General features: G+C 71.7%; 40 protein-coding genes and 4 pseudogenes. 9 read left to right on the top strand and 35 right to left on the bottom strand.

Annotated features, from left to right (window positions below; all coding sequences use genetic code 11):
• Positions 1-66: 66 nt before the first annotated feature.
• Positions 67-303 (bottom strand): MbtH family protein, encoded by a 237-nt coding sequence (locus ACFW2G_RS26175; RefSeq protein ID WP_384584391.1) that lies wholly within the window; start codon positions 301-303, stop codon positions 67-69.
• A gap of 510 nt (positions 304-813) precedes the next feature.
• Here ACFW2G_RS26175 and ACFW2G_RS26170 point away from each other — a divergent pair.
• Complete coding sequence (locus tag ACFW2G_RS26170) at positions 814-1452, top strand: hypothetical protein (protein WP_384584394.1); 639 nt, start codon at positions 814-816, stop codon at positions 1450-1452.
• Positions 1453-1466: 14 nt separating this feature from the next.
• On the opposite strand, the gene ACFW2G_RS26165 is transcribed toward ACFW2G_RS26170, so the two are convergent.
• The 5 genes from ACFW2G_RS26165 to ACFW2G_RS26145 form a co-directional block, all read right to left on the bottom strand.
• A complete protein-coding gene (locus ACFW2G_RS26165) occupies positions 1467-1928 on the bottom strand; it encodes a nuclear transport factor 2 family protein (RefSeq protein WP_384584396.1) in 462 nt (153 codons plus the stop codon).
• A 342-nt stretch (positions 1929-2270) separates the two neighbouring features.
• Positions 2271-3104, bottom strand: a complete 834-nt coding sequence (locus ACFW2G_RS26160; RefSeq protein WP_384584399.1) for a 4'-phosphopantetheinyl transferase family protein — start codon at positions 3102-3104, stop codon at positions 2271-2273.
• 62 nt (positions 3105-3166) lie between these two features.
• Positions 3167-4927 carry an acyl-CoA dehydrogenase gene (locus ACFW2G_RS26155; RefSeq protein ID WP_384584402.1) on the bottom strand — a complete coding sequence of 587 codons (1761 nt, stop codon included), beginning with the start codon at positions 4925-4927 and terminating at the stop codon, positions 3167-3169.
• Between the two features lie 343 nt (positions 4928-5270).
• On the bottom strand, positions 5271-6716 hold the full coding sequence (locus ACFW2G_RS26150; protein WP_384584405.1) for a serine hydrolase domain-containing protein: 1446 nt from the start codon (positions 6714-6716) through the stop codon (positions 5271-5273).
• Between the two features lie 14 nt (positions 6717-6730).
• A complete protein-coding gene (locus ACFW2G_RS26145; protein WP_384584408.1) occupies positions 6731-7399 on the bottom strand; it encodes a DUF4097 family beta strand repeat-containing protein in 669 nt (222 codons plus the stop codon).
• Between the two features lie 221 nt (positions 7400-7620).
• Here ACFW2G_RS26145 and ACFW2G_RS26140 point away from each other — a divergent pair, with 221 nt between their 5' ends.
• A complete protein-coding gene (locus tag ACFW2G_RS26140; protein WP_384584411.1) occupies positions 7621-8376 on the top strand; it encodes a helix-turn-helix domain-containing protein in 756 nt (251 codons plus the stop codon).
• A gap of 40 nt (positions 8377-8416) precedes the next feature.
• Here the strand turns inward: ACFW2G_RS26140 and ACFW2G_RS26135 are convergent, their stop codons facing one another.
• From ACFW2G_RS26135 to ACFW2G_RS26110, 6 genes are all read right to left on the bottom strand, one after another.
• Positions 8417-10555, bottom strand: a complete 2139-nt coding sequence (locus ACFW2G_RS26135) for a condensation domain-containing protein (protein WP_384584414.1) — start codon at positions 10553-10555, stop codon at positions 8417-8419.
• Positions 10556-10703: 148 nt separating this feature from the next.
• Positions 10704-11660 carry an aromatase/cyclase gene (locus ACFW2G_RS26130; protein WP_384584417.1) on the bottom strand — a complete coding sequence of 319 codons (957 nt, stop codon included), beginning with the start codon at positions 11658-11660 and terminating at the stop codon, positions 10704-10706.
• Positions 11661-11736: 76 nt separating this feature from the next.
• Complete coding sequence (locus ACFW2G_RS26125; RefSeq protein WP_384584420.1) at positions 11737-12669, bottom strand: aromatase/cyclase; 933 nt, start codon at positions 12667-12669, stop codon at positions 11737-11739.
• Positions 12670-12695: 26 nt separating this feature from the next.
• Entirely contained in the window at positions 12696-13511 is an 816-nt protein-coding gene (gene fabG, locus ACFW2G_RS26120; RefSeq protein ID WP_384584423.1) for a 3-oxoacyl-ACP reductase FabG, read from the bottom strand.
• Positions 13508-15325, bottom strand: a complete 1818-nt coding sequence (locus ACFW2G_RS26115; protein WP_384584426.1) for an FAD-dependent oxidoreductase — start codon at positions 15323-15325, stop codon at positions 13508-13510. The genes fabG and ACFW2G_RS26115 overlap by 4 nt, the downstream gene beginning before the upstream one ends.
• A 62-nt stretch (positions 15326-15387) precedes the next feature.
• Positions 15388-16983 (bottom strand): class I adenylate-forming enzyme family protein, encoded by a 1596-nt coding sequence (locus ACFW2G_RS26110; RefSeq protein WP_384584429.1) that lies wholly within the window; start codon positions 16981-16983, stop codon positions 15388-15390.
• A 151-nt stretch (positions 16984-17134) separates the two neighbouring features.
• On the opposite strand from ACFW2G_RS26110, the gene ACFW2G_RS26105 reads away from it, so the two are divergent.
• On the top strand, positions 17135-17599 hold the full coding sequence (locus ACFW2G_RS26105; protein WP_384584432.1) for a nuclear transport factor 2 family protein: 465 nt from the start codon (positions 17135-17137) through the stop codon (positions 17597-17599).
• A gap of 417 nt (positions 17600-18016) precedes the next feature.
• Here the strand turns inward: ACFW2G_RS26105 and ACFW2G_RS26100 are convergent.
• The 7 genes and pseudogenes from ACFW2G_RS26100 to ACFW2G_RS26070 form a co-directional block, all read right to left on the bottom strand.
• A pseudogene (locus tag ACFW2G_RS26100) lies at positions 18017-18427 on the bottom strand (FAD-binding monooxygenase); the annotation flags it as partial.
• Positions 18428-18557: 130 nt separating this feature from the next.
• Positions 18558-18842 (bottom strand): annotated as a pseudogene (locus ACFW2G_RS26095) (FAD-dependent monooxygenase); the annotation flags it as partial.
• 73 nt (positions 18843-18915) lie between these two features.
• Positions 18916-19179 carry an acyl carrier protein gene (locus ACFW2G_RS26090; RefSeq protein ID WP_384584435.1) on the bottom strand — a complete coding sequence of 88 codons (264 nt, stop codon included), beginning with the start codon at positions 19177-19179 and terminating at the stop codon, positions 18916-18918.
• A 66-nt stretch (positions 19180-19245) separates the two neighbouring features.
• The gene (locus ACFW2G_RS26085) at positions 19246-20508 is read right to left on the bottom strand and encodes a ketosynthase chain-length factor (protein WP_384584438.1); all 1263 of its coding nucleotides are present in this window, start codon (positions 20506-20508) and stop codon (positions 19246-19248) included.
• Complete coding sequence (locus tag ACFW2G_RS26080; protein WP_384584441.1) at positions 20505-21770, bottom strand: beta-ketoacyl-[acyl-carrier-protein] synthase family protein; 1266 nt, start codon at positions 21768-21770, stop codon at positions 20505-20507. Before ACFW2G_RS26080 ends, ACFW2G_RS26085 begins: the two co-directional genes overlap by 4 nt.
• Positions 21767-22537 carry a thioesterase II family protein gene (locus tag ACFW2G_RS26075; protein ID WP_384584443.1) on the bottom strand — a complete coding sequence of 257 codons (771 nt, stop codon included), beginning with the start codon at positions 22535-22537 and terminating at the stop codon, positions 21767-21769. Before ACFW2G_RS26075 ends, ACFW2G_RS26080 begins: the two co-directional genes overlap by 4 nt.
• 176 nt (positions 22538-22713) lie before the next feature.
• Positions 22714-23535: a BTAD domain-containing putative transcriptional regulator gene (locus ACFW2G_RS26070; protein WP_384584446.1), complete on the bottom strand. Its 822-nt coding sequence runs from the start codon at positions 23533-23535 to the stop codon at positions 22714-22716.
• 244 nt (positions 23536-23779) lie between these two features.
• Here ACFW2G_RS26070 and ACFW2G_RS26065 point away from each other — a divergent pair, with 244 nt between their 5' ends.
• Positions 23780-24802, top strand: a complete 1023-nt coding sequence (locus ACFW2G_RS26065; RefSeq protein WP_384584448.1) for a BTAD domain-containing putative transcriptional regulator — start codon at positions 23780-23782, stop codon at positions 24800-24802.
• A gap of 75 nt (positions 24803-24877) precedes the next feature.
• On the opposite strand, the gene ACFW2G_RS26060 is transcribed toward ACFW2G_RS26065, so the two are convergent.
• The 9 genes from ACFW2G_RS26060 to ACFW2G_RS26020 all read right to left on the bottom strand — a co-directional run bounded on the left by ACFW2G_RS26060 (position 24878) and on the right by ACFW2G_RS26020 (position 35444).
• Positions 24878-25786: an MBL fold metallo-hydrolase gene (locus tag ACFW2G_RS26060; protein WP_384584498.1), complete on the bottom strand. Its 909-nt coding sequence runs from the start codon at positions 25784-25786 to the stop codon at positions 24878-24880.
• A gap of 325 nt (positions 25787-26111) precedes the next feature.
• Positions 26112-26933, bottom strand: a complete 822-nt coding sequence (locus ACFW2G_RS26055; protein WP_384584451.1) for a 4'-phosphopantetheinyl transferase family protein — start codon at positions 26931-26933, stop codon at positions 26112-26114.
• Entirely contained in the window at positions 26930-28894 is a 1965-nt protein-coding gene (locus ACFW2G_RS26050) for a beta-ketoacyl synthase N-terminal-like domain-containing protein (RefSeq protein ID WP_384584454.1), read from the bottom strand. The genes ACFW2G_RS26055 and ACFW2G_RS26050 overlap by 4 nt, the downstream gene beginning before the upstream one ends.
• A 34-nt stretch (positions 28895-28928) precedes the next feature.
• Entirely contained in the window at positions 28929-29720 is a 792-nt protein-coding gene (locus ACFW2G_RS26045; RefSeq protein ID WP_384584457.1) for a phosphopantetheine-binding protein, read from the bottom strand.
• A 33-nt stretch (positions 29721-29753) separates the two neighbouring features.
• On the bottom strand, positions 29754-30458 hold the full coding sequence (locus ACFW2G_RS26040) for a ScbR family autoregulator-binding transcription factor (RefSeq protein WP_384584460.1): 705 nt from the start codon (positions 30456-30458) through the stop codon (positions 29754-29756).
• Positions 30459-30546: 88 nt separating this feature from the next.
• Complete coding sequence (locus ACFW2G_RS26035) at positions 30547-31389, bottom strand: BTAD domain-containing putative transcriptional regulator (protein WP_384584463.1); 843 nt, start codon at positions 31387-31389, stop codon at positions 30547-30549.
• A 288-nt stretch (positions 31390-31677) separates the two neighbouring features.
• Positions 31678-32298, bottom strand: a complete 621-nt coding sequence (locus tag ACFW2G_RS26030; protein WP_384584466.1) for a ScbR family autoregulator-binding transcription factor — start codon at positions 32296-32298, stop codon at positions 31678-31680.
• A 1140-nt stretch (positions 32299-33438) separates the two neighbouring features.
• Positions 33439-34668 carry a cytochrome P450 gene (locus tag ACFW2G_RS26025; protein ID WP_384584469.1) on the bottom strand — a complete coding sequence of 410 codons (1230 nt, stop codon included), beginning with the start codon at positions 34666-34668 and terminating at the stop codon, positions 33439-33441.
• A gap of 101 nt (positions 34669-34769) precedes the next feature.
• Entirely contained in the window at positions 34770-35444 is a 675-nt protein-coding gene (locus ACFW2G_RS26020) for a ScbR family autoregulator-binding transcription factor (protein ID WP_384584472.1), read from the bottom strand.
• 315 nt (positions 35445-35759) lie between these two features.
• Between ACFW2G_RS26020 and ACFW2G_RS26015 the strand changes: the two genes are divergently transcribed.
• On the top strand, positions 35760-37613 hold the full coding sequence (locus ACFW2G_RS26015; RefSeq protein ID WP_384584474.1) for an acyl-CoA dehydrogenase: 1854 nt from the start codon (positions 35760-35762) through the stop codon (positions 37611-37613).
• A gap of 239 nt (positions 37614-37852) precedes the next feature.
• On the opposite strand, the gene ACFW2G_RS26010 is transcribed toward ACFW2G_RS26015, so the two are convergent.
• From ACFW2G_RS26010 to ACFW2G_RS25985, 6 genes and pseudogenes are all read right to left on the bottom strand, one after another.
• Positions 37853-38242, bottom strand: a complete 390-nt coding sequence (locus ACFW2G_RS26010) for a DUF6009 family protein (protein ID WP_384584477.1) — start codon at positions 38240-38242, stop codon at positions 37853-37855.
• Positions 38239-39792: a phage/plasmid primase, P4 family gene (locus tag ACFW2G_RS26005; protein ID WP_384584501.1), complete on the bottom strand. Its 1554-nt coding sequence runs from the start codon at positions 39790-39792 to the stop codon at positions 38239-38241. The genes ACFW2G_RS26010 and ACFW2G_RS26005 overlap by 4 nt, the downstream gene beginning before the upstream one ends.
• 17 nt (positions 39793-39809) lie before the next feature.
• Positions 39810-40922, bottom strand: coding sequence for a bifunctional DNA primase/polymerase (locus ACFW2G_RS26000; protein WP_384584480.1), 1113 nt, complete (start codon positions 40920-40922; stop codon positions 39810-39812).
• A 524-nt stretch (positions 40923-41446) separates the two neighbouring features.
• Positions 41447-41641 (bottom strand): annotated as a pseudogene (locus ACFW2G_RS25995) (acyl-CoA synthetase); the annotation flags it as partial.
• A gap of 151 nt (positions 41642-41792) precedes the next feature.
• Positions 41793-42593 (bottom strand): hypothetical protein, encoded by an 801-nt coding sequence (locus ACFW2G_RS25990; protein WP_384584504.1) that lies wholly within the window; start codon positions 42591-42593, stop codon positions 41793-41795.
• 22 nt (positions 42594-42615) lie between these two features.
• Positions 42616-42972, bottom strand: a pseudogene (locus ACFW2G_RS25985) (relaxase domain-containing protein); the annotation flags it as partial.
• A 510-nt stretch (positions 42973-43482) separates the two neighbouring features.
• On the opposite strand from ACFW2G_RS25985, the gene ACFW2G_RS25980 reads away from it, so the two are divergent.
• From ACFW2G_RS25980 to ACFW2G_RS25965, 4 genes are all read left to right on the top strand, one after another.
• Positions 43483-44724: a ParA family protein gene (locus tag ACFW2G_RS25980; protein ID WP_384584483.1), complete on the top strand. Its 1242-nt coding sequence runs from the start codon at positions 43483-43485 to the stop codon at positions 44722-44724.
• On the top strand, positions 44721-45821 hold the full coding sequence (locus ACFW2G_RS25975; protein ID WP_384584486.1) for a ParB/RepB/Spo0J family partition protein: 1101 nt from the start codon (positions 44721-44723) through the stop codon (positions 45819-45821). The genes ACFW2G_RS25980 and ACFW2G_RS25975 overlap by 4 nt, the downstream gene beginning before the upstream one ends.
• 449 nt (positions 45822-46270) lie before the next feature.
• Positions 46271-46693, top strand: a complete 423-nt coding sequence (locus ACFW2G_RS25970) for a hypothetical protein (protein WP_384584489.1) — start codon at positions 46271-46273, stop codon at positions 46691-46693.
• Positions 46694-47262: 569 nt separating this feature from the next.
• Positions 47263-47454: a hypothetical protein gene (locus tag ACFW2G_RS25965; protein WP_384584492.1), complete on the top strand. Its 192-nt coding sequence runs from the start codon at positions 47263-47265 to the stop codon at positions 47452-47454.
• A gap of 129 nt (positions 47455-47583) precedes the next feature.
• Here the strand turns inward: ACFW2G_RS25965 and ACFW2G_RS25960 are convergent, their stop codons facing one another.
• Positions 47584-47889 carry a hypothetical protein gene (locus ACFW2G_RS25960; RefSeq protein WP_384584495.1) on the bottom strand — a complete coding sequence of 102 codons (306 nt, stop codon included), beginning with the start codon at positions 47887-47889 and terminating at the stop codon, positions 47584-47586.
• Positions 47890-47992: the final 103 nt, after the last annotated feature.

The following is a 47992-nucleotide window of genomic DNA, read 5'->3' as shown; positions in this document are numbered from 1 at the left end:
GACAGGGTGCTGCGACTGCAGCACCGGGGCCCACCCCATGGCCGTTCCGGGCTTCGCCCGGTCACCTCACGCGGCGTCGGCGACGTCCGTGCCGGCGTCCATCACGTCCCGCAGGCTCTTCGGCCGCAGGTCGGTCCAGCGCTCCTCGACGTACACGAGGCAGTTCTCACGGCTCTCCTCACCGAACACGATGCGCCCGCCGGCGGGAACCCCAGTGAACGAGGGCCACAGCGAGTGCTGCTGCTCGTCGTTCACCAGGACGTAGAACCGGTCGCCGGCGTCGTCGAACGGGTTGCTGCTCATCAGTCCACTCCGATTCAAGCCGTCCCCGATTCACTTTCGAGCGGAGAGTGAACCGTCATCCATCACTGGGATGGAGTTGGCGATAGCGCCAGGCCCGACCATGACACCTTTCGGAAATCCCGTGGGGTCTGCGGGGTCCATTGCCGTGATATCGGGAACCCATTGTCCTGTTGACAGGACGTATCTCGACAGCGGGACACACTCACGTGGCAGAGACACGCCATTTCAGGCGGGTTGGCGGGAATCGGCTTCCGTTGGCCCGCGTCCGCGCGCGATGATTGCGGCACGAGCACAGCCCAAGCCGACAGGCATTCACCTTCCCAAGAACCCGCATCACAGCCAAGTGTTTTAGTGCCGAACTCAAGCACGTTTCCACCGGTCACCGGCATCCCGAACGACGACACTCGATCGAAGGCGAGGGCAGTACCCGTGACGCACACAACCTGGGCTCCTCCCTCGGCCGACGGCCGCCTCCGCGCCGTCCCGTCATCCGCTGCGGCAAACCGCCCAATGCGGGCGGCGGACCCCACACCGCAGCCGGCGGCCCTCGGCCACGAGCCGGCCGTCGCAGCCGGACCGGACGGGTACGAGGCCCGCGGGCTCGCCCGCCTGGCCGCCTCCCCCTCGCCCGAGGCCCGGCTCGTCCTGCCGAGCGCCCTGGCCGAAGCCGACGCGCCGGACGAGGACGACCGCCCCACCTGGCACGGGAGCGGCCGCGAGCCCTCCTCCGACGCACCCTGGGGTGCGCCCGGGCTCACGGTGGTCCCGCCCCCCTCTGGCCTGCGCGTCCTGCCGGCGTACCAGGAGCCCGAGCCGGGCCGACCGGCCGACGATCGCGGGTCAGGCGACGCCGGGTCAGGCGATCCCGGGTCCTGGCCGGCGCCCCGCGGTCTCGTCCGCCTGCGGTTCGCGGATGCCGTCGCGCTCGAACGTGCCGACGCCGCCTTCGCCGCCGGATCGGGCCCCGGCCTCGGCGACGCACGGAGCGACCCCGCGGCGCTCACCCTCCAGATCCCCGGCGACGCCGCCGTCGAGACCCTGCGGGCCGTGCTCGCGATCCTCGACGCGGCGGGGATCGCCTCCGAGTCGCTCACCGTGCACTCGTACGAACTCGACGACGTCTTGGCCGCCTTCACCGGCCTGCCCTGAGCTCCGGGGCGGGGTCAGGCCAGGTCGTCGCGGATCACCCGGCGGTGCGCGATGCGCCAGGTGCCGCGGCTGCGGACCAGGACGTCCTCCATGACGCACACGTACAGGACCTTGGAACCGCCTCCGCTCGGCGTGCCGTACACCAGGGCCGAGCAGCGGGTGTGCAGCGACCCGTCCGCCTGGGGCTGTACGTCGAGCATGCCGACCCAGTGGTCGAGACGGCTGCCGGCCCGCCGTTGCCGGGCCGCGCCGGCGCGCACGTAGCGGGCGAGCCCGGCGCGGGCACACGCCGGCTCCGGCCGGGAAGGCAGTTCGAAGACCGCGTCCTCGGTGAAGGCGGCCGCCAGACGCTCGGTGTCGTGCGCGTCCAGGACCTGCATCTGGTGCGTGTAGAACTCCTGCGCCTCCGCGTACAGGGCGGCGAACTGCCGGCTCTGGAGCGTGCGTTCGGCGGTGTCCATCAGCTCGACTGTCATGATCTCGGCCTCCGCTTCCGTCCGTGCCCTCAGGGTGGTGGGGGACGTTGTGGGGATCCCGGGCAGTCCAGGGAATCCGAACTCGGTACGGACAGTTTTTGAGGCCCGGATCGAACATCCGTCAATTACGCCTCAAGCGGCCCGGAGGCGGTCGGCGGTTGCCGCCGCCGCGCGTCGGCCGCACCCGGACACGCCTGCGCCCCGCTGCCCGACGGCGGACGTCGGGCAGCGGGGCGAGAGAGGCGGCTTGCTCCCGGCGGGGGATACCAGTGCCGGCCGCGACACCGACTCTCCCCGTACACGCTTGGAACCGCCTGGAGCATCGGACGTGCGGGGGCGGCATCAGACGGGGTCGAGCAGGCCCGAGACCAGCGCCAGGAAACCTTCGTCGAGCATGGTGGCGACGGCGGTGTCCCGTGACGTGTCGAGTCCGGCGTCGTGGCAGGCGACGCTGAGAAGGTAGCGGCCCAGTACCGGGTAGGTACCGAAGGCCCATTCCCCGTGGGCCGTCGGGGTGCCGTCGGGAGCGAGCAGGCCCGTGTCCCCCGCACCGCCGGTGGCGAAGCCGAACTCGCCGAACCCCAGCCGCAGTCCCTGGCCGAGCGCCTTGGTATAGGCCTCCTTCAAGGTCCACAGCCGCAGCATCGCGGCAGGCTGCTCCGCCTCGGGAAGCGCTGCGAGCTCCGCCTTTTCCGCCGCGGTGCACACCTGGTCCTGGAGCAGGTGGAAGGAGAGCCTGCGGCCCGTGGGTTCGGTGTCGATGCCGATCCGGCCGTTGCGGCTGATGCCGACGGCGATCAGTTCGTCCGTGTGCGTCAGGCTGACGTCGATCTGGTCGAAGCCGCGCAGGTACGGCCGGCCGCCGATCTTGTACGCGAGGTCGAGGTCGGCGGGGGCTATGCCGAGGGCGGCCGCCGCCGTGTACTTGACCGCGAGCCGGGAGGCGACGAAGCGGTAGCGGATCGTCGGGTCGGTGGCCTGCCGGTAGCGCAGCCAGTCCCGGCCGAGCAGCGGGCGCAGCGCCGGTTCGGCGAGTGCCGCCGGGAGCCATTCGCCCCAGGTCGTGAACACCGACGCGTTGCCGCGCAGGGCCATGGCCTGCCGCACGTCCTCCCAGGGACCGTCCGGCCCGGTGACGTGGACCGGCGTGCTGATGCGCTGTGTGTCGTCCGTCATCGGGCCGTCCTTCCCCTGCTGTCGGTGTTCCGGTGCTGCCGTTCCGGTGTGGGGCGGCCGGGTCACTGGGCGAGTTCCGTTGCGTCGAGGTCGAAGCTGAGGCTCGTGCGGTAGCGGCGGACCAGCTCTTCGAGCACCTGCTCAAGGCAGCCGTTGGGCAGCTCGGGAACGGGGACCCCGAGCCGGCCGCCGATCCGGGAGAGGGCGAGCACCGCCCAGGCGGGAGCGGCGAGGAAGGGATCTCCGCCGTCCTGGCCCTCCCAGACGCCCAGGACCGCGGCGGCCGCGAGGACCAGGGCGTAGCGGTCGCTGAGCACGCACAGGGCGGGGTCGGACAGGGAGGCGGCGGTGCCGAACGCCGGGATGGCCCGGCAGCGTTCACGCAGGGCACGCAGTTCGGTGACGAAGGCCTCGGCGAGGTCGGCGAGTGCCGCCAGCTGGCCTCCGACTCCGCGGACCTCGGCCAGCCGCGCCGCGGATTCGACGAGCGACGCCGCGAGGAAGTCGCCGCCGTCGGCAATGCCGAGCAGGCGGTAGTCGAGGGCGGGCAAGGCTGCCCCGGTGCGGAACAGCTCGGGCAGGGGCTCCTCCTCGCGGAACCACGCGCGATCGGCGAGGGTGCGCAGCTGGGGGACGATCACCGCCTGGCAGGCGGCGGTGCCCGCGTGCCCCAGACCGGCGACGGGCAGGTCGCGGACGAGCTTGTCGAGGGCGCCGTATTCGGGGGCGCCGCGCTGGTGGCTGCGGGAGCCGAGCACGGTGGCGAGCTCCTCAAGGTTTTCCCGCAGCAGGTCGGGGACCACGTACTTGACGGCGGCGGCCAGTACGTGGGTGCGGTCGGGCAGCAGGCTCAGGGCGCGCAGCGAGACGGTGGCCATGCTGTCGCAGGCGAGCAGGTCCGCGAAGACGCCAGCGAGCGGCTTGTGCCAGCGGCGGGCCATGGGGCGGCTCCGGCCGTCGGTGGCGGCACGTACGGCCGAGTGCAGGACCGTGTCGACGGCGGAGACGGCCGTCGAGGCGATGAGGCAGCGGTTGACCTGGAACGTCCGCAGGGCGAGGGCCACGCCTTCGCCGGGCCGGCCGACCAGCGCATCGCCGGGGATGGCGCAGTCAGTGAACCGGAGTCCGGAGAACAGGCCGCCGCGCATGCCGTTGGTCGCCGCCCGGGGCAGGTGGGTGGCGCCGTCGGTGAGTTCCGCCGGGTCCACGAGCAGCACGGAGTGGCTGTACGGGGAGCGGGCCGGGTCGGTGCGCGCGTAGACGACGTACGCCCGGGAGCGGGCGGCGTTGATGATGACGTCCTTGCGTCCGCTGAGGGCGAAGCCGCCGCCCGGGCGGGGCCTGGCGGTGAACTCGTCGCGCAGGATCGCGTTCGCGTGTGCCACTTCGTGGTGGACGATCGAGGCGCGGCCGCCTCCGAGCATCAGGTCGGCGGTGGACCTGCGCTGCGCAGGGGTGCCGGCGGCCCAAACGGCCGAGGCGGCGAACAGCGAGGTGATGCCGAAGCCGAAGCCGAGGGCGACATCGCGTCGGAAGACGGGACGCAGCACCTTGGCCAGGAGGTCGGCCCGGGTGAGCCGGCCGCCGTACTCGGCGGGGACGAATTCGGCTGCGAGCCCGGTGTCGGTGAGCAGCTGCTCAGTCGCGGCGGGGGGTTCGCGGCGGCCGTCGGCGGCGAACAGCTCCCCCAGTCCGTGCGGGTTGGCCGGGTCGTAGGGGTCGCCGAGGAGGGCTTCGAGATGGGCCGCCCGGCGCAAGGCACCGGTTTCCTCGGCGACGCGCCCGGCAGTGGTCCGGTCCGGATGGAGCTCGGTGGTGGCCATGGTGGAGGCACCTCCCTTCTCACGGGACGCTCGGCCTGGTGCGGGGGCCGCGGGGTGGTCCGTCTTGGTGCACGGGTGTCCAGCCTCGTGACGATCACTAGACGCCCGCTCAACACGCGGTGGAGTCCTGGTCGCCGGCCGCGCCTTCGGCAGCGGGTTCGAGTCCGTCGATACCGCCGCCCGGCCCTTCGTCGAGCGGGCCTGGATCGGGGGGCCTGGATGGGGGGGGCGCGAACGGCTCGCCGCCCCGCGACGGCCTCCGCGTACCCCACCGGGGCCGGTGGCGTGGGCCCGCTCGCCGACCGCGCCGACTTCCACGCCCCCTGCCCCGTCGGCCCGTGGCCTACGCGCCGTCGAACACCTCCTCGAGGAGCTTCTGCGTCGTCGTCTGGAATGCCGCTGCCATGGACCTCGCGGCGTCGTCCACGTAGGTCAGCGAGGCGGTCAGGGTCTTGGTGCCGTCGGGTGTGGAGTACATCAGCGCCGCGTTGCCGGAGAGGCTGCCGTTGTGGGTGATGACGGTGACGCCGTCCGAACCGATGTCCTGCACGAACACCCCCAGTCCGTATCCGGCCTTGGGATGCGGCGTGCACATCTCGGCCAGCAGGGGGGCCGGCAGGAGCCTGCCGCCCAGCAGTGAGGAGATGAATGTGTGGAGGTCCCGGGTGGTCGAGATCATGTCGCCGCCGCTGGAGATCCAGGAGGGGTTCTGGCGGGTGACGTCGACGGTCTTCTGCCGGCCGTCCTCCTCGTACCGGTAGTAGGCGTGGGCGTACGGTTCGGCGATGTCCGGCTCGGTGGTCGGCACCACGGTGTCCGCCAGCCCGAGCGGCCTCAGGATCAGCCGCTGCATTTCCTCGGCGACCGAGCGGCCGGTTGCCTTCTCGACCAGCAGCCTGGCCAGCACGTAGTTGGTGTTGGAGTAGCCCCAGTCCGTGCCCGGCGCGAACCGCGCCGGCTTGGACAGCGCCAGCTTCACCAGCTCCTGCGGCCGGTAGTCCTTGAACCGGTTGTCCACCCACTCCCGGCCTTGCCAGGGGATGCCCGGCACGACCGTCCCGTCCTCGTAGTACTCGCCGGTGAAGTTGAACACTCCGCTGGTGTGCTGCAGCAGCATCCGGACCGTGATCTGCCGGTCCAGCCCGAACTCGGTCAGGTGGTCGGCCACCGGGGCGTCCAGGGCGAGGGTGCCCTCGACCACCAGTCGCAGCACCAGGGCCGCGGTGAAGGTCTTGGTGTTGCTGCCTATCCGGAACTGCCCGTTCGTCGGCGGCTTCCCGAGGTCGCCCAGCTTGCGCACCCCGGCGCTGCCTACCCACTCCTCCCCCCGGTCGTGCACGCGCAGCTGCACGCCGACGAAGCCGGCATCGACCATGTCCTGGATGGCCTGCTGCAGATCCGGGCGGTCCTGCCCGGCGGCGTCGAGGGCTGCGACGATCTTGCGGACCGTCTCGTCCACGGCGGGGCCGGGCTCGTCCGGGCGGGTCCGGGCGGCTGCTTCGACGGCGGCGACGACGGCGCTGCGAAAGGTGTCGGCCTCTGCCGGAGCCGCCTTCCGGAGCAGGCTCATGGCGGCCGTCAGGGCCGGCAGTACGTGGTCGGCGGTTCCGGCTAAGGACGCGCCGTCCGGACGCGCATCCCGGGGCTGCTCGGCGAGTACGTCTGCGACCAGGCCCGCGGCGGGAGACAGGGAGACGGGGGCGGCGCCGGCGGCGGCCATCAGCGAGACGGCGCCGTACGCGGCGGTCCGCAGGGTGAGCTTGTCCTGGTCGGTAAGGGTGACGGACATGGCGGTGCGCTCCTTCAGAGGCTGCGGGCGGTGATGTTGCCGTAGGAGGTCGTCGCCTGGATCTGCAGAGCGGCGACGCCGTCGGCGTTCATGAGGGAGTTGTGGATCCGGCCGTAGCCGGTGCCGGCGTCCAGGGAGGCGGAGACTCCGCGGGCGGCGCCGACCGACAGCTCGCCGGCCTCGGCGCGCAGGACGACCGTGCCCTGCATGGCTTCGGCGATGCGGATGTCGCCCTTCTGGGTGCTGATCTCGGCGGGGCCGCCGAGGCGGCCGACCGAGATGTCGCCGGCCTGGAGGGTGAGGCGGGCGCCGGCGGTCTCGTCGAGCTTGACCGAGCCGTGCGCACCCTCGTACGTGACGTCGCCGAGCCGTCCGACGCCGCGGAGTTCGGCGCTGGCCGTCTTCGCCTCGACGCGGGAGCCGGCGGGCAGCTGGACGGTCACCTCGACGAATCCGGAGCTGCCGAAGAGCCGGTTCTTCGCCGGTGAGCGCCCGATCCGCAGGACGCCTTTGACGTATTCGACCGTGGTCTGTTCCGCGGCCTTCACGTCGCGACTCTTCGAGGCGTCCACGGGCAGGACCTCGACCCTGGTGTCGTCCCGGTCGGCGGCGATGAAGCGGATGTGTCCCGCGGGGACGTCCAGGACGACCGAGACCGGGGCGGGGGTGGCGAACGTCTGCATCGTGCTCTCCTTTGACTCGTTGTTTCTGACATCACAAACGCTACGTTGCATTCGAGCATCACGCAACAGGTGCGTTGCGCAAAAGCAGCAAAAATGCAGATCAAAGCTGGAAAAACATTGCAATGACCCCAGGCCTAACGCAACACCCTCATGCCATTCATTGCAATGACCTGTTGATGAACGCTATAGTGGAGGGACCACAGACCATGAAGGAGGCCGCGATGCCGGGAGGCAGACTCACCCAGCAGGAGCGTCAGCAGATCGGGCTGGGGCTGGCCGACGGCCTGGCCTATGCGGAGATCGCCAGGGCCCTGGACCGCCCGACGTCGACGATCACGCGTGAGGTGATGCGCAACGGCGGCCCGGTCGACTACCGGGCCGACCTCGCCCATCGGGCCACCGAGCACCGCGCCCACCGCCGCAGGCAGACCGCACCCCGTGGGGCGCAGGCGCCCCCGCAGGCCTACGGACGCGACGCCGAAGCGGTACGCGAGTACGAGGAGACGTTCACCACCGTCATCATGGCCTCGGGCACGCCTAAGATGATGTCCCGGGTGCTGGCCTGCCTGTGCACCAGCGACTCGGGCAGCCTCACCGCGTCCGAACTCGTCGAACGCCTCCAGGTCAGCCCGGCGTCCATCTCCAAGGCGGTCGCGTTCCTGGAGAGCCAGGGCCTCGTCCGCCGCGAACGCGACGAACGCCGCCGCGAACGCTACGTCGTCGACGACGACATCTGGTACCAGTCGATGATGGCCAGCGCCCGCTCCACCGCCCAGCTCGTCGAGACCGCACGGCAGGGCGTCGGCGTCTTCGGCCCCGACACCCCCGCCGGCACCCGCCTCGAAAACATCGCCCGCTTCCTCGACTTCGTCAGCGAGAGCATCACCCGCGCCGCGGAACAGGCCCGCGACATCCTCCACACCAAACCCGCAACCACCCCGGACAACACCGCCACGCCGCCTACGGACCGCGGATAGACAGCCGGCACCGCCCCCCGGCGGGGCCGGTCCCCCGCCTTCAGCCGGGCTGCCCGGCCGCGGCCGTCAGAGTGCGCGCGAGATCGCGCACCGAGGCGGAACTCCCGTCCGCCGTGCCGGCGATGGCCACGAGCGGCGGCTGCCAGCCGTGGGCGGCGATGCGCTGTGCCACCTCGTACGCGACACTCCCGCCACCGGAGAAGCCGCCGAGGAGCAGCGGTTCGCCGGCCGCGAGCGCGGGGCGCACCGCGGCCAGGCACGTCCTTGTATCTGTCGGGGCGGTCACCGTGGTGAGCGCCTCCGGGCCCGGATAGGCCTGTACGAGGGCGTCGTAGCAGCCGTCGGGCGCGGCCGGCGGCGGTACGAGCAGGATCGTGCCGGCGTCGGTCCGCGCGGCTGCGCGCAGCGTGCGCAGACCACCGCCGGGCAGAACCGGGGCGGGCGCCACCGGCGCGGGCGCCGGCAGGCCGGCCAGGGTCTGCAGGACCTGCCCGACACCGGTCGCGGCGTCGACGAGCACCGGGAACTCGCGGAGCAGCCCCGCGGTCCGGGCGAGCGCCTCGGCCGCCTCACGGTCCCCGATCCGGCTCCGGTCGTTGACCGCCGTCAGCACCAGGGCGCCCTCGGCCTCGTGGTGCGCGCTGATGACGATGGGCTGGGGCGTGTGCAGGCCCACGGCCTGCGGGAGGTCCACCCGGACGCCCTCGGCGCCGAGTCCGCTCCACAGCGGGTCCGGGCCGTCCGGGTCCGGCGGCGGGCCCTGCGGCGCATCGAAGGCGACGAGCGAGTCCGTGAGCCCGCCGGGGACGGCCCGTCCGCTCCACCGGTCGACCTGGCCCGCCGAGACCCATTCGTACGCGGCCACACCGAGGCAACGGTCGCGCAGGTCGGCCAGCAGGCGTTCCACCGGGGCCTGCGGGTCCACGTCGACGTGCACGGGCAGCGCGTTGCGCAGGGGGGCCGGAATGCCGGCGGCTCCCTTCAGGGCGATGCCGCGGCCGGAAACGGCCATGTCGAATGCGACGGGCGCGGGCACCGGGTCCGATCCGCCGGCCCGGTACAGCAGCAGCGCCCAGGCCGCGTGCAGCGCCGTGCTCTCCGTGGCTCCCAACCCGGCGGCCCAATCACGCAACCGGGCCGCCTCGTGCGGGGTCAGCCTCTGGCGCGCGAGCCCGTGGCCCCGGCGGGCCCGGTCGTCGGCGGGCAGCCCGGCCACGGTCGGGCCGGGCAGCGTGCGGGAGCCGGCCGGGGGCGCGGCGGCGGACCAGAACGCGCGGGGCGGGTCGAGGTCCTGGCTGGCCAGCCAGCGCAGGTGGTCGCGCAGATCGGGGCGGCGCTCGCCGCCGGTGGAACGCCCTTCGGCCAGGTAAGCGCGGTAAAAAGCGCGCAGCAGCAGGTGCACGCTCCAGCCGTCGAGCATGGCGTGGTGGTAGGTCAGGGCGATGCGGGTCGAGGCGGCGGGCCCGGCCTGTTCGTCCAGGAGCGCGATGCGCAGGAGCCCGGGCCGGTGCAGGTCGAAGGCGCGCAGCCGTTCGCTCACCAGCAGGGAATGCCAGTCGGCGGATCCGTGGTGGTGCCGGACGAGCTGCGGTGAGGCCTGCCGGTGCACGACGACCCGTGGGGCGGTACCGGAGCGGTCACTCCGGGCGTTGTCGGTGAACGCGGCCCGCAACACGGGCTCCTGCGCGAAGACGGCCTCCCAGGCGGCGCGGAACCGCCGAGTGTCCAGCGGCCCGTACCAGCGCCAGTGCAGCTGCTCGACGTGCAGGCCTGCGCCGGGCCTGCCGGTCAGGACGTCGAGGAGCACCTCGCGCTGGCGTGCACTCGCGGGGAGTGCGGCTGCGGGATGCACGCCCGGCCCGGCCGGGCCGTTGGAGGGGGCGGCTGCGTTCTGCCCGTCGGCTTCCTCCAAGGCCGTGCTCTGCGGCGCGGTCCGGGGCGCCTTCGGCCGCGCAGGGGTCTGCGGCTCCCGGGCCGGGGGGGTGGTCAGCAGATCAGCCACCGTGCCGGCCGGGGAGTGCTGCAGGGACAGGTGCAAGGTGTGGTGCGTCGCCGTGTGGCGGCGCAGGGTGGACGTGCCCGAGGGCAGCGCGGCGAGGGCCGCCGCGAGGGCGTCCTGGTCGAGGGGACCGCGCAGGTCCAGCGCCGGGGCCGAGCCGGGCGCAATAACGACGGTCATGGCCACACTCATCCGCTCCCCCTCGTCTCGGCATCGCACCGGGCCGCGTCACCTTCAAAGGGGTCGAGTATGCGCGGGACGCCCACGTTTCGCTGACGCGCCGCTGACACACCGCCGGAGCGCCGCCGTTCGTGGGCGGGCCTCGCGGCTACAGGGTGCGGCTGGCGGTCTCCGCGTACCGCTTGGCGAGGTTGAGGGTGGCGGTGCTGTTGCGGCCGAGCGCCTCACGTACGTACGTCCTGGCCCGGGCGAGGTCGGCGCCGGGGCCCAGGACCCGCTCGACGGCCTCCTCCCGCAGCAGCACGCTGTGCTGGGACACGGCGGTGACCCCGGTCTCGTCGGGGATGAGCGACCACTCGCCGGTGTGCGCGGCCATCAGGGCCGGGGTCGCGGTCTGCTTGTAGACGATGCGGCCCGCGTACGGGAAGCACACCCGCACGGATTCCGTGGTGTGCACCGCTCCGTCGGAGGTCACGGTGTCCATGCTCAGCAGCTGGACGCCGGGCTCGTCCTCGGTGACCGCGACGCGGCGGACGTGGGGGACCCGCTCCGGCCAGTCGGCGACGCCGTAGAGGAACTGGTAGATCAGGTCGGCCGGTCCGTCGATGCGTACGGAGTCCTCGAAGGACAGCAGCAGGCCGTCGAGCCGGGTCCAGCGCTCCGCAGCCTCCTTCAGCTGCGCCAGCTCGGCCCGGCTGTTGGTGTCGGTGGCCGTCTTGGTCCAGTCGACGTCCGCGGGCCGGTCGCCGTCGACCGCGAAGTCGTGGAGCAGGGTCAGCCGCGAGCGGTCGCTGCCCCGCGGCTCCACGATCCAGCTGCCGCACATCTCGACGACGGGGGCGGCGGGGACCTCCTGGCGGAAGTCGATCCGCAGCCGGAGCGCGTCCAGGGTGCGGCGCGACAGCCAGGACTTCACGCTCCCGTTCGCGGTGACCCACATGTGGAACCGGTCCTGGGAGCCGTCGAAGTCGAGCCGCTCGACGTGGACGCTCGGCGGGACGAAGAGCGGCCACTGCGTCGTATCCGCGATCAGACCGTAGACCACGCCGGCGGGCGCGTTCACATCCACGGCATAGGACGTCCGGTGGACTTGCTGGACAGACATCGTCACACCCCTCCCTCACAATTGGTACAGAGTCTGTCCGCGCCCACCCGAGTTCCGCTGGAGACGGACTGGAGGCTCAGCGCGCAAGCGCCGATTCCGCGTGCTGCTTGGCGTACGTCATGGTCGCGGTGCTGTTGCGGCCGAGCGCTTCACGGACGTACCTGCGGGCCGCGGCGAGATCGGCGGTGGGGCCCAGCACCCGGGTGACGGCCTCCTCGCGGAGGACGACGCCGTGCTGCGAGGTGACCGTAGAGCCGTACGCGCCGCCGGTGACCGTCCACACGCCGGTGTGTGCCGACATCAGCGCCGGGGTGCGGGTCTGCTTGTAGACGATGCGGCCGGCCGCCGGGAAGCACACCCGCACCGATTCGGTGGTGTACTCGGACCCGTCCGCGGTGAGCGTGTCCATGGCCATGACCTGGACGCCGGGCAGCTCCTCGGTCTCGGTGAGCTCCAGCCGCGAGACGTGCGGCAGCAGCTGCGGCCACTGATCGGCCCGCTCCAGGAACGCGTAGACCAGCTCCGGCGGGGCGTCCACCCGGACGCTGTCCTCGAAGGACATCACGAGTTCGTCGAGCTTGCCCCAGCTCTCGCCCAGCTTCGCCAGGTTCGCCAGTTCCGCACGGCTGTTGGTGTCGGTGGCGCGCTCGACCCACTCGACGTCCTGCGCCCGGTCGCCCTCGACCGAGAAGTCGTGCAGCAGCGTCAGCCGGGAGCGTTCGGCGCCCAGCGGCTCGACGATCCACGTGCCGGTCATCGCCGACAGCGGGGCCGCGGGGATCTCCTGCCGGAACTCGATGCGCCGTTCGGACGCGTCGAGCACGCGGCGCGAGGTCCAGGACTTGACCCGGCCGTTCGCCGTCGCCCACATGCGCAGCCGCTCCTGGACGCCGTCGAACTCCAGGCGCTCCACGTACACGTTGGGCGGGAAGTACAGCGGCCACTGCACCGCGTCCGCGATCAGTCCGTAGACCACGCCCGCGGGGGCGGCTACCTCGGTCTCGTGCACGGTGCAGTGCACCCGCTGGGCCGCCATCAGAAGTTGCCCAGTCCGCCGCAGACGTTCAGCGCCTGCGCGGTGACGGACGCGGCGAGGTCCGTGGTCAGGTAGCCGACCATGGCCGCCACCTCCTCCGGGGTCGCGTAGCGCCCCAGCGGGATCTTCGCCTCGAACTGCTCCTGCACGTCCTCGGTCGTCGTGTTCCAGGCCGCCGCGTAGCCGGCCCGCACGCGCTGCGCCATCGGCGTCTCGACGTAGCCGGGGCACACCGCGTTGACCGTGATGCCCGCCGGGGCGAGCTCCTTGCCGAGGGCCTTGGTGAAGCCGACGACGGCGTGTTTGGACGCCGAGTACGGGGCGCCCAGCAGGACGCCCTGCTTGCCGGCCGTGGAGGCGATGTTGATGATCCGGCCGTAGGAGGCACCAGCCAGGCCGCCGTGCCCCAGCACCTCCCGGGTCAGCAGGAACACGCTGTTCAGGTTGGTGTCAATGACGTCGTACCAGAGCTCGTCGGTGATGTCGGCTGTCGGTCCGCCGCCGCTGCGGCCGGCGTTGTTGACCAGTACGGAGATCGGGCCGAACTCGGCGACGGCGGCGGCCACCAGCTCGGCGACCGCCTCGCGGGAGCGGACGTCGGCGGCGAGGCCTGCAACCTCCAGGCCCTCGGCGCGCAGGTCCTCGACGGTCTGCTTCACGGTTTCCGGGGTCCGCGCGCACAGGAACACCCGGTGTCCGCGCCGTCCCAGGTCCCGCGCGACCGCCAGGCCGATGCCGCTCGTGCCGCCGGTGACCAGGGCGACCGGCTTCTCCGGCGCCGTCGACGGCGCCGGCAGTGTTGACGGTGTGGTCATCGTGTCCCCTCCAGAACCCTCAGTGAGGTCTCGACCGTGTCGCGGAGTTCTGGAGATGTGGTGGAAGACGGGTCGAGAACCGGCACGGGGCCGGTGGCTCCAGCGGATGCGGCCGCGGTGGCGGCCGGCCCCTGCGGCGGGTGCGCCCGGACGGTCCGGGCCGCATCCCGGACCACGTCCGGCAGCGCGTCGGCCGCGCCCAGCGGTGCCAGGGCCCGCGCAAGCCCCCGCCGGTTCAGCTCCGGGCCGCCCGCGGCAACGTAGCCGTCGGGCCGGATCAGCACCCAGCCCCCCGGCCCGAGGCCCAGCGCACGCCGCAGCAGCCCGTCGGGGTCGGCCAGCGGCCCGGGCCCGCCGGTGCCGGCGCCGTCGTGCACGGTCCGTACCGACAGCCACGTGCCGTGCGCGGCGGCGGCCGCCGCCGCGACCCGTCCGGCCTCGCCCGGTCCGCCCGCCGCCCACACCAGGGACCAGCGGGTGTCGCGCAGTTCGCCGCGCAGCGCCTCGCAGCCGGGGTCGTCCGGGTGCCGGGCGGCCGCGGCGGCGGCGCGCGAGCCCGCGGGCACGGCCATCAGCGGGTCGGCAGTGGTCAGCGGGCTTTCGGGGTACGCCAGCAGCAGCCCGGACATGCCGCCGAGCACCTTGCGCTGGATGGCCCGGCGCAGCGGCCCGATGGTGCGTACGAAGGTGAAGGCGACGGGCAGCCCGAAGCCGGCCAGCGTGTTCTTGAACTGGACCAGGAAGGTGGCCTTGCGGACCGAGCCCAGCAGCTTCCTGCCGATGGGGACGCGCTCCTGCCCGTAGGTGACGAGCAGTTCCCGGCCCGCCTGTCCCCGGGCCGTCATGGCGAGCTTCCAGGCGAGGTTGTAGGCCTCCTGGATGCCGGTATTCATGCCCTGCCCGGAGGCGGGGCTGTGCACGTGGGCGGCGTCGCCCGCCACGAAGCAGCGTCCGTCGTGCATGCGCGGCACCATGCGCTGCTGGAAGGTGAAGACGGAGGTCCAGTCGGGTTCGCCGACCTGTACCGGGCGGCCCAGCCCGGCGCTGAGCTTCTCCGAGAAGCGGTCCGCGGCCTCGCGCGCGGTCTCCGGCCGGCCTGCGGGGGCGGTGTCGAGCAGCCGCCAGTACCCGTCGCGCCGGTACGGGACCATCATCATGGCCTGGCTGCCTGTGTGGGCCCAGTAGATGGTGTCGGGCGGCAGGTCGGTGGAGACGGCCGCGTCGGCCAGGGCCCAGGTCTCGCTGGACTCGCCGAGCAGCGGAAGCCCGAGCTGCTTGCGCACCGTGCTGTGGCCACCGTCGCAGCCGACCAGCCAGGGCACCTCGTACTCCTCGGCGGAGCCGTCGGCATGTTCGAGACGGGCCCGCACCGTGTGCCGGTCCTGTTCTAGGGAGGTCAGCCGCACGCCCCACTCGACGGTGACGCCGAGCCGGGCCACGGCCTCGCGGAGCACTTCCTCCGTCTCGGTCTGCCCGATGACGACGGTGTACGGGTACCGGGTGGGCATCGAGCGGTAATCCGCTTCGAGCCGGACCAGGCGGCGGCCGCGCGCGAACATGGTGAAGGCCCGGTTCTTGCGGCCCCGGGCGAGCACCCCGTCCACAACGCCCATCTGGTCGAAGGTCTCCAGGGTGCGCGGGTGGACGGCCACCGCGCGGCTGGTCGGGGCGGGGCCCGGGGCGCCGTCGACGACGCGCACGCGCAGCCCCCGGCGGGCCAGTTCGTGGGCGGCGGTCAGGCCCACGGGGCCCGCGCCCACCACGAGCACCCGGGGAGAGCCGGCCTCGGACGGTGTACCGGCGGTGGTCGCCACTGTTGTGCTCCTCTGGTCGTGGGGGATGGGGTGCTCGGGGCGTGCGGGGGAAGGGGCCGGGGTCACACCGCCGCCGCCTCCGCCGCGGCCCGGCGGCGCAGTTCGAGGCGCAGCGGGCGCCGCTCGGGCTTGCCGACGTGGTTGCGCGGCACGGCGTCGAGCACCTCCACGCGGCGGATCTGCTCGAAGTCGTTCAGCCGGGCGTTGGCGCGCTCCACGATGGAGTCGACGATGTCGAGCAGGCCGGGGGCGGTGGGGTCGCGCAGTACGATGCCAGTCCACACGAGCGCGCCGTGCACCGGGTCGGGCCAGCCGGCCACGATGCACTCGGCGACGCGCGGGTCGGCGCCGACGACGTCTTCGACGCAGCTGGGCGAGACGAGTTCGTTGTCGTATTTGAAGACGTCGTCGAGCCGGTCCACCAGGAACAGCACGCCGTCCTCGCCGCAGTAGCCGACGTCGCCGGTGGAGAACCAGCCGTCCGCGTCGATGGGCGAGGGCGAGGAGTCGTCGAGGTAGCCGGCCATCACCTGCGGCCCGCGGACCTGGACCTCGCCGGTGGCGTAGACGTCGAGCGGCGTGCTCGTGTCCAGGGCGACGATGCGGCATTGGGTGCCCGGTACGGCGGGTCCCACCGAGCCGCTCCTGGGGCGGTGCGGGTCCTGGCAGTGGGACAGCGGGGAGAGTTCGGCCAGCCCGTAGCCCTGGATGACGGGCACGCCCAGGCGCGCGCGCAGGGTCCGGGCGGCAGTCGGGGACAGGGCGGTGCCGCCGGAGAGCACGGCGGTGAGGTGGCGCCCGGCCGGGAAGTCGAGGGTGAGCCGCTCGTCCTGGGCCAGCCGGTGCAGGCGGGCGGGGAGCCCGTAGTAGTGCGTGGCCTGTGCCTGCGCCGCGACGGCGAGGGAGGCGATGGGGTCGGGGTCGGTGCACAGCACCTGGCAGGCTCCCGCGTACACCCCCGAGTTGAGGTGCATGACGTGGTAGAGCGGCAGGTGGTTGAGGGTGACCGAGTCGCCGGCGAGGTCGTGTGCGGCAGCGGTCTGGGCGGCGTTCGCCACCACGTTGCGGTGGGTGAGCCGGACGCCCTTGGGGCGGCCCGTGGTGCCGGTGGTGAACTGGATGCACGCGTCGGCGTCGAGGTCGACGGGCCCGGGCAGGGCCGTCCGCTCCGGTGCCGATTCCAGGGCCGCGGCCAGCGGCAGGGTGTCGCCGGGGACCACGCCGTCGGGCGCGTCGGTCACGACGACGGACCGCAGGTGCGGCAGCCGGTCGCCGAGTTTGACCAGCGCCTCGGCAGTGGCGGCCGGCACGAACGCCACCTCGACGGCGGCCGTCCGCAAGACGTGGACCAGCCCCTCCTCCTTGATGAGCGGGTTGACCAGCACCACCGTGTTCCCGCTGCGCGCGGTCCCGTAGTAGGCGGCGGCGAAGACGGGGTCGAGGACGTTGGCGACGCCGATCCGCGCGCCGCGCCGGCCGACGGTGTGCTCCAGGTACGCGGCGAAGCGGTCGGCCCGGCCGTCCAGCTCGGCGAAGGTCACCGTCGTCGTGGAGCCGGTGGCGGTCGCGGTCCGGATCGCCCGCCCCTCGGGGTCACGGACGGCCGCCCGGCGCAGCAGGCCGTCCAGCGGGATTTCCGGGTACGCGAATCTCGGCATGGTGCTGTCCTCCTGGCTCCCGAAGGGGCGGCCGCGGCGCCACCCCTAGACCCTGTTGGCCCATCCTGGGCAGCGGCGCTTGAGGAGTCTTCGAAGAGCACTCGATCTGCACTGCGGATGCTGTCGGGAACCGATGGAACGGAGTCCCGCGATGACCGTGACGATCGCCGCCGAGGCGTCCCCCCGCCCGCCCCAGGGGCGGGAGTTCGGCCTGCTGTACGCGGAGGTCCAGCAGTTCTACTCCCGTCAGATGCAGCTCTTCGACTCCTTCGAGGCCGAGCCGTGGGCGCGGACGTTCACCGAGGACGCCGTCTTCGACGTGCCGACGCTGCCGTCGCCGGTCGTCGGCCGCGCGGGGCTCGCCTCGAACGTCCGGCGCAACGCGGAACTGCAGACAGCCGGCGGTGAGCAGCTGCGGCACTGGCTCGGCATGCTCGACGTGCAGCCTCAGCCGGACGGCTCGCTGCACACCCGCAGCTACGCCCTGGTGTACCTGACCCCGCGCGGCGGCGAGTCGAAGGTGCACCGGGTCTGCGTGATGGAGGATGTCCTGGTCCACTCGTCCGGCGGCTGGCAGGTCGCCCACCGCCTGGTGACGCGCGACGACCTGGCCTGACGGTCTTGCCGGGCCACGGCCCCGCCCGACGGCCGCTCGTGGTGGGACGGACGCCCTGGGCTCCCCGGCCCCGGTGGGCGGGCACCACGGTGAACAGATCAGTGCGGACCCCGGCCGGGTCGTGGCCGTGCGCGACCCTTCGGGCGATCTTCGCGCCGATCGGGGTGCGGGCCACGATCCCCGCGGCCCGGGCCCGCAGCAGCGCGGCGGCCGGCGGGCCCCCGCCGAACATCGCCCGGGCCTGCACCATCTGCATCCGGTGCACGGCCGACGCCGCCGGGGCCCGCCGCTCCTGATAGGCGGCGAGCCGCCGGGCGGTGGGCTCCTGCGCGTGCAGCGCAGCGACGAGTACGGGGGCAGTGCGGCGGCGTCCTGCAGGGCCAGGTCGATGCCCTGGGCGCCGATCGGCCCGTGGGTGTGCGCGCTGTCGCCGAGGAGCACGAGTCCGTCGCGTACCCACTCCCGGGGGTGCGAGGGGGACGCGTCGAGCACGGTCAGATCGGCCATGGAGGCGAGCTGGGCGGGCAGCAGGTCGGCGTACTGCGGCAGGATCCGGGCCAGTTCGCGCCGGATGCCCGCGATCTCGCGCCCGGCGGCGCAAACCCTGCCCCGCGGCAGGGTCCAGACCACCCTGACCCGGTCGGGGTGGGTGTCGTGGACCAGGACGGCACTGGCGGGCCCGCGGTGCACCCGTACCCGCCCGGTGGCCCGGCGCGGTGCGCGCAGCTCGAACCACACCACGTCGTGGGCGAAGGACGTGCAGCGCCCGGGGTCGATTCCCGCGAGGGCGGGGGTCTTGGAGAGCCGTGTGTCGGCGCCGACGGCCACCGCGGCCCGCACGGTGACCGGCACCGGTCGGGGCCGTGCAGCACGGCTCCCTCGCCGGGGCTGCCGGGCCGCTTTCGAGGACCGCGGCGATCCGGTGCCCTTCGAGGGAGGTGAACCCGGGCAGCCTGCGGCATGCGGCCAGGAGTTCGCGCAGCACGTGCGGCTGAGGGAGGGCGAGCAGGCGGTCGTACGGGGCGGGCAGGCGTCCGTAGTCGATGTCGAGCAGCACCCGCTCGCGCTCCAGGACCTGGAAACCGCGCAGGCTTGCCGCTCCGCGGGCCGCGGCTCCGGTGAGGACGCCGAGCTCGTCCAGGATGCGCTGGCCTCCGGGCTGCAGGAGCTCGCCGTGGAACTCCTGGCGAAACCCGGTGGAACGCTCGACGAGTGCCACGCGGATGCCGGAACGCAGCAGCATGAGCGTCAGTGCGAGCCCGGCGGGGCCGGCGCCGATGACACAGCCGTCGGTGTCGAGCTCTTGTCCCACCGGATCAGACAGCGGCCCGGGCTGCCAGCACCTCGTTGACCATGGCGAGGTAGCGGCGGGGGGTGTCGGCGTCGTCGAGGGCCTCCTCGTCGAGGAGGACCTCGTACTCGCGCTCGATGTACCCGGTGGTCTGCAGGACGGCGAGCGAGTCGTAGCCCAGCTCGAACCAGTTCAGGTCCATGACGTCGCCGTCGAGGTCGACTCCTTCGTCCTCGCCTGCGCACTCGCGCAGGATGCGCTTCAGGTCGTCGAGTTCCAGCCGGTCCATGGTCTCCCTCTGTTCCGCGTCGGCGTGTGGGGTGGGTGAAGTGGGAATGCGAGTGGTACGGGGCGGTCAGACGCCGGGGGCGCGGACGACGACGGCGGAGTTGAAGCCGCCGTGGCCGCGGGCCAGTACGAGCGCGGTCCGCAGCGGCAGCCCCAGCGCGGGGCTGGCCGTTCCGGTGACCAGGTCCAGCGGGCAGTCGTCGGCCGGGAGCTCGGTCCCGGTGGTCGGCGGGATCACCTGGTCGCGCAGGGCGAGCAGGGCGGCGGCCACGTCGAGGGCCGCACCTCCGGCGGCGAGCCGCCCGGTCATCGACTTGGGCGCGGTGACGGGCACCCCGCGCGGGCCGAACAGTGCGGTGATCGCCTCCGCTTCGGCGCGGTCGGCGCTGCGCTCCCCCGCCGCGTCGGCGAAGACGACGTCGACCTCGTCGGGGTGCACGCCCGCGTCGGCGAGCGCGAGCTGTGCGGCCGTGCCGAGCCGGGAGGTCCCGTCGGCGTCGAAGGTGGCGGCGTGCCCGGCGATGCTGCCGTAGACGCGGGCGCCGCGCCGGCGTGCCGCCTCGGCGCCTTCCAGGACGAGGAGCGCGCCGCCCTCGCCCGCGACGTGGCCGCTCGCATCCTGGGCGAAGGGCAGATAGGCGCGGGCCGGGTCCTCCCGCTCGGTGAGCCCTCCGCCGGCCAGGTAGGCGGCCCAGCCCCAGGAGCACAGCGCGGAGTCGATGCCGCCGGTGACGACGAGCCCGGCGCCCTTGCGGATCTGGCGGCGGGCGTGGGCCATCGCGTCGAGGCCGCCGGCCTGCTCGGAGACGATCACTCCGGAGGCTCCGCGCAGGCCGTGCCGGATGGAGATCTGGCCGCTGTTGACGGCGTAGAACCAGGCGAAGGACTGGTACGCGGAGACGTGCTGCCCGCCCTTGCTCCACAGCGCCTGGAGCTCCTGCTGACCGAAGTCGAAGCCGCCGAAGGAGTTGCCGGTGACCACGCCCGCGGCGTAGTCGGGCAGCTGTGCGGGATCGGCCCCGGCGTCGTCGAGCGCCTCCTTCGCCGCGGCGAGCGAGAGCCGGGTGACGCGGTCGGTCTGCGGCAGCAGCCGACTGGAGACGTGGTCGGCGTCCACGAATCCGGGGACCTCCCCGGCCAGCTTCGCCGGGTAGCCGCTCGCGTCGAACCGGCTGACCGGCCGGATGCCCGATTCCCCGCGCAGAACGGCGGACCACCAGGTCTCGGTGCCGAGCCCGTTGGGGGCGGCGACACCGATGCCGGTGACGACGGGGGCCGCGGTCCGGGAGGCCGCGGCAGGGACGTCCGCGACGGCGACAGCGGTGTTCATCGGTCCGCCTTCAGGTTCGGGTCGTTCAGGACCATTGCGCTCTGGAACCCGCCGAAGCCGCTGCCGACGGTCAGGACCGCGTCGGTGCGCTGCCGGCGGGCGGTCAGCGGGGTGTAGTCGAGGTCGCAGGCCGGGTCGGGCTCGTGCAGGTTCGCCGTCGGCGGGACGGTGTCGTGCTCGATGGCGAGGGCGCAGGCGGCCACTTCGAGGGCTCCGATCGCCCCGAGCGAGTGCCCGATCATCGACTTGATGGAGCTGACGGGGACCTCGTACGCCCGCTGTCCCAGGCTCCGCTTGAACGCCTCGGTCTCGTGCTTGTCGTTCTGCTTCGTGCCGGAGCCGTGCGCGTTGATGTAGTCGATGTGCCCGGGCAGCAGCTGCGCCTCGTCGAGCGCGGCCGTGACGGCGGCGGCCATCTCGACTCCGTCGGGCCTCAGTCCGGTCATGTGGTACGCGTTGCTGCGCGAGGCGAAGCCGGAGATCTCGGCGTAGACGTGCGCGCCGCGGCTGCGGGCGTGCTCGTACTCCTCGATGACGAGGACGGCCGAGCCCTCCCCCAGGACGAACCCGTTGCGGGTGCGGTCGAAGGGCCGGGAGGCGGTCTCCGGCTCGTCATTGCGGGTGGAGGTGGCGCGGATGGCGTCGAAGCAGGCGACGGTGATCGGCGTGATGGGCGCCTCGGCCGCGCCGGTGACCATGACGTCGGCGCTGCCCTCGCGGACCAGGTCGACGGCGTGCCCGATCGCGTCGAGTCCGGAGGTGCAGCCGGTGGACACGAGCGCCACGGGCCCCTGGGCGCCGACGGTACGGGCCACCTCGGCCGCCATCGAGCTGGGGACGAAGTAGTCGTACAGGTGGGGCACGGCCTTGGTGTGGTCGACGAGTGTACGCGTGCCCTGCTCGCTGACGACCCCGTACTCGGCGTCGAGGCCGGTGGTGCAGCCCAGCGCGCTGCCGAGGGTGACCCCGGTGCGCGTCGGGTCGTACGAGCCGGCCAGGCCGCTGTCCGAGAGCGCTTCGCGGGCGCTGACGACGGCGAACTGTGCGGCGCGGTCCAGCCGTCCGGACTGCTCGGCGCCGAGCCCGGACTCCTGCGGGTCGAAGTCCGCCTCGGCGGCGATCCGGGAGCGGAAGCCGGAGGCGTCGAAGAGGGTGATGGCGCGGGTGGCCGTGCGGCCGTCGGTCAGCAGGGACCAGAATTCCTTGGTGCCCGGGCGGCCCGGGGCCACGACCCCGATGCCCGTGATGACGACTCGTCTCATCGCCCTTCCTCCTGTCCTGTCTGGTCGCGGTGGCCGCGGAGCACGATGCGGGCGGCCCGGCCGAGCATCCGGGGCAGTTCGCCGCCCCGGACGAAGAAGTGGCCGCCGGGCACGGTCCGCCGGATGAACCGTCCGGTGGTCCAGCGGTTCCAGCCCCCGGTGGCCTCGGCGCCGACGAGGGGGTCCTCGCGGCCGGTGATCGCGAGCAGCGGTGCGGGCACAGGGAGGTGCACGGCCCGCTCGGTGGCGGCGGCCCGCAGGTTGCGGGCGAGCCGGAGGTCGGCGCGGAGCACGGGGAAGACCGACCGGAACCACACGTCCCCGGGCTGTACGCCGGGCGGCAGCGCGTCGAACCGGTCCAGGAGTTGCAGCAGTTCCGCGTCCGGCAGTTCGGCGCAGTCCGCGAGGACGGCCGGGGCGTCCGGCGACGGGCTGCCCCCGACGGCCAGCAGTGCGGGCATCGGCAGTCCGTACTCCTGCGCGGCCCGGGTGACCGTGAGGGCGACCGTCGCGCCGAGGCTGTGCCCATAGAGGATGTAGGGAGTGCCGGGCTCTTCCGCGATCTGCTCGAAGAGGGGCTTGAGGTCGGCCAGGAGCTCGTCGCGGCCGGTCAGCCGGATCTCACGGCGCCGCTCGTCGCGTCCGGGAAGCAGCCAGGGCACGGTTGCGACCCCGCTCCCGGCGACCTTGTCCCACCGGTAGAACGAGGACACTCCGGCCCCTGCATGTGCGAAGCAGTGCAGCCGCACGGCCTGTCTGTCGCCCATTGCCACCTCCCGCGAATCGCACCGCCCAGGCCTCGACCTTCACCGACCCCGCTTGAGACCGGCTCGAATCGGTGTACGGATCCAGGACGCGATGCGATGCGGTGCGGCCGCGGCCGGGCGGGGAGCCGGCGGCGGTGCCCGCCCGCGTCGGCTCCCCCCGCCCCGGCGGGCAGGCCCTAGGCCGCGTACAGGTCGAACGTCGATCCGCGGCGCGGGCCCGCCACCACGTCCAGCGCCGGATCCACCGTCAGCATCGCCTGGTGCAGGCGCTGCAGCTGCGGGGAGGGCTCCACTCCGAGCTCGTCTATCAGGCGGTTGCGCAGCCTGCGGTAGACGTCCAGGGCCGTGGCCTGGCGGCCGGACCGGTACAGCGCGACCATGGCCTGCGAGTGCAGGCCCTCGTGCTGCGGGTGCCGGGCGATCAGTTCGGTCAGTTCGGCGATGACCTCTACGTGCCGCCCCAGGCGCAGGTCGGCGTCGATGCGCCGCTCGACCGTCACGAGCCGGCTCTCCTCCAGCCGCATGACCTCGATCTCCAGGATCGGTCCCACCCGTACGTCGACCAGCGCCGGGCCGCTCCACAGTCCGAGCGCCTTGCGCAGCATGTCGGCCGCACGCTCGTCGTCCCCCTCTTCGTATGCGTGCTGTCCGCCCGCCACGAGCGTCTCGTACTCGTGGACGTCGACCGCACCCGGCGGAATCTGCAACAGATAGCCGGCGTGCCGGGTCGCGAGCACGTCCTTGGCACTGCCGGGGACCCCCGGGCCCATCGCCGTGCCCAGTCTCCTGCGCAGCTGCAGGATGTACGTCTGCAGCGTCGTCAGTGCGCTCTGCGGGAGCTCGGTGCCCCAGATCTCCTCCATGAGGGTCTGGACTGGCATCACCCGCCCCGGGTAGAGCGCGAGCAGCGCCAGGATCTGACGCGGCTTGCCGGCCGTCGGAACAATCGAGCCCCCGTTGACCTCGGCACTCAACGGACCCAGAACCTGAATCTTCACGGTCTCCTCCGCATTTCGTCGAGTTCCCATCGATTTTCAACCTTCGACTCCGGCACGGTAGCGGGGCCCGCTGCGGTGTCCCCGAATTCTTGAGCAGAGGTCGAGCAGTTCTCCGTTCCACACGGTTGCGGGTTGAAAACAAGGTGGTAGATTCCATTCGGGGGATTAGAACCGGCACATTGTCTTCCGCCCGCCGGTCTTCGTTTCTTTCCCCGGTTCTCGCCGGATCGCGGGAGGAGGCCCCATGGATTTCGGCGCACACGACGCACACCTCGGCCGAAGCACGGGCGGTGACACAGGGGTGAACATCCGCATCCTGGGCCCGGTGGAGGTGTTCGACCGGCGTACGGGGGCGCACATCGTGCCCTCCGGCGCCAAGCAGCGGGCGCTGCTCGGCGCCCTAGTGGTCCGGGCGGGCCACGTGCTGTCCGCGGAGCGGCTCATCCACGAGCTGTGGGGCGACCGGCCGCCCGTGAGCGCGGCCAACGCGCTGCAGGCCCATGTGGCCCGGCTGCGCCGGCTGCTGCAGGACGGCACCCCGGACGCGGGCGGCCACGAGTGGATCGCCACCCGTTCAATGGGCTACCTGCTGCGGCCGGGCCGGGCCACCACCGACGCCCAGCTCTTCCACCGGCTCTCCGCCGAGGGCCGGTCGGCGCTCGGATCCGACCCCGTGCACGCGGCCGAACTGTTGCGCGGGGCCCTCGCGCTGTGGCGCGGCCCGGCGCTCGACGGCAGCGCTCAGGGGCCCATTTGCACAGTGGAGGCGGACCGGCTGGAGGAGCTGCGGCTGACCACGCTGGAGACGCTGCACGACGCGAACCTGCGCAGCGGGCGGCATGCCGAGGTCACCCGGGAACTGGAGCGGCTGACGGCCAGCCACCCCATGCGCGAGCGGCTCTACGACCTCCAGATGCTGGCCTTGTACCGGTGCGGCCGGCAGACGGAGGCGCTGGGCGTGTACGAGCGGGCCCGCCGGCGGCTGGTGGACGAGCTCGGCGTCGAACCCGGCCCGGCCCTGCGCGAGCGGATGGAGGCGATCCTGCGCCACGCCCCGTCCCTCGCCCTCCGCCGGCCCGCGCCGCTCGGCCCGGGAGTCCCGGCCGCCCCGCCTGCCCCTGATGCCGCCCTGCTCGAACTCGGACGTGAGATCGTCCGTCTCGGCGACCGGATCGAGTCGCTCACCCGGGAGCAGGAGGAACTGATCCGGCGTTTCAACCTGCTGGCCCCGGACGCCCTTGCGGTGCCGGGCGGACAGCTCGTCTGAACCTCGCGGTCCCGTACGGGAAGACGTGAAGACCCCCTGCCGGCTGTCCGCGGCAGGGGGTCTTCGGTGCTCGGCTCAGGCGTGGCATTGCGAGGGGCGGCCGTGGTATGCGGTCATCTCCCGGAAGAGGGCTCCGACATCCAGTGGCGATCCCTCGGGCAGGCCTTGCTCCTCGGCGTATCCGCGGTGGAGGTTGGGCAGCAGGCGCTCGGTGTCCAGCAGGTCGGCGTGCGGGCCGAGGTCGGTGGCACGGGCCAGTTCGAGCGGGGTCGCACCTGCCTCGGCGCCCTCCTTGGCCAGATGCTGGATCCAGCGCAGATAGGCCTCGTTGGCGTCGAGGAGCTCCGGGCCGCCGACCGGCCCGTGGCCGGGGACGACCGTGGTGGCGCCCAGGGCGCGCAGCCGGTCCAGCGCGCGCAGGGAGCCCGCCACGGACCCCATGACGCAGAACGGCGTGACCCCGTTCATCACGAGGTCGCCGGTGAACAGCACACCCTGGTCGGGCAGCCAGACGATCGTGTCGTCGGTGGTGTGCGCCGCCGGGCCGATGTGGACGAGCTCGGCCCGGATGGCGCCCACGTGGAGCGTCGTGCGGTCGCGGAACGTCAGTTCGGGCGGGGTGATCTCGATGTCGCCCCAGCAGACGTCCGGCCACAGCCCCGCCATGTGCAGCCCCGCCGCCCGGACCATGGTGCGGGTCCGCTCGTGGCCGATGGTCAGGGCCTCGGGGAAGACGAAGTTGCCGTAGGTGTGGTCGCCGTGGAAGTGCGTGTTGACGACGGCGCGCGGCGGCCGCGGCGCCAGGCCGAGTGCGGTACGGCGCAGCCGGCGGGCCCGGCTCTCGGTGGCGGCGGTGTCGACGAGCGCGCTGTGGCCGCCGTCGGTGAGGATGCCCGCGTTGTTCAGGCACCAGCCCCCTTCGGGCTGGACGTACGCGTGGACTCCCTCGGCGACCTCGGTGACGACGGCGCCGGCCGGCCCCATGGCGGTCGTGGCGTGCACGGGGGACCTCTTTCTGTTCACGGCGGGCCCGCGGCCGGGCCCCCTGGACGATGCAGGACCTGAATTCTCCGGGTTCGGGCCGTCATTCCGGCCGGATTCCCGCCGAATTCCTGACCCAGGCCGTGCACGATATCCAGACCACGGCCCATTCCCTCCGCACTCTCGATCGATTGTCGAGCGGTTTTCCAATCTTCCCTTTCCGGAAATCGTCCGACCGGGACGCCCGGAAGGGTTTTCGGCGACCCCGTGTTATCGGGTTCATGCCGGACTCGAAAGGCCGGCCTGCGGCGGCCCGGTGGCGAGGCCGTCAGACTCCGGCGGGCTCCGGCAGGACCAGGCGGCGCGGCGCGGCGCGCCCCCACGGGAATCCGTGGTGCAGATGGACCGCCGGCGGCCGCCCGTCGTCGACCTCGACCGCAACCGCCGCCAGCACCTCCGGTACCGGCTCGACCTCCAGGAACCGCCAGCGCGCCGCCGAGTCGTCGGCGGGCGACCGGAAGGAGAGGACGCCCCGGTCCTCGGCCAGGGTGAACACGAAGGAGTCGAAGGGCAGACCGAGTCCCAGCCCGCGGGCCTTGGAGTACGCCTCCTTCAGCGTCCACAGGCGCAGGACGCGCCGGTCGCGCGGCCGCCCGGGGCCGGCGCTGGCGATCCAGTGCTGCTCCTCGGGGGCGAACGTGGCGATGATGTTCTCCAGGCCCCGCTCACCGCGGTCGAGCCGCTCGACGTCGACTCCGATGCGCGAGCCCCAGGAGACGCCCAGCAGGTTGTACGCGTTGGCGTGCGAGAGGTTGAAGTCCAGCGTGTCGGCGCCCCGCGGCAGGCCGCCGGCGGGCGTCTGGAGGAACGGCCGCCCGCGCGAGGAGCGCCAGATGATCGCCTCGGCCTCGGGGATGCCGGTCTCCAGCGCCAGCACCCGGCGTACCAGCGCGTGGGCGACCAGGTACTGGCGGCGGTCGCGTTCGAAGAGGAAGCGGCCGGCGACCTCCTGCTCGTTCTCGTCCAGCCAGTACGAGGCCAGGATCGCGGCGATCCCGGGCGCGAGGTCCTCGTTGGGGCAGAACCACAGTTTGACCGGGGCCGGCTCGTGCTCCCCCGGTCCCGCCGGGTCGAGAGGCAGCGCGGTCATGCCGAACCCTCTTCGTCGCCCAGCCACAGCGGAATGCGCAGCAATGCGGATGCGGGCAGCGGCACGGCCACGGCGGCTGCCCCGCGGGCAGGCTCCAGCGCGGTCCAGTCGACGTCCAGTCCGGACAGCCACAGGCCGCGCAGCTGGTGCAGGTGCCCGGCCTGCCAGAGCGCTGCGAGGTACCCGTCCGTCTCCGGTACGCCGCCCAGGCCCAGCGGGTCGGCGCCGCCGGCCCGCAGATCGGCGCAGGGAGCCCCGTCCCGTGCGAACTGCTCGAGGACGCGGACCAGTTCGCCGGTGTCACCGACGACGGCCGCGAAACGGCAGTCCATGGCAGCGCGGCCGGTCCGCAGTGCGCGGGCGAGCCCGTCGACCGGGGGCACCGGACCGGGCCCACGCAGCAGATCGGCGAACCGCCGGGCGGTGGCGGCCAGATGGGCGGGGGTGGGGGCGGACAGCACGAACAGCTCGCCGGCACCGGGGGCCCGGTCCGGGGCCTGCGCCGTGGTGTCGGGCACGTACTCCTCCAGGACCACCTGCGCGTCCGCTCCGCCGGAGCCGCGCACGCCGACGCAGATCCGGCGGGGCTCGCCCGTCCCGCCCGTCCCGGTCTCCGCGCTCTCCCAGGGCTGCGCCTCGGCCCGCCCGGGCCCGGGCGCCAGGACCCGGTTTCGCAGCTGGAGCACGGCCCGGGTCAGGGCGGCGGCCCCGGTCGCGGCGCCCGCGTCCCCGACGAGCGCGCGGACGGACCCGGCGTCCTCGCGGACGGCGGCGGTCGACGCCTCCACACCGGCCGCGCGCAGCGCCTCGCGCAGCACGCGCGGCGCCGGGGCGTCCGCCGGGTCGGGCCGGTCCGGTCCGGCGGGCTGCGCACCGGGCGCGGGGGTTGCCTCGCCCAGGGACCCGGCGGCTCGCGCGGCAGCCTCCGTACGGCTGGCGGCGGCCCGGGACCTGCGGCCGGGCCCGGCCGCCATGGGGTCGGGTGCGGTGTGGCCGACCGCGCTGCCGCGGACGATGCAGTGGACGCTGTCCCCATCGGCCAGGGCCCGTTCCAGGGGCTTGAGCAGCAGCGCGCCGACGCCCTCCCCCGCACCGGGGCGCCGGCCGGCGGGGTGCAGCCGCAGCCGGACCCCGCCGACGAGCGCGGCGGCGCATTCGCCGCGGTGCAGGGCGGCGACGGCGAGGTGGAGCGCGACGAGCACGGAGGACTGCGCGGTGTCGACCGACTGGCTCGGCCCGGTGAGGCCGAGCAGGGCCGAGAGCCGGTTGGGCAGGCTCCATTGGCCGCCCCGGGGCATCGGCGAGGGCCGCCCGCTCTGCCACATCCGGGCCGCGAGCAGCATGTAGTCGCCGGTCCCGGCGCCGGTGAACACCCCGACGCTGCGCGGCGTCCCGTCGCCGGCCACCAGGGCGTCCAGACGGCCGCCGGTGCAGCCGGCGTCTTCGAGGGCCTCCCACGCGGTCTCCAGGAACAGCCGCTCCTCAGGGTCGATCAGGGCTGCCTCGCGCACATCGATCCCGAAGAACTCGGGGTCGAAGTCCTGCACACGCTCCAGGTAGTGGCCCCGCTCGTCGCCGGGCCGGCCGGACGGCGGCGCGGAGGAACTGTCGTGCCCGCCGCGCAGCTGCCGCCAGAACGAGGCGAGATCGGGCGCGCCCGGGTAGCGACCGGCCATCCCGACGACCGCGATCGGCTCGGCCCTCGTCCCGGCGCCCGGCCCGACGGGCGCGAGGGCAGTGGCGGGTGCGGAATCCGTGCCGCGGTCGGAAGCCGCAGGCGCTGTGGCAGGGGACGGCTCGTCGACGTCCCGATCCGGGGCGAGGTCGGGCAGCCGGAAGACGACGGGTGCCGCACCGGTGTCGATGCCGACGGCACCGGCGGAGCCGTTCAGCAGCGCGGCCACCTGGGCCCGGTCCAGATGGCCGTTCTTGAACCGGGTCAGGACTTCCTTCTCGTCCATCTGGACGCGCTCCTTCTCAGGGTGGAAAACAGCTTCAGCCGCGTCGGGCGAGCAGCACGAGTGCCTCGTCCACGGTGAGCCGGTCGTCGCGGATCGCGTCCAGCAGGACGTCGAGATCGCCGCCCGGGAGCTGCCGAACGGCAGGGGCGGCGGCGGGGGTTGCGGTGGCGGGGGCGGCGGGGATGGGGGCGGCCACCGGGGCAGGGGCGAAGTCCTGCCCGGTCGCCCCCGTGCGCGCCGCGATGTATGCGGCCATGGCGGCGAGGTTGGGGTGCTCGTAGAGCAGCACCGACCGCTCCCGGAGACCGAAGGTGCGGTTGACGACCGCGATGAACTCCGCTCCCACGATGGAGTCCACGCCCAGCACGCCGAACGCCGCGGTGCTGTTGATGTCCCAGGGGTTGCAGCGCAGGATCCCGGCGAGCTGCTCCCGCAGCACCTCTGCGATCCCGGTCGCCCTGGCGGCCGCCGGCACCTGCCCGGCGGGGGCAGACACCTGCGGCGCGAAACCCGCGGTCGCCGCCGGGACGGCAGCGGCGGCGACCTGCGCCGGTGCGGAGGCGGGCGCGGCGGCCGCGCTGCCCGCCGCCCGCGCGACCTCCCGGGCGAAGGACGCCGGCGTCGGAAAGTCGTACAGGTCGGTCGCCAGCACCCGCAGCCCGTACCGGGCGTTGACGACGGCGACGAACTCCACGACCAGTAGGGAGTCGAGACCCATGGACTGGAAGGTCTGCTCGGGGTCGATCTTCTCCGGCTTGACCCGCAGGACGTCGCCGAGCACCCCGATGAGGTCCGTCAGTACGTCCGCAGGGTGTTCATTCGTCATCGCAGGCTCCTCCAAGCCGTCGGTGGCACACGGTCACGCGGTGCTGCCCGAGAACACCGGCCGGGACCGGCCGTCCGCGGGATCGTCCAGGGCGCCGCCCGGGAGACCGGGCGCGGGGTCGTTCCCCGGCAGGCCGGCCCGGAGGTTCTTCTCCGCGCCTTCGGGCACCAGGCTCGGCAGCAGCAGCGACCACAGGCCCGAGACCCGGCGCTGCAGCTCGGTGTACGGCATGCCCGTGGCGGCCAGCGTCTCGATGCCGCTGGCCGCCGCGGCGACCAGCGATTCGATGCTCTCCCAGCGGCACTCGGCGCGGAGTTCGCCCGCGTCCCGGGCCTCACGCAGCAGCCCGCAGACCTCTGCGAGCCAGATCCGGTGGAAGTCGGTGGCGAGGGCGGGAAGCCCTGCGCACTCCTTGGTGATGCGGAAGCTGGCCGGGATCGCCGGCTCCTCGCGCAGGTTGAGCGCGAGCCAGTGCGTCGTGTCGACCAGGTGCTGGAGCGGAGAGCCTCCGCAGGCGCGCAGTTCGCGCACCGCCCCGTACAGCAGCTCGCAGCCGCGCAGCTGGACCGCCTCCGCCAGTTCTTCTTTGGAGGCGAAGTGGAAGTACAGCGCCCCCTTGGTCACTCCGGCGAACGCGGCGATCTCTGCGAGCGTCGCGTTCGCATAGCCGTTGCGGCGGAACATCTCGGCCCCCGCCTGCACAAGCTTCCTGCGGGTCCGCTCCGACCTCTCTTGCATCCCGCTGCCTCCTCGGCCCGTGGTCCGGGCGCGCGTCCGGACCGGCGAGCCGATCGCGGCCGCTTTCCTCCTGTCGCGTACGTACATCTCAGCCCACGCGTACGAGTCGCTCGCTGTTCGTCTCCGCCGCAGCCGGAACCTCGGGGCTCGCCATCAGGATCGAGCGCTGCAACCGCCGCAGGGCGGCCGAGGGCTCCAGCCCGAGTTCGCGCACGAGGGTGGCGCGCAGCCGCTGGTAGACGTCGAGCGCCTCGCTGCGGCGGCCGGAGCGGTGCAGGGCCAACATGAACTGGCCGTGCAGGGTCTCGTGGGTGCGGTAGCGGCTGGCCAGCACGGTGAGTTCGGCGAGCAGCTCGCGGTGCCGCCCGATCCGAAGGTCGGCCTCGATGCGCTGGTCGAGTGCGCACAGCCGGGTCTCCTCCAGCCGCTGGGTCTCCATGTCCAGCTGGATGCCGCCTTGCACGTCCGCGAAGGCCGGTCCGGACCACAGGGACAGCGCCTCGCGCAGCAGCCGGGCGGCGCCCGGGAAGTCGCCCGCGTCCATCGCCCGGTATCCCATGCCGGCGAGCCGGTCGAACTCGCGGATGTCGCTGGTGCCGCCGCCGCTGTTGAGCAGGTAGCCGCCGGGCAGCGTCACGAGCACGTCCTTGGCGGACCGCCGTCTCCCGAAGTCCTGCTCTCCGTCGGTCGCACCCTGTTCCAGTGCGGTCGCGATGAGGGCCCGCAGCTGCAGTACGTAGGTCTGCAGGGTGGTCCGGGCGCTGCGCGGCGGTGCGCCCGCCCACAACTCCTCGATCAGCGCCGATACCGGGACGACCTGGTCGGCATGGAGCGCCAGGAGCGCCAGCACCTGTCGCGGCTTGGGGGCCGTCGGCGTAACGGAAACTCCGTGCTCCCGCACCGCCAGTGTGCCCAGTACTTCGATGTCCACGCGTACTCCCCTGTCCGTGGATGAGCCTGACCCAGTAAAAAACAGGACGGGCGGTTTGTCAATATGAAACCGACCATGCTGTTTTTATTGACCAGCTCATTCGGTGGAGCCTCAATCACCGCTCCGACCTGCGGGAATCCACCACTCGCAGGAGATGCCACCTTCAAGAACGCGCCCGTCTGCGCTCCAGAGCGGACCCAAGTGGATCAAAACAGACTGTTCAGCCTTGGAGCACTCAGATGCCCCGGCCCTCCATTCGCATGCACGAAAGACCGGGGCGCAGAGCCGCTACAGCGGGCGGGTCCCCTCGGCCTCAAGGTCCGCGAGAAGGGCCGTCGGCACGACCGTCGGCAACAGCAGCCGCCAGAACCGGGTGACAGTGAGGTCCGACAGCCACTCCGCCTGCCGGACCCCGAGCACCTCGAACCCCACGGTCGCGGCCACCACGGCGCTCACCACATCCGAGGCCGTCACCTCCGGATGCAACTCGCCCTCGAAATCGGCCTGTTCGAGCGTCTCCACGACCCATCGCCGCCACCACTCACGCAGATCGGTACGCGGCGGGCGGGAAACCTCGCCACTCAGCTCGAACCCGGCCCGCAGCACCACGTCCCCGCGCAGCGCGCCGGCGAGCCGGTGCGTGACGTCGATCAGGAGCTGCATGCGGCTCGCCCCGAGCGGGAGCACTGCATCGGTGACAGCCAGCAGCCGGGCCAGCGCCGCTTCCTCAACGGCGTCGGTCAGCGCGACCTTGCTGATGAAGTGGTGGTGCAGCGCTCCGTTGCTCACCCCGGCCAGCGAACTGATCGAGGTAAGGGACGCCACCGCGAATCCCTCCCGGTCGAAGATCTCGGCCGCGGACCGGATCAGGGCGTCGCGCGTACGCACCGCGCGTTCCTGTTTGGCCATCAACTACTCCGTCACTGCAAGGGGTTGCCACACCTGCGGAAGGGCAGGCGGCCAGGGAAGCTGCGACGAAGCCGACCTGGGAGCTGAACTCGCTGGCACCCCCGACACCACCGCTCACAGTCACACCAGGCCGCTCCCCACGATGCAGCGAGCCCACTACCCTAGAGTTTAACAAACCGCTTGCGCGGTTTTAATGGCATCCTGGAGCTGAGCGCGCTGCCACCGGCAGCGGTGCGCGCCACGTTCGGACAGGCGTATGCGAACGGGCTGCGCCGGCGACATGCCCGGCCCGGGCGACGCACGGCACATGGGCGAGGTCTTCATCAAGATCAACGGATGGCGTGCGGCTCCGCTCCTGCGGGGCCGCCCACCGGCAAGCGACTCCGTCCACCGAGCGGACGATCCGGACTCTAACAAACCGCTTGTGCGGTTTCTGCGCACGGTCGAAGAACGCCCGCTGAATCCACGGGGAGAAGGTGCGGTGAAGGCCCCGTTACCTTTCTCGTGGCCCCGAAATGGGGCGCCTGGCCCCCGGGCCCGGTACGGCTGTCCGCCGCTGTCGAAGGGATGACCTGGGGGGGTGTTGCCGCCGGGCCTTGGGGCACCGCTTGACCGCTGATGAGGGCCCTGACGACCACCCGGCCCGGTACAACGCCGGACCACTTCAGGGACGGGATGTCTGCGTAACGCGGTTGCCGGCGTGTGGTGCCGCAGGGACGGCCAGGATCGGGCACGAGTGCACGTCGAGGGGACACGCGCGCATGGTCGACACCGTCGACATCGATCTGTTCCTCGGCCTTGACCTGGGCAAGGAGTTCCACCACCCCCATGATCTGACCGGGCAGGGCAAGACCGTCCACGACAGGCGGCTGCCCAACACCGAGCCGAAGCTGCGAGAGCTGCTCGAGAAGCCCGGCCCGCAACCGGCCTCCCCACCAGACACCCGATCCACCGGGAACGTCCCGCTTCGCGAGACGTTCCCAAGAACCAGGACCAACCCTCACAAGCCGACCCCACACAGGTTGACGAAACAGATAGGGGCACCCCCCTGCCTACCGGCCGGACACAACAGAAAGGCTCCGGGGCCAAGTTCGCCGCGGAGCCTGTGACTCTGTCCCGTACGCCGTGCCCGGCACCCGCTCATGCCTGGCGCAGCACCACTGGAAGAACCCCGTAGCCGTTCAGCAGGAAGGTGGGCATCGGCTCCAGGTCCTGCTCCGGGCAGCCGAGGGCCATGTCCGGGAAGCGCTCGAAGAGCACGGCGAGAGCGGTGGTGGCCTCCAACACGGCCAGCGGGGCGCCCAGGCACCGGTGAACACCGTGGCCGAATCCGATGGTGTCGCGCTCGGTGCGCAGCAGGTCGAACTCCGCGGCGTCCGCCCCGTACCGCTCCGGGTCGCGGCCAGCGCCCGCGAAGGAGACGAGGATGGCGTCGCCCTGCTGGATCTTGACCCCATCCAGGTCGATGTCCTCCACCGCAAAGCGCATGGGCGAGTAGCTCGCGGGGCTGTGGACCCGCATCGTCTCAGCGACCGCGTCCTCCCAGCTGGCCCGGCCCTCCCGTATGTGCGCCAGCTGCTCGGGACGGGACAGCAGCGCGCCCAGGGCGTTGGTGACCAGCGTGGACGTGGTGTCCTGGCCCGCCGCGATCAGCAGGAAGAGGGAGCCGAGCAGTTCGGGCTCGGTGAGCGCGTCACCGTTGTCCCGGGCCTCGATCAGCAAGGACGTCAGGTCGTCGCCCGGCTCCGCGCGCTTGGCCGCCACGTGCCCGGCCAGCAGTCCGAAGGCTGTCATGCGCGCGGCTTCCATCTCGTCCGCCGTAACCGTGGTGTTGAACACGGTGTGCAGCGCGGCCGCCAGCGCGTCCCGCTCGGGGCCCCGCTCGACTCCGAACAGCTCGCATATCACCTGCAGGGGCAGCAGTTCCGCGAACGCGGAACGCAAGTCGACGGGCTGGCCGGCCGGCACGGAGTCCAGTCCGTCGAGCAGCTCGGCAGTCAGCTCCGCGACCCGGGGCCGCAGGGCCGCGGACCGCCGCGCTGTGAACGCCCCCGCGACAAGGCGGCGCAGCCGACTGTGTTCCTGGCCGTAGGCGAACAGCATGTTCTCGTTGGCCACCCAGGGATAGAGCGGCCAGTCGGGCGTTATTCGCCCGTCGACGAACTCCGGCCAGTGCCGTCGGGCGTCCTTAGAGACCCTCGGGTCGAGCAGCAGGCGCTCGACGTACGCCTGGCCCACCACGGCCCAGGCGAGGAACCCGCCCGGGAGCTCCACCTCGACCGCCGGTGCCTGCTTCCGGAGCATCGCGACCTCACCCGCGATGTCCCGCCCCGTCACGTCCAGCGCGTATGGGCAAACAGCCATGGCCATCTATCCACTCCATTCGGTTGGTCGTTGTGTTTCCGTACGCCGTCACACCCACGCGCACCGAGGAGAACATCGCGCCCCCTCCCCCGTTCCGTTCGACGGCGCTAGGCCGCCTCGGCCTTCGCGTCGCGCAGCCTGACGGCTGCCTCGTACACACGCTCCGCGCGGTCCGCGGCGAAGTCGAGGCGCACCAGCACCCCGGGCATGGCGATCGCGGTCAGCAGCGTCCGCATCAAGTCGGTCACCCGTTCCACCATGTCCGCGTGCCCGGTCATGATTTTCGAGAGAACCTGGACGCCGGTGAAGCTGCCGGTGAACATCTTGGCGGTGGCCTCGATGTCGACGTGCGGAAGGATCTCCCCGCACTCCTTCGCACGGGTGAGCAGCGCCATGTTGTGGTCGTTCCAGCCCTGCATGGGGATGCGGCGGTCCAGGCCGTCGACCGGGGAACCCTGGTCCACGGTGAGCCGCACGCTCCCCCGAACCAATGGGTCGCCCTTGTACAGCAGGTGGGCGAGGACCAGCGCCTCATCCAGACTCTGCTGCAGGTACAGTTCCGGCTCCGGTACCGGCGGCAGGGCTTCCACCTGCCCGGCCAGCACTGCCTGGGCAAGCTCTTCCTTCGAGGTGAAGTGGAAGTAGAGCGCTCCCTTGGTCACCCCGGACTTCTTGAGCACCTCGGAGATCGTCGCGGACTCGTAGCCGACCTCGTCGAACAACTCCGCCGCCGCGACCAGGATCTTCTGCCGTGTACGAATGGCTCGTTCTTGCCGCGCCATACACCCTCCGCTACCACTCGGGACAAGAACAAACCGCGAGGTTTGCACTCTCCCCCGTACTCACGTGGCGTGATTATCGCGCCACCGTCCGATATCACCCCTGGTCAGCCTAGGTACCGACCAAGCCATCCTCGACTATATCCACACTCGGCAAAAAAAACCAGGGCACCGGTTTTGCTTGTCGCCCTTGAAAACAAAACCGGTTAGTTCGTATCTTTGGCGCTGCGCAACTACTTCGGTTCCTAACGGGGGGATGGTCCGATGTTGGCACTGACGCGTGAGTACGCGGAGACCTATCGACGCAGCGGGAGTGGTGTGGCTGACCTCCACCCCGCCCCGATCAGCGTTTTACCTGCTCAGCAGGGCTCGACCAAGCCTGGCCCCAGGCCCAGATCTGCCGCCCAAGAGCTGACCCACCTGCTCTTCGACCGCGACGACCGCGAGCGGGTCCACGGGGGGTGGCGGCGACTCCTCGCCGGCAAGGATTTCTCCTACCTTCCGGACCTGACTCCGGGAGAGCGGACGGTGGTTTCGTACGACCGTCTGCGGCTGGTCAACAGCACGGTCGACGATCCGATGGCGCTGGCGCACGACGCCCGCCTGCTGGCCGGGCTCCACGAGTGGGCCGGGTTCGTGGACGGGGGCCTGTGCACCCTGGCGAGCATCCACTACAACCTCTTCATGGGGAGCCTGCTCGACCACGATATCTACGGACGGGACCTGTCCACTTTCACCTCGATGCGGCGCATCGGGACCTTCCTGTGCACCGAGCTGGCACACGGCAACGACGTCGCCTCACTGCAGACCGCCGCCGTCTTCGACCCGGCAACCGGCGGCTTCATCCTGCACACGCCCAATCCGGGGGCGCGCAAGTTCATGCCCAACACCAGCCTCATCGGCGGTCCGAAGAGCGCCGTGGTGGCGGCCCGGCTCCTGGTCGACGGCGAGGACCAGGGCATCTTCCTGTTCCTGACCCCGCTGAGCAACCACGCCGGGCACCTGCCCGGGATCACCGTCCGCCAACTGCCACACCGCACGGGAACGCCGGTCGACCACTGCCTTACGTCCTTCGACCACGTATGGCTGCCGCGTGAGGCCATGCTGGAGGCCGACCACGGCCGGCTGGACGAGGACGGCACGCTGACCAGCGCGCTGGGAAACCGGCGCAAGCGCTTCCTGCGCTCCGTCAACCGCGTCACCATGGGCAAGCTCTGCATGAGCGCCGGCACCTTGGGCATGGCACGCGCCGCGCTGACCATCGCAGTGCGCTATGCGCAACACCGGCAAGTCGGCGGCCCGAAGACCGGCCAACGCATCCCGGTGGTCCGCCACCGCAGCCACCACAGCAGGCTGCTGAACTCCCTCGCGAACGCCTACGCCATGACCTTCCTGCACCGGACGGTGATGGACCGCTTCGTCGCGCACGACGAAGCGGAGCGCGAAGAGGTGGAGCGCCTGGTCGCCGTCGCCAAGGGCTGGATCACCTGGCAGGCGCGGGAGATCACGACCGAGTCCCGCGAACGGTGCGGCGCGCAAGGCCTGTTCCCGGCGAACAGGATCTCGGACCTGCCCGGGAACATCGAGGGCGGGATCACCGCGGAGGGCGACAACCTGGTGATCTGGGTGAAGGCTGCCGCCGAGATGGTCTTCGGGCACCAGGTGGACCCCATCAGCTCGGACAACCGACCGCCCGGCGAACGCGACCTGACGGACCTGCGTTTCCTGCGCGACCTGCTCGCCTCCGTCGAACGGACCTGGCAGGCACGCGCCCGCATCGCACTGCGCCAAGGCCCCTCCGGGGACCCGATCGGCCGCTGGAACGAGTCCTCCGGCGCCGCGCTGGAGATGGTCTCTGCCCATGCGGCCAGGCTGGCAGCCGACGCCTTCCTCGAGGCGGCGGGACAGGCGACCGAGCCCGCGACCCGCAAGCTGCTCACCAACCTGTGCTGGCTGTTCCTGCTCCAGCAACTGCGCCAGCACACCGGTGACCTGCTCGCGGAGCAGCGGCTGACGGTGCAGCACGTACTCGGTCTGCACGAGACGATCGACGCCGTCCTCGCGGAGCTCGCCCCGCACATGATGACGCTCGTGGACGCCTTCGACCTGCCGGACGAGTTCCTCGCCGAGGCCCCCATCGCCAACGCGGACTACCTTGACCACTACCAGTAGAGCCCCACTCCTGACCCGTGCACCGCGAGTCGCGCCGCTCGCGGTGCACGGGTGTCAGTGAAGGGAACGGGACAGCGCTGCCTCATGGGATGACTGCGCCCGTGTCGGCCCGATCAGGACGATCACGAAGCGAACCACCCCGTACCGCGCACCTTCCCCGACCACCTTCTGCAGTTGCCTGTCGTCCAGTGCGTAGACGAGCCCGCCGACCCCGCCGCGGGCGGCACCGTCCGGCCCGTCTACGGCCGCAGCTCCAGCATCGCCGAGGACATGGGGCCGCCCTCCGAACGCTCCGTCTTGCGCCCCTTGTTGCCCGGGGCCAGCGTCCGGGCGTCCACGGCCTCGGCCGGCGCCCCCGTCGCGTACAGCCCCTCGGGAGCGGTGTCCCGGTCGTGCGGCAGCAGCCAGAAGACCCGCCGGCGGAACGTGCCCGAGGAGCGCGAGGGCTTGGCCTTCGGCCCCAGCAGGGCGTACCCGACCATCCGCCCGTCGCGGTGGTACGCGGGCCTGCCGCGCCGGGTCGGCAGCCGGTCCAGGCTCTGGCGGACGTAGTCGAGCCGGCTGATGTCCTCCAGCCAGACGAGGTCCACTTCGTGGACGATCTCGTCTTCTGCGATGAGGGCGCTCATGCTGTCTCCTCGTCCGCGAGCAGGCCGATGCCCGGGTAGTACTTGCGCTGGTTGGACAGGATCATTTCCTTCGGCGACGCCAGTCCCACCACCTCGCGGACGCGTGCCGCGAAGGCCCGGGATGATATGGCCGGAGCTCCTTCATTCTGGCACCACGCCCTGTAGGCCGCGTAGAGCTGCGCTTGCTCCGCCCGCAGATCGGCCTCCAGGCGGCAGGTCTCGCCGATGAAGCGCCCGGTGTGGTCCTCGGTCTCCGCGTACGCCGTGGTCGCGATGCGGACGCGCTCGGGGCCCGTGAGGGCCCGGTCGCCGCCGAGGTAGCGACGGGCGCCCTCGATCAGCCAGTTGAGGATGCCTGGGCCCTCCTGCGTGACGAGCACGTCCGCCAGGTTGTCGATCTTGCGGTCGTCGGAGACGACCCGCTCGAACGGGATCAGCCGCATGCGCCGCCAGAACGCGAAGCCGCCGGTGCCCACCTCGGGCCGGTGATTGCCCAGCAGCCACATCTTGTGCGTGGGCTCGAAGCTGAAGAAGTCCTGCCGCATCCGGCGCGCTTTGATGCGGTCTCCGCCGGTGAGCAGTTTGACGCGGGCCTCGTCGAAGCGGTCGCCCGGTTTGACCTCGCTGCACACGATCACGCGGCGGCCGTGCAGCTCGGCGAGGTCGGTCGGGTGCCCCTCGTAGGGCCGGGACATCAGGAATCCCGGAGGCGCCGCGTCCGCGTAGTCCCCGAGCAGCTTCATCAGGACGTCCAGCAGTACGGACTTGCCGTTCTTGCCGGACCCGAACAGGAACGGCATGACCTGAGCGCCGACGTCCCCGGTGACGGAGTAGCCGAGAAGCAGCTGGAGGAAGTCGATCATCTCCGCCCCCTCCGGCCCCTCGCCGAAGGTGTCGGTCAGGAAGCGGCGCCAGCGCGGCGTGGGCATCGGCTGCGGCGCCGCCGAGGTGCAGCGGGAGTGGAAGTCCTTCGTGGGCTCGGCGGGTCGGATGTGCCCGGTCCGAAGGTCCACGACGCCTGCGGGCGTACAGAGTGCGTACGGATCGGCGTCCAGGCGGGCTGCGTTGAGCACCATGCCCGGGGCGGACTTCGCCTGGGTGAGCATCGCGTTCATCCCGCTGGTGCTGAGCGTGCGGCGGCGGTGCTGCTGGAGCGCGGCCGGGGTGTACACGCCCTGGGGGTCGGTGGTGGCGATGGACTCCGCGAGGTCTCCCGCGGACCACATGACGGTGTCGTCCTCGTCGATCTGCCAGCGGGTGCCGTCCCAGCGGAACCAGCCGATCCCGGGGACGTGCCGGTAGTCGTTGCAGTAGAGCTTGACGAACAGTTTGGCGTTGCCCCGGTCGGTGAGCGTGTCGGGCAGCAGTCCGTCCGCCGTCGCCTCGCCGTCGGCGGCCGCGGGCCCGCCCGCCGTCGCCGCCTCGCGGGCGCTGTCGGCCCCCTCCGGGTCCACGGGGTGCTCCGCGGACTCCTCGGACTCCCGGGGCGCCAAATCGGGCTGGGCGAGGATCTGCGCGGCGACGGCCTGTACGTCGAAGCCGGCCAGCATGCTGTCGTTTTCCACGCTCACCGGCTGCCTCGGAGGGGAAGCGGGTGTGCCAGGCCCGCGCTCAGCCCGCCGCGGATGATGGCGCGGCAGCGCCGCTCCTGACCGGGGCGGGCCTGCCCGGCCGCGGCCTCCAGGGCGCGCAGGGCGCCGGCCTCGGTGACGTGCCCCGCGGCGACCAGTCCCCCGGCAGTGTAGGCAGCACGGTTCAACTTCTCCGAGAACGCGGCCCCTTCGGGTACGGCGGAGCAGGCGGTCACCTCGGCCAGCAGGCCTGCCAGTAAACGGTCCGACGCCGCTCGTCCCCCGCCCGCCGCGATGACGGCCTGCCGGGCCCGGGGCGGGACCGGCCGCGGGCCGGGTACAGCCGCGGAGGGCAGGTGCCCGGTGCGCTCCAGTTCCCGGGCCAGCCAGGCCGGGAGCGGCGCGGGCATCCGGACGGTTCCCAGGGGCCGGTAGACCCCGGCGGCGGTGACGGTGCCCGGGGCCACGATGTACCCGCCGTGTGCCCGTACGTCGACCTGCCAGGCGAGGGCCCGGCCGCTGCTCGACCCGGCAGAGCACTGCCACCGGTGCCCGCCGTCGTTGCGGTACCACACGTGCAGGCCCCCGGACGGGGTCCGTACGCGCAGGGTCGACGAGTCGTCCGCCGGGCTCGTGGCACCGCGCAGAGCGGCCAGTACGCCAAGGGTGTGGAAGCCGTTGGCCAGCCCGGTCAGGTCGACCGCGTCGGCGATCGCGACGCCGGGCAGCAGCCGTTCGCGGCCCGGGAGTTCGCGCGGGTGCGCATCGATGTCGATGACGACGAGGCCCGCGGGGCCGGTGGCGACGCCGACCCCGAGGTCGGGGCGGGCACCCCACCACTGCCGGATCCGCCCGGAGTCGAGCGTGGCCGCGTGGAATCCGTGGCACCAGCGGCCCGCGCGGAGGCAGTCGCACATGCCCCGGTCGTGGCCCGGGGCGCGGCACGCGTCGCAGTTGCCCACGGGCGTCTTGCGGCCCGGCGCGAGGGGATGAACCGGCCACCCCCGGCGCGCACACCACGTGGCAGTGTTCAGAGGCTGCGATGCGACCGGTGCAGCTCTCGTGGACTGCCTTGGGTCGCTGCGCGAAACCCGCAGCTCAGCTGCCATTCACTTCCCCCATCAGCGACTGAAGCGACTCAACGCCCAAAATCAGATTATCGAAACAGCCGGGGGGTGAGAGACATATGAGCCAGAACAGATGTACGCGTCCTGGACGAGCCCCAGCGACCGAGCGACTGACCGCACAGCGACCCGGACTTCTTCGGTCGCTCGTTGAGTAGCTCACAAAACACCAGGCCAGAGGCCTGCGCAAGAAGAATCAGCGACTGAAGCGACCCAAGACCCGTATATATGACGCACACACACGCACGCACATGCACGTACGCGAATGTCTCCATATACCTGAACCTTGGGTCGCTTCAGTCGCTGTTCCCTCCTTCGCAGACCTCTGACCTGCATGTTTCCGCTCCGGTTCCGAGCGACCGAAGAGTCGCTCGGTCGCTTGCGTTCCGTCGCTGCCCCGGCGCCCCCGCCTTCCGGGCCGCTCAAGCCCCCCTGAACCGGGGCTCCAGCGGGAGACAAGCGGCTCCTGGTGAGCGCCCCGCCCCGGGCGGGCCCGCCCGGCACCGCCCTCAGCCTGCCTCCGGACCGAACTCCCCCGTCAGCAGGAGCTTCTTCTGCGGCTTGCCCATCGCGTTGCGCGGCACCGCCGAGACGAACCGCACCTCGCGCGGCCGTTTGTGCACGGACAGGTGCTCGGCGAAGAGATCCGTGAGCTCGGCGCCCGTCGCCCCCTCCGCGACGACGTCGGCACGGTCACGGCCCCCTCGGTGTTCACTTCCGCCAGGTCGCCCCCGGGCTGCGGCCCGCACTCCCGCCCACCGGGCACGGCCAACTCGGCGGCGTTACTCGCGAGGCGCTTGAGCTCGTGCACGGTGAATTGGACCTGGAATTCGGCGAACGACTGCAGTGGTCCACTCAGTGGCCGGCTTGCCGGCCGCGTTGCGGTCCGGGCTCCATTCGGCGGTGCACTTGCTGGTCGTCCCGGCGCGCCGGATGCGCTGCGCGCACATCGTCCTTCTTGGCGTGGCGGTCCGCACGGGTACGGGAGTCGTCGCCAGCCCTGCTGAACGCGTCCTGGAGGCGGCGCAGCCGGTCGGCGGTGAGGTCGAGGGCTTCCACGTCCGGACGCGAGTCGCGCAGGGCCCGCAGCGCCGTCATGTCGATCGCCTCGCCGGGTACGGCCGCCGGCTCCTGGTCGTCGTGTTCGGGGTCGGCGGCCGCGGGCGGGAGCAGCTGCTCGGGCGTCGCCGCCTGCTGGTGCCGGGCGATGTCGTACGCCCTGCCCCGCACAGCGGTGGCGATGGTGGTGGTGCGCAGCTTCTCGCGGACCACCGCACCGGCGAGGACTGCGGGTTCGTACTGGAGCGGGATGCGGGGGATCTCCCGCTCCCCCGCGTCCTGGCCCGGGGGCCGGAGTTCGGCCGGCTCACCTGGACCGGCCGGGGGGTGCTGGTCCGGGTCGGGGGCGGGGGTGGGTGGGCGGGGCCGGGCGGAAAGGTCGGAAAGGTCCCACCGGGCGGTGTAGAGGCGGTAGTCCTTCAGCAGGCCGATGGTGGTTGTCGGCTTGCTGATGTCCAGGCAGTGGGTGGAGATGGCGGTGGCCACGATCTTTTCGTCCAGGCCGGGTTCGCGGCGGCGGCCGCGCAGGACGAGGGCGAGGTGGCGGCGGGCTTCGGCGAGCGGGTGCCGGTGGTGGAAGCGGCCGCCGTCGTTCATCACGAACGGTGCGCGGCTCGGTCGCCGGCCCCAGCTCCGCGCAGACCTCGGCGGCCACGAGTTCGTTGTAGAGCGCGGAGGCGGCGACGGTGTTCTCGTACAGGGCCGTGGTGTGGGTCGAGCCCCACTTCTTGTTTAGGCGCTGCCCCTTCACCGACAGCAGCAGATGGTCATGGAGTAAGGGTCGACCTGAGCGGGCCTCGTGGTGGCGGAAGCGGGCGGCGACCTGACCGCCGGGGGGCCGCCCGCGGTAGATGCCGTCCTTGCCGTACCGGATCACCGCGACCTCGTCCTCGATCCACTCCAGCACTCGTACGATCGCCCGCTCGTGCGCGGCCTCGATCACCTGCCGGGTCTCCTCGTCCCCCAGCGCCCACACTCGATCACCTGCCGGGTCTCCTCGTCCCCCAGCGCCCACAGGAGGTAGATCGTCGGCTGCGGCCGGAACACGAAGTCGACCCCGGTGACCGTCACCTGGCGTCCGAGGGCGCCGGCCTTGAACGCCTGCTTCGGCGAGGCGCTGACGGCGAGCAGGTAGGCCTCGATCTGGTCCGCGTCGGGATGGCGGCCGCGCTCGCCGAAGAGGTTCCGCAGCTGCGCCTCGGTGACCTCCTCCCCCTGAGCTACACCTGCCAGCTACTGTTCCCCATCCTCAACACGCGCTACGCAGGGGGCTGTGATGCCAGGGGCATGACTGGCACCAGCTCCGTGAGCCGCGTAGCGCCCACGGTCGTCTGCGGCCCTGTCGGCCCGCGGTGCGGCCACTGCCGGTCTGTGCGGTTCCGTCTCCGCGACTTTGACACCCCTCCATTACGCCGTAATGACGCGCGATCGTCCAAGGTAACGCGTCACACGTGAAGTCGATCTTGAATGTTAGTAAGGTGTCATCATGTCTTCGACGCCATCAGGGGATCGGGAGAAAGTCGTCTCCAAGCTGCCCCCGTCACTGCAGCAACAGCTGAAGGTCCGCACAGCGCAGCTCAGCATCGACATCCAGCACGCCGTGGAAGAGGGGATCACCGCCTGGCGCGGCCTCGGGTCCAACCTCTCCCCCGTCGACACCGCCGGAGCCAAGTCCTTCTCGACATGGCTACCGGAAGGCCATTGGGACACATTCCGAGCCGACTGCACCCATCGGGGCGTCTCCCTCATCCAGGGACTCGCCCAGTCGGTGTCCTTGTGGCTGGAGACCCACCCCGCTCCGGGCGTGCAGCGCCCCTCGGTCGTGCGACGCATCGTCGTCTGCAACCAGAAGGGTGGCGTAGGCAAGACCGCGGTAGCCGCAGGGGCCGCCGAGGCCATGGCGGAGGACCCCGATGCCTTGCACCCCGTCGGTGTGTCCAAGCACTTCGCGCACGCCCTCGCCGAAGCCGACCCCGACGCCACTCCCGTGGAGTTGGAAGACCTCCCCGGGCTCGGCCTTCGTGTCCTCCTGGTCGACTTCGACCCCCAAGGACACCTCACCAAGCAGCTAGGCCATGACCTGCTGCCCCTGGACGGCGACAGCCTCACCAAGCACATGGCCGGCGACTCGCACGGAAAGCTCAAGGACCTCATCGTCACCGTCAATGACGAACGGTTCGGAGACAGGCTGCACCTGCTGCCCTCCTGCACGGACGCCTTCCTCCTCGACGTGAAGCTTTCCGGCGTACGCGCCCGCGAGGCCGCACTCGAACGAGCCCTCTCCCCCGTCGAGGCGGACTACGACGCCGTCCTCATCGACTGCCCCCCAAGCCTCGGCCTCAGCATGGACGCGGCCGCCTACTACGGCCGACGCCGCGACTCCGAAGCACCCGGCAACTCCGGCATCCTTGTCGTCGTCCAGGCAGAAGACAGCTCCGCCGACGCCTACGGCCTGCTGACCACCCAGATCGACGACCTGCGCTCCGACATGCATCTCGAACTGGACTACCTCGGCATCGTCGTCAACCACTACGACGCCCGCCGCGGATACATTGCCACCTCCTCGCTGGAGAGCTGGATGGCCATAAGGAACCCCCGGGTCGTCGGACTCATCGGCGACCTGAAGGAACAGAAGGAAGCAGTGCGGGTGAAGCAGCCTCTGCTCGCCTACGCACCTCAGTGCCCGCAGGCCGTCGCCCTGCGCGCGCTCGCACGGGAGATCGCATGAGCAGCAAGGCAGCACGACTGGGCATGGGTACTTCGTTCACGCAGACGCAGAGCGTCAGCGCACGACGCCAGGCCATCAACGCGGCAACCAGTGCTCCGACCGAAGGGGCGCTCCCACCGGTGAGTCTCCCGGTGAGTCTGATCAGCCTGAACCCGGCCAACCCCCGCACGACGCTCGGGGACCTCCGCGACCTCGCCGCCAGCCTTCGCGATCACGGTCAGAAGCAAGCGATCACGATCATGTCGCGCTTCTCGTACCTCGAAGCCAACCCGGAGCTGGCCGAGGAGCTGGAAGAAGGCACCGAGTACGTCGTCATCGACGGGAACTCCCGCCTGGCCGCAGCACGTGAAGCCGGCCTCAGCGACATCAAGGTCATGCTCGACGAGGATCTCGGCAACACCGCCGACGAGATTCTTGAGTCCTCACTCGTTGCGAACATCCACCGCCAGGACCTCGAACCGCTCGACGAAGCGCGTGTACTCCAGCAACTGCTGCAGAGCGCCGGAACTCAAGAAGCGCTGGCAGCCCGGCTTCACCGCTCTCAGGGCTGGGTTTCGCAACGTCTGGCCCTCCTCGGGCTGACCCCTGAGCTCCAGAACAAGCTGGTTTCCGGTGAGGAGCCCGCGGACCTGCTTCGCAGGGTCGGCAACAAGAAGCCGGAAGAGCAAGCCGCACACCTGGAACGCCTCAAGGAACAGAGGTCGGCAGCCAAGAAGCGGGTGCCGGCTCCCGCCCGGTCGGAACGGAAACCCACCGCTGAGGTTGCGTCGGAAGCCCCCGCGGCCGACGATCCCGACCCGTCTCATTACGCCGTAATGAAGACCGACGGCCCCCAGCCCACCGACACCGGCTCCGGCACGGACAGCGTGCCCTCTGCACGTGGGCCCGTGCTCATGCCAGGGCCCGTGAAGATGCCGTGGGCCGACGGTGCTGCGGCGATGGACATCGCGTTCATCAAGCTGACCCAGCACGACCAGCGAGCCCAGGCGATCGCCCACTACATCCATCTGGTCGGCAGTCCGGAGGCGTTCGCCGAAGAACTGCGGGCGAACACGAGCCTCGAATACCGACAGCGGCTGGCCGAACTGCTGGCGTAACCGTCTGCGCATACCGTCTCGGGGGTCCTTCATTACGCCGTAATGAAGGACCCCCGAGACGTGAACCACGCAGGACAAACAACCAACCTGCGGTACCGGTGGAACAGGTCAGGACGCTGCAGGGGGAGTGCAGCAAAGGCCCTCACAGCAGCGGCCCGACAAGGCCGGCTCCCGTGTAGACGATCGTGGGGGAGGCGAGCCCCGCTGTCAGACTGCCCCCAGCCGGGGCTCATCCGTGAACAAGCCAGGCGCTGCCAAGGCTGCCGGCTCTCATCGATTGCCCATGCGGCATGTCCAGCCGCGAGGCCTGCCGGTGCTACGAGGCCGCTCCACCGGAGCCAGTCATGGCATGTGAGACCTGTTGCCGATCTATGATCCCGGGAAACCCAGGCGCCAGGCCTCAGTGCTTGAGGCAGGATCAGGTAGATCGACATCAGGAGGACACACCAATGATCACCGCCACCCAAGGAGTGACGAGCACTTCGTCGTGCCCGGCCTGTGGTGGCGCGCTGGTCCGCGACGTCGGGCAGTTCATCGAACGGGGACAGATCCGCTGGGGCATCGAAGGACGGTGCCAAGCCTGCGCCCACGGGTGGTGCGAGATGGGGGCCGGCCCCGCTCCCGAAGAGATCAGGCAGGCCCTGCTGACCCAGCACGGGTCTACTCGCCTTCGCCTGGCGTCTGAGACCAATCTCGTTCCCGTGTTGCGCGCCCTTCGCGAGATGCGTCATCTGACACTGGGGGAGGCCCGGCTGATGGCCGCCGAGTTGAGTGGACCGGGTCTGGTCGGCACGTCCGTGGAAATGGCGCATCTGGCAGAAGGGCTTCGCCAGCGGTCCGTCTCCACAACCATTGATCCGTCGCCCGCCTGACCGCCCGCGAAGCACTCAGCTGGTTGACAGACGGCACTGGGAATCAGCGAGACGAGACGCACAGTACCCAATTCGGCAAATTCGGCAGTAAGAGGCAAAAAGCGACGCACAGAATGGGCCCTACCGTCGACGAACTCGGCAGGCCCGGTATGAATGGACCTTTGATCGCCCAGGAGGGCCGCAGGCGCCCTCCTGCGGCGCTCCAGGCCGTTGCACTGGGCGTCGGCTACGGCAAATGAGTGTCCTGGCGCCGCAGTGAGACCAAAGGCTCTGTCTCTGTAGTCAGCGTCGCCCCCAGAGGGTCTGGTGCAGGTTCGGGTGACAGTTTGGGTCACGCGGCTTGGAGGGCCGGTGTGGTCATGACGGTCTCGTATTCGATGGGGGGGTGCCCCTATCTGTTTCGTCAACCTGTGTGGGGTCGGCTTGTGAGGGTTGGTCCTGGTTCTTGGGAACGTCTCGCGAAGCGGGACGTTCCCGGTGGATCGGGTGTCTGGTGGGGAGGCCGGTTGCGGGCCGGGCTTCTCGAGCAGCTCTCGCAGCTTCGGCTCGGTGTTGGGCAGCCGCCTGTCGTGGACGGTCTTGCCCTGCCCGGTCAGATCATGGGGGTGGTGGAACTCCTTGCCCAGGTCAAGGCCGGCGACCGGCGGGCCGTCCTCGCCCTGGACGCGAACGGCTACCGCCTCGGACCACTGGCCGAGGCCCTCGCCGCGGGGCTGGACCCCGGCGCCCCCGGCCGCGCTGGCGTACAGGGAGCCGGATGAACAGCGCGCTGCGCGACAGTACCTCGGGCGCGTCCCAGACGGTGACCGCGGTCGCGCAGGCGCAGGTGGCGGGCCGCCCGGCCCTTGTGACCGGCGGGTGGAACGGGCGGGTGCGGGTGTGGGACCTGCTCAGCGGCCGGTCTGGACGGCGGCCAGGGCCGGGTCGGGTGACGGCACTCCGTGCGGATGCCGTGCCGCCAGGTACCGCCGGATGTCGGGGGCCGCGGCCACGATCTGCTCGTGCCCGGCGCACACCAACGCGCCGAGCAGAGCCGACTTCCCGGACCCGGGCGCCCCGGTAGCGATCCGCAGCCCGCCGGCCGAAAGGTCGTCGATCCAGGGCGCGAGCGCGGCCAACTGGCCTTCCCGGCCCACGAAGTGGTCGCCGACGCGGTCGGTGAAGTGCTCCACACCGGGGTCCGCGAAGTCCCGCACTGGCGCTGCTAGTACTCCAGCAGTACTTCGTGGCTTGACCTGGGGAAACGTCGAGCGGTGGGAGTGTAGCGGGCAGGATGCCGTCACGGACGGCTTCTGCCCG

Origin of the sequence: Streptomyces sp. NPDC058880, from assembly GCF_042742535.1 — a bacterium.
Lineage (GTDB): Bacteria > Actinomycetota > Actinomycetes > Streptomycetales > Streptomycetaceae > Streptomyces.
The sequence above is the reverse complement of the archived record's forward strand: the minus strand, read 5'-3'. Positions and strand labels throughout refer to the sequence as shown.

Coding starts and splice junctions, on each gene's coding strand:
- ACFW2G_RS26175 (WP_384584391.1), bottom strand. CDS start 303: ATGAGCAGCAACCCGTTCGACGACGCCGGCGACCGGTTCTACGTCCTG.
- ACFW2G_RS26170 (WP_384584394.1), top strand. CDS start 814: ATGCGGGCGGCGGACCCCACACCGCAGCCGGCGGCCCTCGGCCACGAG.
- ACFW2G_RS26165 (WP_384584396.1), bottom strand. CDS start 1,928: ATGACAGTCGAGCTGATGGACACCGCCGAACGCACGCTCCAGAGCCGG.
- ACFW2G_RS26160 (WP_384584399.1), bottom strand. CDS start 3,104: ATGACGGACGACACACAGCGCATCAGCACGCCGGTCCACGTCACCGGG.
- ACFW2G_RS26155 (WP_384584402.1), bottom strand. CDS start 4,927: ATGGCCACCACCGAGCTCCATCCGGACCGGACCACTGCCGGGCGCGTC.
- ACFW2G_RS26150 (WP_384584405.1), bottom strand. CDS start 6,716: ATGTCCGTCACCCTTACCGACCAGGACAAGCTCACCCTGCGGACCGCC.
- ACFW2G_RS26145 (WP_384584408.1), bottom strand. CDS start 7,399: ATGCAGACGTTCGCCACCCCCGCCCCGGTCTCGGTCGTCCTGGACGTC.
- ACFW2G_RS26140 (WP_384584411.1), top strand. CDS start 7,621: ATGCCGGGAGGCAGACTCACCCAGCAGGAGCGTCAGCAGATCGGGCTG.
- ACFW2G_RS26135 (WP_384584414.1), bottom strand. CDS start 10,555: ATGACCGTCGTTATTGCGCCCGGCTCGGCCCCGGCGCTGGACCTGCGC.
- ACFW2G_RS26130 (WP_384584417.1), bottom strand. CDS start 11,660: ATGTCTGTCCAGCAAGTCCACCGGACGTCCTATGCCGTGGATGTGAAC.
- fabG (WP_384584423.1), bottom strand. CDS start 13,511: ATGACCACACCGTCAACACTGCCGGCGCCGTCGACGGCGCCGGAGAAG.
- ACFW2G_RS26110 (WP_384584429.1), bottom strand. CDS start 16,983: ATGCCGAGATTCGCGTACCCGGAAATCCCGCTGGACGGCCTGCTGCGC.
- ACFW2G_RS26105 (WP_384584432.1), top strand. CDS start 17,135: ATGACCGTGACGATCGCCGCCGAGGCGTCCCCCCGCCCGCCCCAGGGG.
- ACFW2G_RS26090 (WP_384584435.1), bottom strand. CDS start 19,179: ATGGACCGGCTGGAACTCGACGACCTGAAGCGCATCCTGCGCGAGTGC.
- ACFW2G_RS26085 (WP_384584438.1), bottom strand. CDS start 20,508: ATGAACACCGCTGTCGCCGTCGCGGACGTCCCTGCCGCGGCCTCCCGG.
- ACFW2G_RS26080 (WP_384584441.1), bottom strand. CDS start 21,770: ATGAGACGAGTCGTCATCACGGGCATCGGGGTCGTGGCCCCGGGCCGC.
- ACFW2G_RS26075 (WP_384584443.1), bottom strand. CDS start 22,537: ATGGGCGACAGACAGGCCGTGCGGCTGCACTGCTTCGCACATGCAGGG.
- ACFW2G_RS26065 (WP_384584448.1), top strand. CDS start 23,780: ATGGATTTCGGCGCACACGACGCACACCTCGGCCGAAGCACGGGCGGT.
- ACFW2G_RS26060 (WP_384584498.1), bottom strand. CDS start 25,786: ATGGGGCCGGCCGGCGCCGTCGTCACCGAGGTCGCCGAGGGAGTCCAC.
- ACFW2G_RS26055 (WP_384584451.1), bottom strand. CDS start 26,933: ATGACCGCGCTGCCTCTCGACCCGGCGGGACCGGGGGAGCACGAGCCG.
- ACFW2G_RS26050 (WP_384584454.1), bottom strand. CDS start 28,894: ATGGACGAGAAGGAAGTCCTGACCCGGTTCAAGAACGGCCATCTGGAC.
- ACFW2G_RS26045 (WP_384584457.1), bottom strand. CDS start 29,720: ATGACGAATGAACACCCTGCGGACGTACTGACGGACCTCATCGGGGTG.
- ACFW2G_RS26040 (WP_384584460.1), bottom strand. CDS start 30,458: ATGCAAGAGAGGTCGGAGCGGACCCGCAGGAAGCTTGTGCAGGCGGGG.
- ACFW2G_RS26030 (WP_384584466.1), bottom strand. CDS start 32,298: ATGGCCAAACAGGAACGCGCGGTGCGTACGCGCGACGCCCTGATCCGG.
- ACFW2G_RS26025 (WP_384584469.1), bottom strand. CDS start 34,668: ATGGCCATGGCTGTTTGCCCATACGCGCTGGACGTGACGGGGCGGGAC.
- ACFW2G_RS26020 (WP_384584472.1), bottom strand. CDS start 35,444: ATGGCGCGGCAAGAACGAGCCATTCGTACACGGCAGAAGATCCTGGTC.
- ACFW2G_RS26010 (WP_384584477.1), bottom strand. CDS start 38,242: ATGAGCGCCCTCATCGCAGAAGACGAGATCGTCCACGAAGTGGACCTC.
- ACFW2G_RS26005 (WP_384584501.1), bottom strand. CDS start 39,792: ATGCTGGCCGGCTTCGACGTACAGGCCGTCGCCGCGCAGATCCTCGCC.
- ACFW2G_RS26000 (WP_384584480.1), bottom strand. CDS start 40,922: ATGGCAGCTGAGCTGCGGGTTTCGCGCAGCGACCCAAGGCAGTCCACG.
- ACFW2G_RS25990 (WP_384584504.1), bottom strand. CDS start 42,593: ATGAACGACGGCGGCCGCTTCCACCACCGGCACCCGCTCGCCGAAGCC.
- ACFW2G_RS25980 (WP_384584483.1), top strand. CDS start 43,483: ATGTCTTCGACGCCATCAGGGGATCGGGAGAAAGTCGTCTCCAAGCTG.
- ACFW2G_RS25975 (WP_384584486.1), top strand. CDS start 44,721: ATGAGCAGCAAGGCAGCACGACTGGGCATGGGTACTTCGTTCACGCAG.
- ACFW2G_RS25970 (WP_384584489.1), top strand. CDS start 46,271: ATGATCACCGCCACCCAAGGAGTGACGAGCACTTCGTCGTGCCCGGCC.